Raw genomic sequence first — 57,671 nt, forward strand, 5'->3', positions numbered from 1 at the left:
TGGCCGTAGCATCAGCTACGACCTGCGCCCTTCTCCTTGCGGATCATCCCGGTTTGGACCAACAGAATGAGGCGGATAAGCTGAGACACGCTCTAGCGCCGAAGCGATCTCGCTTCGGCTGGAAATGCTTGAGCCGCCCGCCCAGGTCTTACGGTTTCGGCTTGATGGCGATCTTCACCGACACGCTCGCCCGGTAGCTGTTCTCACCGGTCGCCACCGGCACGGCGTCGGCGCTTTCCTTGGCGGCCATGGACATGCGCGCCATAGGGACGGGTTCGGCGATTGAGGCGTTGTCGGCGATCTCGAGCACGTCGCCCAGCGCCACGCCGGCGGCGTCGGCCAGGATCTTGGCTTTCGCCAGCGCGTCGCGAACGGCCTCGGCGCGCGCCGTGTCGATCGCCGCTTCCGGCTTGTCGTTGAGGAAACGGATATCGCCGCCCTGATTGACGCCGAGCGTGACGGCCGTATCGAGCAGCCCGCCGAGCTTGGAGAGATCGCGGAGCCTGACCGTGAGCGTATTGCCGACCTGATAACCCAGGAGTTTCGGCGGCTTGCCGTCATTGTCGCTGGAATAATCATATTGCGGCTGGATAAAGAAGCCGGAGGTCTGCAGGTCCCTCTCCGCCACGCCCGCCTGCTTCATCGCCGCCAGCACATCCGCCATCGCCTTGTTGGAGCCGTCCAACGCAGCGCGCGCCGTGACCTCGGTCCTGACAACGGCCAGGTTGACGAGCGCCATATCGGGCGCGAGCGAGGCCGTGGCTTCGCCGGTGACCGAAATCAACGGCCGATTGGCAAACGCCTCTTGCGCGAAGGCGACGGCCGGTAGAACGGGCGCGACGGCAAGCGCGCCGAAAGCGGCGAAGCTCAGAATTTTCATGGAAAGACGCGGCATGTTTCCTCCGTATTTTTAAAACTGTTTCTGCTTGCGCTCAGATTGTGCAGCTTTTGCGACGCCGCTTGCCCCATCGCAAAATTTCCGCTAGACGCAGGCTCGTAAGGCAAACCATTGCACCGCCGTAACCACCCGGCAAGGGCCTGTAGCTCAATGGTTAGAGCCGGCGGCTCATAACCGCTTGGTTGGGGGTTCGAGTCCCTCCGGGCCCACCATTTCAATCTTTTGACGTTGTTTTTCCGCAATTGGTCTCATTGGACCGCGAGTTTTGTCAGCGGCGCAGTTTGCGGGCCGCCTGTGGCGTGCGTATTTCAGAGCCGACATCGATGATCTGCTTGAGGGACTGCGCCTATTTGTCGATGTTTTTCCGGCTTGAACGCGCTGCGGTCATGGATCGGGTTGCGCCAGCCGAATTCGACGGCGGGTGAGAGCCAGGCGCGCGGTGTCAGCATCATTGCTTTGCGAGGCCCACCATCAAGGCGCAAGACGGCGTCTCGATTTGGGACATCTTTGCCGGCTGCCCGGGCGGAATTTTGTTCCGGCAGGAACCGATTTCCGGATGGCGTCATGGCGATTCGCGACCCGGACAACCCTGGCGACGCCTGGGAACGCGCGAAAAAACCGTCGCGATTACAACCGCTTGCGTAACGACGTCTAATACTCCGAAAATTTACCGAGTCCCTGCCGTCGTGGTCCGTTTCCTACGGATTTTTAGGGGCATACCCAAAAATGGTCATGAAAGATTTTGGAGAAAATGGTTACCAAAAATTATCGCTTTGCGGTCTTGGAAATAATCAATCCTTTTTAAGGGGCATGACATGACGATCTATGAGGGCGGCGCGGAAACGCGGGTAAACACCACAATTGCCGGCGATCAGTCGGACGCGCAAATCACCATGTTGAAGGACGGCGGCTGGGTGGTTACCTGGACCGATCCCAATGACGGCAACGACTCCGGCATCTTCCAGCAGGCCTATAACGCCGACGGCTCGACGCTGGGCTCGCAGACCCAGGTCAACACGATGACCTATGCCCGCCAGCTTCTTTCGAAAGTCGCGGCCCTGTCGGACGGCGGCTGGATCGTCACCTATACCGGCTGGGACGCCAACGATTATGGCGTCTACAAACAGGTCTACAACGCCGATGGGACGAAGAACGGCGTCGAAACCCTGGTGAACACGACAACGACCTCCGCTCAGGCCGGATCGACCATTTCTGTTCTTGCCGATGGCAGCTATGTCATCGCCTGGGCCAGCCTTTCCCAGGACGAAAATGACGGCGGCGCCGGCATCTATCAGCAGCTTTACAATGCCGACGGTTCCAAGATCGGCGTGGAAACCGCCGTCAACACCACGACTGCGGGCAATCAGGCTGCGCCGAATATCGCCGTGCTTGCCAATGGCGGCTATGTCGTCTCCTGGACGCAGGTCAATGGCGACATGACCTCTGGCGTGGTCTATTCGCAGATATTCGACGGCAGCGGCGCCAAGATCGGCTCAGAACACAGCCATGCGGTCAGCGGCAAGGGCGCCGTCGACAGCCAGGTGACGGGCCTTGCCGATGGCGGCTATGTCGTGACCTGGGCCAATCAGCAATCCTCCGGCTCCATCGCCACCGGCGTCTATGCGCAGGCCTATAATGCCGACGGAACCGAGCGCGGCGCGGAAATCACCGTTTCGTCAAATCTCGGCGGCGCCCGCAACGACTGGGCGGTGATGCAGCCCGACGTGCTGGGACTGCCGAACGGCGATTTCATCGTCGTCTGGACCCAGAGCGACAGTTCGGGCCGCGGCGTGTTCGGCCAGGTCTACAATGCAGATGGCACGGTCGACGGCGCGTCCTTCACGGTCACCGCCGATGCGACCTCCGACCAGATGGAGCCGCAGATCGTCTCCACCGGCGACGGCGGCTTCAAGGTCGTCTGGCGCGAATTTGGTGGGGAAAGCACCACCGATGTGTATGTCCGCACCTTCAGCCCGGCGAACAACGCGCCGACCGGCGCGGATACGACCCTGTTTGCCTTCGAAGACGAGGCTTACTACTTCTCGGTCGAGGATTTCGGCTTTGCCGATCCGGATGGCGACGGCTTGGGATCGGTCACCATCGACAGCCTGCCCGAATCCGGTTCGCTGACGCTGAATGGCGTCGCGGTGACGGCGGGTCAGGTGATCGCCGCCGCCGATATCGAAGCGCTGGTGTGGACGCCGGCTGTCGACGCCAGCGGCGAAGGCCTCGCCAGCTTCACATTCACCGTCGCCGACACCAAGGGCAAGTCCTCCGACGTCTCGAACACCATCACCTTTGATGTCGAGGAAATGGAAGATCCCATCGGTTATGAAGGCGGCGACGAAGTCCGGGTGAACACAACCATCCCGGGCGACCAGTCCGATGCCCAGATCACCATGCTCGCCGACGGCGGCTGGGTGGTCACCTGGACCGATCCCAATGACGGCAACGACTCCGGCATCTTCCAGCAGGCCTATAACGCCGACGGCTCGACGCTGGGCTCGCAGACCCAGGTCAACACGATGACCTATGCCCGCCAGCTTCTTTCGAAAGTCGCGGCCCTGTCGGACGGCGGCTGGATCGTCACCTATACCGGCTGGGACGCCAACGATTATGGCGTCTACAAACAGGTCTACAACGCCGATGGGACGAAGAACGGCGTCGAAACCCTGGTGAACACGACAACGACCTCCGCTCAGGCCGGATCGACCATTTCTGTTCTTGCCGATGGCAGCTATGTCATCGCCTGGGCCAGCCTTTCCCAGGACGGCGACGACGGCGCCGGCATCTATCAGCAACTCTACAATGCCGACGGCTCGAAGATCGGCGTGGAAACCGCCGTCAACACCACGACTGCGGGCAATCAGGCTGCGCCGAACATCGCCATGCTCGCCAATGGCGGCTATGTCGTCTCCTGGACGCAGGTCAATGGCGACATGACCTCGGGCGTGGTCTATTCGCAGATGTTCGACGACACGGGCGCCAAGATCGGCTCCGAACACAGCCATGCCGTCAGCGGCAAGGGCGCCGTCGACAGCCAGGTCACCGGCCTTGCCGATGGCGGCTATGTGGTCACCTGGGCCAATCAGCAGTCCTCCGGCTCGATCGCCACGGGCGTCTTCGCGCAGGCCTACAACGCTGACGGCACGGAACGCGGCCCCGAAATCACCGTTTCGTCCAATCTCGGCGGCGCCCGCAACGACTGGTCGGTGATGCAGCCCGATGTGCTGGGCTTGCCGAACGGCGATTTCATCATCGTCTGGACCCAGAGCGACAGTTCGGGCCGCGGCGTGTTCGGCCAGGTCTACAATGCCGATGGCACGGTCGACGGCTCGTCCTTCTCGATCACGGCCGATGCGACGTCCGACCAGATGGAGCCGCAGATCACGGCGACCGATGACGGCTTCATGGTCGTCTGGCGTGAATTCGGCAGCGAAAGCACGACCGACGTCTATAGCCGCAGGTTCTATGCGGTCTATGAGAGCGACAATGCCGCGCCGACCGGCTCCGACAGCGTCATCTCGGTGCTCGAGGATGGAAGCCACGCCTTCTCCGAGGAAGACTTCGGCTTCAATGACGACGATGGCGACAGCCTCGCTTCGGTGATGATCGAAGCCCTGCCGGAACACGGTTCGCTGACCTTGAATGGCGAAGCCGTCGGCGAAGGCGACGAAATCGCCGTCGAAGATCTCGGCGACCTCGTCTGGACGCCCGAGGCCAACGCCAATGGTGAAAACCTGGCCGAACTCGAATTCTCGGTCACCGACGACGCCGGCTCGAGCTCCGAAGAGACCTATGTGATCACCTTCGACGTCGAAGCCGTCAATGATGCGCCCACCAGCGCCAACAAGACGCTGACCACGCTCGAAGACACGACGCTGGCGTTCTCTGCCTCCGATTTCGCCTTCAACGACATCGACAGCGACATGCTGGAGTCGATCACCATCGAGGTGCTGCCGGAGAACGGCTCGCTGACCCTGAACGGCGAAGCCGTCAGCGAAGGCGACGACATCTCGGCTGACGATCTCGGCGATCTCGCCTGGACGCCGGACGCCAACGCCAATGGCGACGAACTGGCGAGTTTCGAATTCACCGTCGCTGACGATGAAGGCGCATCCTCGGAAGACAGCTACACCATCACGTTCGATGTCGGGGCGGTCAATGATGCGCCGTCGGGAGCCGACAAGACCGTGACCGTCAAGGAGGACACGAGCTTCAAGCTGAACGCGGCGAATTTTGGCTTCAGCGATGTCGAAGGCGACAAGTTCACCGGCGTCATGATCACCACTCTGCCGGGCTCGGGCGAACTCATGCTGGCCGGCAAGGCCGTCAAGGCCGGACAGACCATCGAGGCAAGCAAATTGTCGAAGCTGGTCTGGACCCCGGATGAGAACGATGCCGGCAACGGCCTCGGCGAGATCGGCTTCCAGGTGATCGACAATGGCGGACGCGACAATGGCGGCGCCGACACCGATCCGACCGAGAATGTCCTGACCATCAATGTCAAGGAAGTGCGCGACGTCTTCACCGGCACCTCCAAGGCCAACAAGCTCATCGGCACCGACTTCGCCGATACGCTGGACGGCAAGGGCGGCAGGGATACGCTGACCGGCAAGGGCGGCGCCGACACCTTCGTCTTCGGCGATGGCTACGGCAAGGACAAGATCACCGATTTCGCGGCGGCTGGAAAAGCGCATGACATCATCGATCTCGGCAGCTCCGACGTGGTCGACAGCTTCGCCGACCTCAAGGCAGACCACATGTTCCAGAAGGGCGCGAATGCCGTGATCGATCTCGGCGACGGCGACGTGTTGACGCTGATGAACGTCAGGCTCAAGGCCCTGACGGCCGATCACTTCGACTTCTGAGATCGACAATCCTGACATGGCCATCAGACCCCGCCGGCCGCCGGCGGGGTTTTCTATTCGGCGACTGTGTCAAGGCGTCGACGCCTGCCGATTTGGGAACCTTCTGACGCCTCCCCCCGTTCCTTTCCCGTTCACTCAGGAAAGGAAATATCATGGCCGAATTGGATGACACGGAAAAGGTCTGGTCGTTGATCGACAAGATCGGCTTCTGCATGATGGTGACCAAAATCGGCGACGACATGCGCGCTCGCCCCATGAGCGCCTACTCCGAACAGATCGACAATGCGATCTATTTCCTCACCGACGTCGCCAGCCACAAGGACGACGAAATCGCCCGCTACCCGCATGTCTGCCTGGCCTTCGCCGATACCAAGGGCCAGAAATATGTGTCGCTTTCCGGCACGGCCGAAGTGCTGAACGATCGTGACCGCATCCGCGAACTCTGGGCCACACCGGCCAAGGCCTGGTGGGACAGCCCCGATGATCCGTCGATCCGCATCCTCAAGGTCACCCCGGCTTTCGCCGAATATTGGGATAGTCCCGGCACGGTGATCAGCTATATCAAAATGGCCGCCGCCGCCGTCTCCAACAGCAAACCCGACATGGGCGATAACGCCCAGGTGTCGATGTAAGCGCCGAACACAGGAGAGCCGATCGTGACGACCATATCCTACAACATCGTCGAACATGACGGCGGATGGGCCTATCAGCTTGGCGACGTCTATTCAGAGACGTTTCCGGATCACGCATCGGCGCTGGCTGCGGCGCGACTGGTCGCGCTCGAACATCAGGTCGGTGGAGAATCCGCCGAAATTTCCTATCAGGATTCGCGCGGCCACTGGCACCAGGAACATGCCGATGGCGGCGATCGGCCCGAAGCCGTCGTGCGCGACGCCAAAGCCTGATCGTAAGCTTCGCCACCCGACAACCATCCGCAAGACCTGGACCGCCCCTCGGGGCGGTCGTTGCCGCTGGTTGAAGATTCCACTTGCGCAACGGACAATTCTGCGCTTACTTAGAATTGTAAATCATTCGAAAACTCCGGAACAATGCGCCCATGAGGCGCTGAACGGCAACTATAGTTTGCCGACAATACCCGCATGCGCCTTCTTTGCGCCTATCGACTGATATTGAAGACTTCGCGTTCTTCCGCCCGGGGCCCGGGCGGGAAGGTATTGTCGCGCCTTCGCTGATGCAATTCATGGAGAGTCATAAGCCGCATGGCGGCAACTGCGGGCGCGCGTTGCCCGCAGACCAGCGCCATATGGCCACCGAGGAGAAAATCCCATGCGCGTCCTCATGCTGTCACCGCTTTTCCCACCTTACGCGCAAGGCGGAGCCGAACTGTCGGCCCATGGCCTGGCGCAATGGCTGATCGGCAAAGGACATGACGTCGTCGTGCTCACTGCGGCGAAAGGCGTGTCTGACGAAATTCGGGGGGAGCGCCGTGATGGCGTGACGCTATACCGCTTTCACTTTCCCCGGCCCTATTCCATTCACCGTCAGGGGCGCGGCGTGTCTCGCTGGCTCAAGCCGCTCTGGCATCTCCAGGATCACATCGACCCACGCAATCGGCGAATCCTGGACAACGTTCTCGACGCCGTGCGACCCGACATTGTGACGCTGCATTCGCTGATCGGACTCGGTCACAGGATCGTTTCGGCGCTGGCCACGCGCGATATTCCCACGCTTTACGTCCTGCCCGATCTCGCACTGGCATGCCTGCGCGCCACGATGTTTCGCCAGGGTCGGGCCTGCGTCGCGCCCTGTGTGGAATGCCGGCTGTCCTCCGCATACAAACAGGCGGCGCTCTGTCTGATACCGCGCCTCGGCTATGTCTCGCCGTCCCAAGCCAATCTAAAGCGTCTGGCGGCGGCGGGCGCGCTCGGCGACCGACCGGCCCGCGTCATCGCCAATGTCAACGCCTATCCCGAACCGCGGCAGCCGCGGACATCGTCTTCCGCGCCGCGTTTCGTCTATGTCGGGCGGCTCGATGCGCCCAAGGGCGTGCACTGCCTGCTGCGGGCGGCTGAAGCTGCCAGGCGCGAGGTCGAGTTCACACTTACCCTCGTGGGCTCGGGCGGCGAGGAGACCGCGCTTCGCCGCGCCTTTGTCGATTGCGACTGGCTTGATTTCACCGGCTGGCTGCCCTTGCAGGACGCTGTCGAGACGATTCATCAGGCCGATGCGCTCTGCCTGCCGTCGCTGTGGCCCGAAAACCTGCCCGGCTCGGCAGTCATCGCGCTCAGGCATGGCGTCCCGATCCTGGCGAGTTCCACCGGCGGCCTGCCCGAACTGGTTCGGGACGGGATCGATGGCCGGCTGCTGCCGCCCGGCGACACCGCCGCCTGGCGAGATGCGCTGATCGAATTGGCGCGACGACCGCAACAACTCGCCGCAATGCGCCCGGCCGCGCGCGAGGCCAGCCGCCGTTTCGATCCGGACCGGCTGGGTGAAGCCTATCTCGACTTCATGGAGGACATCCGCAACCGGCGAGCGGCGCGGGACGGCAGGCCGGATCTCGGCCTCGTTATGCGGCAGAGGTGACGGCGCAGACGCCGGGGGGCGAACACAACGGGGGCAGCCATGGGAAAGGACGGAAGAGGCGCGTTTCAGCGGGCCGCGTCGGCGCAAAGCCGACTGTGGTTCGTGGCCAATGTGGACGGGCGGGTCAACGGCCAGGTGCTCGCCAACCGAAAAATGCTGCAGCTTCTCGAAAGTCGGGCGACGGTCATTCGCTTTCGCCTCGGCGCGACAGCTTGGCAAAAGGTCCTGGCTGCGCTCAGCCTGTTGGGAACAGCGCTCAGGAGCTCGCCGACCGATCGCGTCTATCTGTCGCTTCCCGGGCAACGGGGCGCTTGGCTGCTGCTGGCCGCTCTGACAGCTTTTCGCCTGTCGGGCGCTCACCTCTTTCTTCATCATCATTCCTATCGCGGCTTGCGGGCGCGGCCGACCTGGCTTGGGCGCGCTCTGGCGCGCGCCGCCGGACCGAACGCGACCCATATTCTGCTGTCGGAAGCCATGGCGACCGCCTTTGCCGCGCGTTATGGCGCGCCGGGAGCCGTCTTGCCGGTCACGCTCTCCAACGCCGCTCTGCTGCCGCGGCCCCCGGCGCCCGTGAGCCGAAGCGGGCCGACCACCATCGGCTTTCTCGGCGCCTGGACGCAGCACAAGGGCGTCGGCTACTTTGTAAGGCTCGCCGAGCGCCTGCTGCTGAAAGATGACAGCGTGCGGATCGCCATAGCCGGGGCCGCCCACCGCCATGACGAAGGGATTGCCGCCGACATCGCCGCTGTCGCCGCACGTTGGCCCGGTCGCGTTGTGGTGCAGGGCTGGCGAGACGAGCTTGAGAAAGCGGCCTTTTTCGAGAGGCTCGATTGCCTGCTGCTGCCATCGTGTCTGCCTGACGAAGCGGAACCGCTGACGATGCTGGAAGCCCTCTCAGCCGGTGTGGATGTGCTGGCGACCCCGCTCGGCGCTATTCCGGAACGCATCCGCTCGCCGGAATGTCTGCTAACGCTCGACCTTGACGCCGATCTCGACCGGATCTCCCACGTCATTGCGCAACGCCGAACCGACCGCGACGCGGCGACAGCGCAATGCCGGGATCATGCCTTCCGGCTTCACCGCGCCAGCCTCCCGGCCCGCGACCTGCTGCTGGCGCGCCTGACGGATCTGGAAAAGCCCGGCCTCCGGCCAGGACATGCGACGATTTCCGGGAGCTGCATGACATGAACGCCCCTGCCGACCTTGATGTCGTGATCGTCAACTACCGCTCGACCGAAGCCTGCTTGCGGTTGCTCCGCTCGCTTTTCGAGCACAACGTCGCCTGTCGGGACCACATTATCGTCGTTGATCACAGCGAGACGCTGGACGCCTCGCTCACCGCAATAACAGACGCTGGCTGCCAACTGGTCCGGCCAGCGCGCAATGGCGGCTTCGGCGCGGGCGTCAACGCCGGGGCGACGGCCAGCGTCTCCCCCTATATTCTCATTCTCAACGCCGATGTGGTGTTTGTCGACAACGCGCCGGCGCTCGCGCTCGACATGCTGAGGACAAGGAAGGAAATCGGCGCTGTCGGCCTCGATCTCCAATCGCCGGAGGGTGAGCGGCAATTCGCCGGACGTCGCTTCTACAGCCTCGCCGATATCGCCGCCCGGCGCCTACCGGGCCTCGGGTCGCTGTGCAGAGACCGCATCGATCGCCACCTCATGCGCCGGGAATGGGCGGCGGGGCGGCCCTTTTGCGTTGGCTGGACGCTAGGCGGCGGATTTCTTGTTCGCCGCCGCGCTTTTGACGCCGTGGGTGGAATGGATCCCGGCTTCTTCCTCTATATGGAGGATGTCGACTTCTGTCTGCGTCTGGCGGAAGCCGGTTTTCTGACCATCGCCCTGCCCGGCGCCCGGCTGATCCATGAACACCGTCGCGCGAGCGCCGGTCGCGTCCTGGGACGCGCCTGCAGGCTGCATCTCAGGAGCCTGGCCCGCTTCGTGAGCAAGCACGGCCTGCCCCTGTTTCGCGCGCCTGAGCATCTCCACATGCTCGACGCCCAGACTGTCGAACGTGCCCAGCGTGTCGGCGCTCCAGCGTTCGAAGGCGGAAGCCAGCATGCCGCGCCGCACGGCGCCGTGGTTGAGAAGCCAGAGCGGCAGAACATCGGTCGAGCGGACGAGCTTGAGCACGCGGTCGGGATGAATGCCGAGATTGAACAGCGCCAGCGGTCGCAGCAAACGCGCGGCCGTCATGACCACCCAGCGCGGCACGAGGACTTCGCGCGCCTGCGGGAAATGCGCGGCCTTAAAGGTCCTGACGATCTCTTCGATCGTGTAGTGATCGGGATAGGCGGCGTTGAACAGGATCGACCGCTCATTGAGGGAGCGTGCGTAAAACAGCGCGTCGAGAAGGTCTTCGACATAGAAGCAGGCCTTCACCGTATCCTTGCGACCGGGATAGACGAACAGGCCGCCGCGCATCAGCTTGGCGAGACGCGTGAAATTGCCGCCTTCGGCATGGCCGAAAATCACGGCGGGACGGGCGATGATCAGCCGTCGCGACGGCTGTTCCGACAACCAGCTGCGATGGACGCCCTCCGCCAGCCATTTCGACCAGCCATAAGCGCTTTCGGGCTCTGGCGACGTATCCTCGGTCTTCACATCCTCGCTCGGCCCATAGACGGAAATCGAGCTGGTGAAGACGATGGAGTCGACGCCGGCGCGTCGGGCATAGGCCGTCACCTCCGTCGCGCCCTGAATATTGGTCTCGTAATATTCATGGTTGGCGTGACCGGGCGTGGTGTGGACGGCGGCGAAATTGTAAATGGCGCCGACCGGCTCCGGCACCGAAAAAGCGGCGAGATTGCGCACATCGCCAAACACATAGTTGACGCCCGGCACGCGGATCTTCGGATTGCGGATATCGATCGAATAAAGCTTGCCGACGCCTTCCGACGCCAGCCGCCGCAACAGATGCGAGCCGATGAAGCCTGCGCCGCCAAACACGATCACCGCCTTACCGGCGGGATGAACCTCGCGTCCGGGAATGGATCTGTTCGTCGTCTCGGTCATGGCGCAGCCGTCTCTTCCTGGGACAACCGGATCGGACGGACACCCGAATCCAGTCTCTTCGCGCAACGATTGTCCGCTGCGTTCGGCAGGACGCTACGGGCGGGGCGATTAACATTCGGTTCTTTCGAGGCCTCCAACGCCGCCGCATGCGGAGTTGTGGTGAACAAATCTTTTCCGCCCGCGCGCGTCAGCTGCGGCGGTCGGCAAGTCCTCAGGGCGTCATGATCCGCAACTACGCGCTCTTCGGCCTGATCCTGTTCGCCTGCCGCGACGCTTGCACCGGCGCGCTTCGAAGCGGCCTTGATCATCTCGGTCTTTGGTTTTTGTGGTATTTAGCCGATCTCGTCGCGCTTGGAGCCGCAGGGATCTTCATCGTCGTTCAAGCGCAGCGCCGCCAGAGTTTCGGCATGCTTATCGTCGCCGGCCTCGCTTTCTCCGTCGCTGTCGCCGTGGATTTCACGCAGGCCGAGCCGCAAATGGCGCTGGCGGCGATCAAGATGATCCTTCCCGTCTTCTCGGGCCTGCTTTTCCTCAATCAGACGGCGCATGACAGCCCCGTGACCGTCGTCGTCCTTGCGGTCCTGCTGATGGTGGTCTGCCTGTCGGTTTTCGCCGAGCCCTTGGTCGATTTCCCCTGGGCTGAAACCGATTATCAGAGCTTTTCGGGATCCAAGGCGGCGGTGAAGCGCTGGTGGCAACAGGGTGTGGAGCGATATGGCGGTCTCTCCGGGGATAGCGCCCTGACGGCGGCGATGATCGTATTTCTGAGCGCGCTCATCGCGCCTCGCCTGCCATCCGCCCTTTTCTGGATCATTGCGCCGCTCTGCTGCGGCGCGCTGTGGCTGACGACGAGCAAGACCGGACTGGCGGTCTTCGTCATTCTCTGCGCGCTCCGGCCGATGACAGCGTCGCCCGCTCCCGCGTTTCGAGCCCATGCCGTCCTGCGTCTTGTGGCTCTGGCGTCATTCGGAACGATCCTCGCGCCGCCGGTCTTGATGCTGCTGGTCTCGACGCTCGACAAGGAGACCATCCCGCCGATATTGGCCAGTCTCGCCGACCGGGCGGCCAACACCTGGCCCGCCCCTTTCCTGACAATCGCCGACGTCTATCCTGTGGGGCTCGCGACCGGTTGCGGCCTGGGCTGTTTCTCCTCGCCGATGGCGTTCAGCGACAAAGCGGGACTGCTGGCGCCGCTCGACAATTTCCATCTCACGGGTCTGGCGATGTTTGGTCCGGCCTATCTGGTGTTCGTCGGTGCGGCGATGATCGGTCTCGTCCGCGAACCCTCGCGCGGCAAACTCGTCCTGGTCATCCTGTTCAATCTCTATGCGCTGACGGTGCAGGCCTATGCGCCCAGTTTCCTGACCATGATGTCAGGCTATATGCTGAGCGGCGTTTTTGCGCGCGCCGGAGCGCGGCCGGCGCAATCCCGGCCACGCTCCGGTCCCGCCGGCATGGTCAGATCAGGGCCGACCTGACATCCAGATGCGGCATGCTGAGCCTGACAACGCCGGAACCGGGCGCTGCGCAGGTGAGACCCAGCGCCTTGAAGCTGAGATAGCCCTTCGTGTCATAGACGGGAACGGCGATCGGTTCGGTGGCGTCTTCGAGCACGAAGCTTTCGGTGGAGGGAAAGACGCCATGCGCCGTGTCGCTCATTGCGCCCGAGGCCATGATCGTGGTGCTGACGCCGCCGCTGACGCCATTGATCTCGATATAGGGCCGCGCGCAGGCAAGCCCGGTCGAACCGGACGCCACCGCCACCGTCGCAAAGCCTTGCAGCACATCGCCGGCCTGCCAGAAAGACGAGGAGCCGGCGAGATCCTGATAGACCCGCACGCCGCCGCCGGCGACGCTGACGCTATAGGCGATCACCAGATCGTTGCCGCCATCCGCATTGGCTTCCACACCAAGCTGGAACGCCGTGGTCGTATCGCCGGAATTGCGCGCCGCCGTCCATTCATAGGGCATGGCGCTGGTTCCCGCTGCAAGTGATCCGCCCGCGCCGAGCACGCCGGCATTGCCGGACATTGCGTTGAACAGCGGATTGAGCGCCAGTTGCAGACGATTGTCGGCGGAGCGCTGGTTCGCCCTGGAAATGTGGCTGCGGGGCAGCGGTCGCATGACATCGCGGAGAATGTCGGCAAAGGCTTTGGCGACGAAATAGGCGCCGGTGACGCTCTCATGCGCCAGCACCGTGTCGCCGCTGTGCAGATAGCCGGAGCGGAAAGCAAGCGTGTCAGGCGTCGACGCAGCGTCATGCAACAGGGCCGGCATGTCAAGAAGCCACAGATTGGGCCTCAATTCCGCCGCCCTGCGGAGCGCCTGATTGTAGATCCACATCTGCCCGATCATGGCGGCGGAAAAATTGCTGGCGCCGCCGCAAAGCGCGACGATGACCTTGAGCCCGGAAGCGAGCGCGGCGTCGATCTTGGCGAGCGTGTCGACAAAGGCCTGCGCGCCAGTCTCGGCCAGCGTCACAACGGCGCCGCTGACCGCATGCGTATAGGGAGCCTGCGAGAAATTGTTGATGCTCTCGCTAATGTAAAGCGTGCCGGCCCCCGAGGCCAGAGCGGCTGACAGCCGCGCCGCCGTCTGGTCCGTCCTTTCGCCCGACTTGCCGAAATTACCGGTGAGGATAACCCTGCAGCCGGCCATGGCGGCGCCGAGGAAGACATGGTTATAGGCCGAGCGATTGCGTCGCTGGGAATCGAGATGAATCTGCTCGGCGGTGCTGTCGCCGATCACGGCGAGAAGGTTCGGCGATCGCGGAGCAAGGCAGGCGCCGATCGGCGCGCGGCCGAACAGCCCCCCTGCGTCATGGCCGATCAGATGGGTGAGCGCGCGCAGATCAGCGGTTTCGATTTCTCCGGTCATTGGAACACCTTTCCGAACAACGGCGTGCGCACGGCATTGGCGGCGAAGGTGAGCGTGACGCGGCGCCCATCGGCGCCAAGGCCGGTGAGCGCATGACGCCGCGCCGGCGGCGAGATTCTTCCGATCGAGAGGCAAAGTAGCGATGCAAGTATCATGATGCGGTCTCCTGTTTGGACCGCTCCAGTGTAAGACCGCGTTTCCGGTGGGGGATGAAATCGCCTCAGACGCCCTTCGGCGGCAGGATGCGCGCCGGATTTCCGACCGCCGTCGCTCCAGCGGGAATATCGATCAGCACCACCGCATTGGAGCCAATCACCGCGCCCTCGCCGATGGCGACGCCGCCGAGGATCACCGCGCCCGCCGAGACAAGAACGCCGTCTGCGATCGCCGGCCCCTCGGACAGCCCCGGTCGCCGGGCTCCGAGCGTGACGTTCTGCATGATCGTGACGTTTTTACCGATCCGGCAGGCGCCGATGACGACGCCATGCGGATGCGGCAGATAGAGGCCGCCGCCGATCTCCGCCGCGATGGCGATATCCGAGGCGAAGAGATAGGTGCTCAAAAGCCAGACCAGCCGTCGAAGCGGTCGTCCAAACACCGGAACGATGGCGAGCGCCTCCTGCAGGCGTCGCAACAAAACGCAGGCGAAACCGGGCCGACTGAGCGCGCGGATCGCCGCCCGCCGCCCGCTACCGCCCCCCCCGGCTCTGGCGGCGTCGAAATCGGCGCGGATCTTGCCACAGACACCTTCGTTTCGCATTGATTTCCCCGTGACCGCACTTCCACTTTGCGGCGTCTTTGCTAGCCTGTCCACAACCGGATTCAGGGTCTGGGGAAGGTAGAGGCGGAAACAGCGGCTTGGACGAGGAACTGACGACCGGCGCCTTTGCTTTTCTGTTGCGCGCGTCTGCGCTGGCTTTGCGTTTCGCTTTACCGCTGGCGCTGATCCGCCTGCTCGGCCTGGAAGCGACGGGGCTGTTCGCGCTGATTACGGCAAGCGCGGCGATCGCCCCGGCGGCGATGGGCTGGGGCCTTAACAACAGACTGACCCGCGATCTCGTTCTTCAGCCAGACGATGCGCCACGGCTGATCGCCACGCGGCTCGCGGTGACCGCGTCGTCGATCATGCTGGCCATGATCGCGGCCATGGTCATTCCGGGTTTCATCGCGATAGACCCGACTTGGCCGGTCGCGCCTGCACTCGCGCTTATCGCCCTGGAGACATTGGCGCTCGACATTCATGTGATCCTGATCGCGCTGGGACGCGCCCGCCGGGCGAACCTGCTGCTGTTCTTGCGCTCGGCGGCCTGGATCCCGATTTTCCTGATCGCCGCATGGCGGTTTGAAGCCTTGCGGTCTCTCGATCTCGCGCTGGGATGCTGGATCGCGGGCCATCTCCTCGCTCTGGCGACGTTTTCTCCGCTCTTGCTTGCCAAGTCCTGGAGAAATTTCGGCATTGACGCCGCCTGGCTACGGCGGGGTGCGCGCGATTCGGCCTGGATCTACGCCGCAGATCTCGGCCTTGTCGGCCAGCTCCATGCCGACCGCTATCTCGTCGGCGCGCTCATGGGGCTTGAGGCGACCGCCGTCTACAGTATTTGCGCGGCGGTCGGGCAATCCTTGCAAATCCTCGCTTCATCGGCCTTTGTCCAACCGGCGCTGCCGCGACTGATCGCGGCGGCCGGGCAGCACGAAGCCTGGCCGCAGTTTCTGAGGGCGGCCTGCGCCCGCCTTGCCCTGTTGTTTATTCTCCTGCTGGCCATCGCGATCGCGGCGATGATGGTTCTCGCGCAAACTGTTGCGATCCGGATGGAAGGCGCGACAACCGCCGCGCTCCTGCTGCTGTCGCTTGCCTCAGGCGTCCGCAGCCTGTCGGATGCGGTCAATGCTGTACTGATCGGACAGGGCCGCCACCGGATCTATTCGGCATTGTCGCTGACGGGCGCGGCTCTCTCGCTCGCTCTGTGTTGGATGCTTCTGCCGATCCTCGGCCTTGCGGGCGCGGGCTTCGCCGCGCTCGGTTCGGCCACAGCGGCGCTTGCCGGGCGCGCCTTGGCCCTTGCGACCTTCAAGAGCCGCCTCAGCAAATGAAGATGTCATTGTTCTCAGGCAAAGCACAGGCTAAAAGTCCGTCGTTCAAAACGAGACTCGCGATCCATTCAACTGGTCGCCATCGAGACTGACTGGAGAAATATATGCGCATCGTCATGATTGGGTCTGGCTATGTTGGTCTCGTATCCGGCGCCTGCCTAGCTGATTTTGGTCATCACATCACCTGTGTGGACAAATCGGAAGCCAAGATCGAGGCGCTGAAGGCCGGCAAATCGCCGATCTATGAGCCGGGCCTCGAAGCGCTGATCGCCAACAACGCCGCCGCTGGGCGACTTGATTTCACCCTTGATCTCGCCAGCGCGGTCGCCGAAGCCGATGTCGTGTTCATCGCGGTGGGCACGCCGTCGCGTCGCGGCGATGGCCATGCCGATCTGAGCTATGTCTACGCCGCCGCCCGCGAAATCGCCGCTTCCGTCACCGGCTTCACCGTCATCGTCACCAAATCCACCGTGCCCGTCGGCACCGGCGACGAAGTCGAGCGCATCTTCCGCGAAGAATTTCCGGACAAGGATGTCGCCGTGGTCTCCAACCCTGAATTCCTGCGCGAAGGCGCAGCCATTTCGGATTTCAAGCGTCCCGACCGCATCGTGGTCGGCGCCGAGGATCCGCGCGCCGTGGACGCCATGCGCGAGGTCTACCGGCCGCTCTATCTCAATGAAGCGCCGCTGTTCTTCTGTGAACGCCGCACCTCGGAACTGATCAAATACGCCGCCAACGCCTTTCTTGCGATGAAGATCACCTTCATCAACGAGATCGCCGATCTCTGCGAAACCATCGGCGCAGATGTGCAGAAGGTCGCCAAGGGCATCGGCATGGACAAGCGTATCGGCGACAAGTTCCTGCATGCCGGCCCCGGTTACGGCGGCTCCTGCTTCCCCAAGGACACGCTGGCGCTGGTCAAGACGGCGCAGGACTTCGACAGCCCCGTCAGGTTGATCGAGACGACAGTGGCCGTCAACGAGAACCGCAAGCGCGCCATGGGCCGCAAGGTCATCGCCGCCTGCGACGGCTCGGTGCGCGGCAAGAAGATCGCCATTCTCGGTCTGACCTTCAAGCCCAACACCGACGACATGCGCGACGCCCCCTCCATCGCCATCATCCAGGCGCTGCAGGACGCCGGCGCATCCGTCCGCGCCTATGATCCAGAAGGCATGGATGCCGCCAAGCCCATGCTGGGCGACGTGACCTATGGCAATGATCCTTACGAGATCGCCGAGGGCGCCGACGCCGTGGTGCTGATCACCGAATGGGACGCCTTCCGCGCGCTGGATTTCAGGAAACTGAAGACAGCCATGGCCGGCGACGTGGTGGTGGACCTGCGCAATGTCTACAACGCCGCCGAACTCGCCAAACACGGCTTCCGCTATACGGCGATCGGCAAGGCCCGGAAGGGCTGAAGCGTACCGTTACGCTAAACGAAAAAGCCGCTGGGTCGCCCCGGCGGCTTTTCTATTTCGACATTCAGCGGCGTCTCACCGCGCATAATGCTCGCCAAACCACTCCACGAAACGCTTTACCCCTTCTTCCAGCTCGATTTCCGGCTTGAAGCCGGTCAGCGCCATGAGCAGATCGGGAGCGGCATAGGTGCGCGGCACGTCGCCCTGTTGCATCGGCAGCATGTTGCGGATCGCCGGCGTTCCCAACGCCGCCTCGACTGTCTCGACGAAGCGCATCAGTTCCACCGGCTGGCCGCCGCCGATATTGACCACGCGGAACGGCGCCTGCGGCGACAATGTGTCGATCACGCCCTCGACCGTCACGCGATTGTCTTCAGAGGGCGCGACATCCGTCAGCTTGACAATGGCTTCAATGAGATCGTCGATATAGGTGAAGTCGCGGCTCATCTGGCCTTCGCCATAGACATCGATGGGCTTTCCCTTGCGGATCGCATCCACGAACTTGAACAGCGCCATGTCGGGCCGGCCCCAGGGACCGTAAACCGTGAAGAAGCGGAAGGCGGTGGTCGGGATCTTGTGGAGATGCGCGTAGGAATGCGCCATCAGCTCCATGCTCTTCTTGGTCGCCGCATAGATGGTCATCGGCTCGTCGGCGCGGTCGGCTTCGGCAAAGGGGATCTTGTCATTGGAGCCATAGACCGACGAGGTCGAGGCCAGCATGAGATGTCGGGGCGAAATCTCGCGCGCCAGCTCCAGCACGTTGAACGAACCCGTCAGATTGCTGTCGACATAGGAGCGCGGATTTTCCAGACTGTAGCGCACGCCGGCCTGGGCGGCGAGATGGATGATGATCTCGGGTTCGGCGAGTTCGGCCGCGCGTTCAAGCGCCGTCATATCCTCCAGCATGCCGATGACGGGGGTGAAGGCGTTCGAGCGCGCCAGGATCGCGTGCCGCTCCTCCTTCATGGCCACATCGTAATAGGGCGTCATGCCATCGAAACCGACGACGAAATGCCCTTCATCCAACAGCCGCTTGGCCAGATGAAACCCGATGAAGCCGGCCGTCCCCGTGATGAGATAACGCATTCGAAATCCTTCTCGCATTGACGAGCCTTCTGTGCGCGAACGAGGCGGCGATGTCAAAGCCGAGGGACGCGGGAGCTGGAGAATTCAATGTCATGCACACTATTTGCGATTTTTGTGACGGGGCCGCGCCTCCCCTCTGAAGAGCAAGCGGGGTCTCGACCGGAACAGCCACTTGCAGTTTGACGGATTCCATCGTTAGCTGCGACCTATCGTTGCATTTATCGATATTGTTCAGCTTCATCCGTTTCCACAGCCCTTGTTCCCGGCGAGACGCGCCGGCGTCAAAGCCACAATCGAGGTCGGCCGATCATGCAGCAGGCAGAACAACAGGCGCATGCTCATCCCGCCATGGAAACGGAGGAGGAACCGGAGCCGCTCTGGATGCTCTGGCTGGCCTGTCGCCGGCAATGGCGGCTGGCCGCCGCCGCGATGGTCGTCAGCCTGCTTGGCTGGCAGGTCCATCTGGCGATCGCCCCGCCCCTGTTCCAGTCCAGCGCCAGCATTCACGTCCTCGCCGAAGAGCCGGATTACTGGCGCAAGACGGCGGACGCCGGCTCCGCCCCGGGCCTCGACGAACGATTGGCCAGCCAGATGGAACTGATCAGATCCGGCGAGACGCTGCGACGAATGATCAAAGACGCCCGCCTCCTGACACAAGCGGACTTTGTCCAGGAACTCGCAGAGGAGCGCCCATCGGCGCTTGTCGAATGGATGCGGGCCGCGCTCGGGAGGACGACGCAGCATGATCCGGTCGCGGACGCTCTTTCCATCATCGAGACGCGGCTGACCGTCAAGCGCCTTGGCGACTCGTCCGTGTTGTCTGTCGGCTATCTCGCCCGCAGTCCGGAAACCGCGGCGGCGATGACCGAACGTCTGGTGCAAGCCTATTTCTCAGCGCGGCGCAGCGCCCAGGCCGAAACCGCGCGACGGGCCACAGCCTGGCTCTCAGGCAAGGTCGATGAGCTCCGCCGCCAGGCGCTTGCGGAAGACGCCACCGTCGAAGCCTTCCGTCGGCAAAACGGCCTGCTTGCTATCGAAGGACGTTTGATCGGCGACCAGCGCCTGACGCAAATGACCGAGCAACTGGTTCTCGCTCAAGCAGAACTGGGCCAGGCCGAAGCGCGCAGCCGCAAGCTTGATTCCATTGTCGCCTCGGGCGACATGAACGCCGCCGTCGCCCAGAGCCTTCAAAGTCCGGTGATCGCCGATCTTCGGCAGCTTTATCTCGAAGCCTCGCGCCGGCGCGCCGAACTCGAGGCGAAATTCGGCTCTGATCATCAACAGGTTCGCCGGTTGAAAGGCGAAACCGAAGAATACCGGCGCCAGATGTTCGAGGAGTTGTCGCGGGTCGCGGACGCCTATCGCTCTGAGGCCGACATGGGGCGCAGCCGTGTCGAGGCGCTGAAAGCGGATATCCGCCAGGCCGGCATGGAGAAATCGGATCTCGACGTGGTCCAGGTCACCCTGCGCGATCTCGAACGCCGCGCCGATAACGCCCGCCGCCTCTATCTCGATCATTTCGCGCGGCTCGAGGACGCCCGCCAGCAGGAAAGCCTGCCGGAAATCTCCGCCTCGATCATATCGCCGCCGACGCTCCCGACCCAGCCTTCTTCCCCTCGGAAACTGCTGTCGCTGTTTGCTGCTCTCAGCCTCGGCCTCGGGCTGGGGCTTGCCGCAGCCGTGTTGCGGGATTTCTCGGACCGGACGATGCGCAGGCCGGACCAGCTGCGACGGACGAGCGGCGCGCCCGTGCTCGGCCTGATCCCCATGATCGAACGGTCAGCAGCTTTCCATCCAGATTTCACGGGCTTTCCACTCAGCCGGCCGGATGCGATCCGGATGACGGACCCGGTGGACCGGCTGGCCTTCGACAATCCTCGCTCCCGCATGACCGATGTGATGAGGCGCGCCCTCGCCCATCATCCGCCGGCGAAGGAGGATCAGACCGCGCGCGTCATCGGCGTCATCTCCTGCGGAGCCGGAGAGGGCAAGACGACCATCGCGGCCAATCTGGCAGGCCTGAACGCTGTCAAGGGCAGGCTCACGCTGCTTGTCGACGCCGATCGCGTCAATCCCGCAGCCTCGCGTCGCCTCGCCGGCCATGTGCTGGACGCTGTGACGAAACAGAGCCCGTCGCCGACGTCGTTCTTGCCGATAATGCGGCATCCCTCCGCGCCCCTGTCCCTCCTGGCTCATCCAGGGCCTGTGATAAACGGGAAAGATCGCGATCGCGGCGCCGATCTCGATCTCGATATCGAGATCGACAGGGCGAAAAGCGAATTCGATCTGATCGTGATCGACTTGCCGCCCTTTGCCGCAGGCCATGTCGCGGAGGAAGCGGCCCGGCAGGCCGACATCATACTTCTCGTCGTCGAATGGGGCCGGATCACGGAGGCGATGCTGTCTGAGGCCTTGCGCGGCGCGCCTTCGGTCGCGGCAAAGATCACTGGCGCGATGTTCAACAAAGTCAACTATGACAGGCTGACGCTCTACATGGATAGCGCGGCGACCTCGGCCGGCTCGACGGCTGACAGCGGCTATTTTTCCAGTTGATCAGAAAAGCAAGGCTCAGGCGAACGGAATGGCGGCGTCGAGATGGGCGGCCACGAAGGCTTCGCGCGCCTTGCCTGCCTTTTCCGGCGCAGCCAGCGCGGAGCGGCAAATATCGCGGGCGTGGCGATAGAACCGTCCCTTGCCGCCGCGCCAATCATCGAGGCATTCAAGCGCCTGCAATGGGCCGTGCACGGTGCGATAGCCGCGCCCGGTGGCGACCTTGACCGGCTTCGTCCAGAAAATCTCGGCCATCAAAACCTCCTGATCGGCAAACGCAGGTCCGCGCCAGTCGCGCGACCTTCGGCTTCAACAACGATGTCGGGAGAGTTCGGTTCCGCGAGGCGCGCATGGCCCGCGATGTCAGCGGGCCAAGACGGCCCGGCAGGCGTCGGGCGTCAGTTGCAGAGCGTCAGCGTGCAGGCGCTGGCTTCGCGGGTGGTGAGTTCCAGGGCGGACGCGCCGAAGGTGGTGGCGACGAGGGCGAACAGGATGAAATAGATGATCTTCATGGCAGGCGGCTTTCAACGGACGGCTTGGATTGCGGCGACGCGCGCCGCGCTGTGTTCAGTGGCGCTGATGACGGACGCGCATGTCGAAAATGTGACGAGCCCGAGCAGCAAAAAGGCGAACAGCTTCAACATGGTTAACACCTCGTAAATCCATCGTGACAGCGACGTTTTTGCCACGATCTGAAGAGGCGCGCTGTCACCTGGGTGACATGAAAAAGGCCGGCATGGCGGCCGGCCTTTCCGCAGGGTCAGAAGGCGCGGCGCTCACGCCCAGTCCATCACCACCTTGCCGGAATTGCCCGAGCGCATGGCTTCGAAACCGTCGCGGAACTCGTCGATCCCGATGCGATGGGTGATGATCTGGCTGAGATCGAGGCCGCCCTGGACGAAGGCGATCATCTTGTACCAGGTTTCGAACATTTCCCGGCCATAGATGCCCTTGAGCGTCAGCATCTTGAAAATCACTTTGTTCCAGTCGATGCCGAAGCCTTCGGGCGCGATGCCCAGGATGGCGATCTTGCCGCCATTGTTCATCGTGTCGATCATCGAGCGGAAGGCGGGCGGCGCGCCCGACATTTCCAGGCCGACATCGAAGCCTTCCTTCATGCCGATCTCGCGCATAACCTCTTTCAGATCCTGACGGGAAGCGTCGACGACGTAATCGACGCCGCATTTCTGCGCGAGTTCGAGCCGGACGGGGTTGATGTCGGTGATGACGACCTTGCGCGCGCCCGATCGCTTGGCGACCATGGCGCCCATGATGCCGATGGGACCGGCGCCGGTGACCAGCACATCCTCGCCGACGAGATCGAAGGACAGCGCCGTATGCACGGCATTGCCGAACGGGTCGAAAATGGCCGCCACTTCATCGGGCACGTCGTCGGGGATCGGCACGACATTGTATTCGGGAATGCAGACATATTCGCCGAACGAGCCGGGACGGTTGACGCCGACGCCCAGCGTATTGCGGCACAGATGTCCGCGGCCGGCGCGGCAATTGCGGCATTTGCCGCAGACGATATGACCCTCGCCCGACACGCGCTCGCCGACCTTGTATTTGGTCACTGACGAGCCGATCTCGGCGATCTCGCCGACGAATTCATGTCCCACCACCATCGGCACGGGAATAGTTTTCTCGGCCCATTGGTCCCAGTTCCAGATATGCACATCGGTGCCGCAGATCGCCGATTTCTTGACCCGGATAAGCACGTCGTTCGGGCCCGGCTCGGGAACCGGCACATGCTCCATCCACAGCCCCATCTCGGGCTTGGCCTTCACCAGCGCGCGCATCATGTTGGACATTGGTTTTTCCTCATATCAGCTGTCTCATATTTAGAGGCCCCTCCCGGCCTGCCGGCCACCCTCCCCACAAGGGGGAGGGAGACTCGCCGCCTGCCCCCTGCCCACTCCACCAACAGCGAACCGCGGGAATGAACGGGCGCCGCCTGCTTCCCTCCCCCCTGTGGGGAGGGTGGCCGGCAGGCCGGGAGGGGAAGCCCCCAGTCACAACCCTCAGATCACGCCCAATTCCCTGCCCACCTCGGCGAACACCGAAATCGCCTTCTCGACATCGGCGCGGCTATGCGCCGCCGACATCTGGGTGCGGATGCGGGCCTGGCCGCGCGGCACCACCGGGAAGGCGAAGCCGACGACATAGACGCCCTTCTCCAGCATGCGCGCCGCCATTTCCTGCGCCAGCGTCGCCTCGCCCAGCATCACCGGAATGATCGGATGCCCCTCGCCGGCGAGCGTAAAGCCGAGCTTGGTCATCTCCGAGCGGAACAGCGCGGCATTGTCATAGAGCCGGGCGCGCAACGCGTCGCCGCCCTCGATGATGTCGAAGACTTTGAGCGACGCTGCTGCGATGACAGGCGCGAGCGTGTTGGAAAACAGATAGGGCCGCGAGCGCTGCCTGAGCCAATCGACCATCTCGGCCTTGCCGGACGTATAGCCGCCGGAAGCGCCGCCCAGCGCCTTGCCGAGCGTGCCGGTGATGATGTCCACCCTGCCCTCGACGCCGCAATGTTCGGCGGAGCCCCGACCATGCTGGCCGACGAAGCCGACGGCGTGGCTGTCATCCACCATCACCATCGCGCCGTATTGTTCGGCGAGATCGCAGACGCCGCCGAGATTGGCGATGATGCCGTCCATCGAGAAGACGCCGTCGGTGGCGATCAGCTTGAAGCGGCTGCCCTCGGCCTTCTTCAGCTCTTCTTCAAGCGCCGCCATGTCATTGTTGGCGTAGCGGAAACGCTTGGCCTTGGAGAGCCTGACGCCGTCGATGATCGAGGCGTGATTGAGCGCATCGGAGATAATCGCATCCTCTTCGCCGAGCAGCGTTTCGAACAACCCGCCATTGGCGTCGAAGCAGGAGGAATAGAGGATCGTGTCTTCCATGCCGAGGAAGCTGGAAATCCGCGCCTCCAACTGTTTGTGCTCTTCCTGCGTGCCGCAGATGAAGCGTACCGAGGCCATGCCGTAGCCGTAGCGATCGAGCGCCTGTTTGGCGGATTCCGTGATCTCGTCATTATCGGCGAGGCCGAGATAATTATTGGCGCAGAAGTTGAGCACATGCGCGCCGGAGGCGACTTCGATTTCGCCCGATTGCTTGGAGGTGATCACCCGCTCGGCCTTGTAGAGACCGGAGGTCTTCAGCCCATCAAGCTCGGTTCTGAGATGGTCGAGAAAGGCCGTCGTCATGCTTGTATCTCCGCGCTGCAACCGATGAAACGGTGATAGCATGCTTCATCGCGGCGTACAGCGGAGGGCGCGGCGAAATCGCGCCGCAGACGGAACAGGGGCTTTCCCCTGCGCGACGCGGAGCCTGCGCCGCGTCAAGGCTGAGGGATCAGCGATCGGCGCGGAACGGCGCGGCCTCGACCGGCGGCTTGGCGCCCTCGATCATCGCGCCGAGCAGCTGCGCGGAGGCCGGGCCGAGCGTAAAGCCCTGATGGCCATGGCCGAAATTGAGCCAGAGATTGCGATGCCGGGGCGCTGGCCCGATCACCGGCAGCATGTCGGGCATGCAGGGCCGCGTGCCGGACCAGGGCGTGTCCTCGACGCGGGTCCCGAGCGCCATCAATTTGCCCGCCGCTCTCTCTGCCCGCTCGAGCTGGCGATAGACAGGCGGCTTGCCCGGCAGCGTCAGATGCGCGCCGGTGGTGATGCGCGTGCCGGCCTGCATGGGGGCGAGCACATAGCCGTTTTCGGTGTCCATCGTGGTGTGGCCGAGCGGGCGCGGCGAGGCGTAATGGGCGTGATAGCCGCGCTTCAGCACCATCGGAAAATTTAGGCCCAAAGGCTTCAGCGCGCCACTGGCCCAGACGCCGAGCGCGATCACCACATGCCGCGCATTGAGAAGACCCGCGCTGGTGCGCACCAGCCATTCCTCGCCCGACACGCTCTGGCGCAACTCCTCCACCGATGCCTCGACAAAAGTCCCGCCTTCGCGTGCAAACAGCGCCGCATAGGCGGAGACGAGATCGCCCGGGCTCGCCACCGTCCAGGGCTCCACCCAATGGATGGAGCCGGCGCCGGCGGACGTCAGCCCCGGCTCCTCGGCGAGCGTCTCGTCGGTCGTCAGCGCCCGGAATTTCGTGCCGAAGGCGGCGCGGATCTCCTCGGCCTTGCGCAGGCCTTCCTCGAATTTTGCAGCTGACCGATAGAGCGTGCGATAGCCGGAGCGCTGGATGAGATTGTCCGCGCCGGCCCGCCGGATCAGCTGATCATGCGTGCCGGCCGCCTGGGCGATCAGGCTGGCATAGGATGTCGAGATGGCGCGATGGCGGCCCTTTTCGGAATGCCACCAATAGCGCAATAGCGGCCCGAGATGGCCGGGCAATTCGCGCATGGCGTAGACCACGTCATTGCTGCGGCCAGTGGCGATATCGAACAGTTCGCGAATGCCGCGCGGCATGGCGTAGGGCTCGACCGATTCCGACTGGATGATGCCGGCATTGCCGAAACTCGTCTCGCGCCCCGGCGGCCGGCGATCCACCAGCGTCACCTTGAAGCCGCGATCCTGAAGGTCGAGCGCGGTGGCCACGCCCACCATGCCCGCGCCAAGTACGATTGCCGTTTTCATGCTGAATCACCCCTGAATGACGAGGCGCAAAAAACGCCATTCGGAGGGGGAGGTCAATGAGAGCAGACAAACGGCGAGAGACGACCAGGTACAACCCTATATCAATGCAACCTAATAAATATCACCCTTGCTTGCAGGATGCAGCAAATCACCTTACGCCTCTGATCGGGGCATTCATGCAAGCAAGGAGCGTAGGATGGCGCAAAGAGTGGGGACTTTGGGCGATGACGAGAGCATCATCGGTTCAAATCTCGATGACCGGATGGCGGGCCTAAGCGGCCGGGATATGCTCGATGGGAACGATGGAGACGATCTGATCAGCGGCGGCTCCGGACGCGATTTTATCTACGGGAACAATGGCTCAGACACGATCCTCGGCGATGCTGGCAACGATGTCATTTATGGCGAAGGCTCGAGCGAGACATTCCGGCTGAAGTCGTCCCAAACACATGACGACTGGATTTCGGCTGGCTCCGGCAATGACCGGGTCTATGGCGGGATCGGCAGTGACACCTTGTTCGGTCGCATCGGCAACGACATAATCTGGGGCGAAGACGACGACGACAAGCTGTATGGCGGGAATGGCGATGACCGACTGTTGGGCGGCGTCGGCAGCGATACGATCTATGGCGATAACGGACGTGACGAACTGCGCGGTAGTGAGGGCGCAGACATGGCGCTGGGCGGCCTCGGTCGAGATAAGCTCATAGGCGGAGACGGCAATGATAGCCTCTATGGCGACGCTGGAAATGACCAACTTAGCGGTGACGGAGATAATGACTATCTCGATGGCGGCGACGGCGACGACGGCCTGAGCGGGGGGCAAGGAAAGGACACGCTCCTAGGCGGCGCGGGAGACGACATTTCTTCCGGCGGAACTAACAATGACTTCTATGTTGATTATCTTGGCGACAATTACTTTGCCGACTATGGAGGCGGCAACGATCGCTTTGCCTTTGGCGATACGAGCAACACCATGATCAACGATCTTCGGGGCACGGATACCTTCAGTTTTCATGACCTGACAATCCAAGAGATCAATTTTACTCGGAAAAACCAAGACTTGATCATCAGTTACGCACACACAGACAACACAACAGAAGTTGTGGATTTCTTCGACGGCGGCTACATCGAAAAGTCCAGCATTTCCATCGACGGCACACGCAAAACCCTGTCGAACGACGACCTCCTCGATCTCGCTAACAACAAATCCATCGAAGCCGCCGATCTCTGGTAAGCCGAGAAAGATAGAGACATGACCAACAAGATCTCCAAATATTTCACTTCCGCCACCGACGAACTGTTCGACAAGATCTCGACGGACGACGACGCAGCCCAAAGCTATACCGTGTCGGGACGCTTCGACTGGCGGCTGTCCGCCGCCGGCGGCAATGATGTCGTGACCGTGGCCATCGGCAAGGCCAATTCCGACAGCATCTTCGCGCTCGATCTCGGTGCAGGAAACGACACGCTGTATGGCGGCCGCGAGCATGACTATGTTCTGGCCGGCAAGGGCGACGACACGTTACTTTCAGGCGGCGGCGGCGACAAGCTCTATGGACAGGCGGGCGACGATCTGCTCGCTGGCGGCGAGGGCCGCAACCTGTTGAATGGGGGAAAGGGCGATGACGCCTATCTCGCCAGCGGCAACGACACCATCGTCGACAATGGCGGCGACAATCTGATTACGGTCGCCGACAACTCCGACGTAACAATATCACTGACAAAAGGGGCGGAAGCGACGCTCCTCTTCAACAGCGATATTGATGACTTTATGTTCTTCAAATCAGACGGCAATCTGCTGATACGCTTGCACGAAGAAGTATATGATGAATCTACCGGGGAAACTCACAGAGAAAGCATTGTATCTGTCGAGGTGACCGACTTCTTCGACAAGGGTTCTCAGCCGATCACGGTCTTTTCCGACGGAAAACACACCTATACCGGCCCGCTCTCCTTGACCGAAGGACTTGGAGTTTCGGGCGCCGATCTCTGGTAACCCATCTCACCGGCGCGGCCTCACCCGCCGCGCCGTCTTGAGCATCCCGTCAGGCTCACTGCACCCGCACGCCCTGCCGCGTCAGCTCCGCCTGCACCGCCGCGATCTCCACCGCATCGACATCCCGCCCGCTCTTGACCGCCAGCGCGGCCGCGACGCCCGCGCCCTGCCCTGCCACCGCGCAGCAGGCCATGTTGCGGGTGGCGGCATGAGCGATGCGATCCCCACCGATGGCGCGCCCGGCTATGAGCAGGTTCTTCACCCCCTTGGGCAGCATGGCGCGATAGGGGATATGCATGTAACGCCCGGTCGTGGGCAGGATCAGCACGCCATAGCCGTCGATGAATTCGGGATAAATGCCGATCGTGTCCTCGAAGCGCGCCTCGTGGCGCACGTCGCTTTCGGTCATGTTGTAGACCGCGTCGATCTTGCGCGTGTCGCGGATGCCGATCGTCATGCCGAAATTCCTGAGCCGCGCGCCGGCGCAGCCCGGCGTGTAGCGCTTCAGCGCCTCGATCGCCAGCATCGCCTGCTTGCGGCCCTCGATCTCGAACCTCGTCATCGAATCCGGATCGGTGCCGTCGCAGCCGGCCAGATGGACGAGGTTCATGTAAGTGAGTTCGCCCGTGTCATGCGCCACGCCCCAGGTGCCGGCGATGGTGTTGAGATGGCGGGGAATGACGCCGTCCTTGATGGCCTGCGCAAACGGCTTGGCGAGAAAGGGCGAGAACATCTGGTCTTCCTTGCCCGAGGTCTCGATCTGCCATTCGCCGGTCGACCAGTCGCCATAGGTCTGCGGATCGGCCTTGACACCCGCCATGAAAGCGCGCTTGTCGACGCCGGCGAGATGAAACATCACCGAAGCCGCCTGCATCTCCTCGACCGGCGTCTTGCGGGTCACGGCCCCTGCCCGCTCAGCGATGTCGGCGTCGCCGGTGGCGTCGATCACCACTTTACCGAGGATCGCCTCGCGACCCGCCTTGGATTCGGTGATCACGCCGATGATGCGGTCGCCATCCATGATCGGGGCGACGAATTGCCGGTGCAGCATGCCGCGCACGCCGGCTTCTTCCACCAGGGCATCGGCCACCAGCTTGAAGCCTTCGGAATCCAGTTCATAAGACAGCGACTGGCTTTCCGGATAGGCCGCGCCCATGGCTTTCGCCCGCTCCTCGAATTCCCAACCGATGCCGCCGGCCTCCACCGTCTGCTCATGCCGATACCAGGCGAAGCCCTCGACGCCGACCGTGGTGATATTGCCGCCGAAACAGCCGAAGCGCTCGACCAGCGCCACATCCACCCCCGCCCGCGCCGCAGCCAGCGCTGCAGCCAGCCCGCCGGGGCCGGAGCCGATCACCAGCACATCGGTCTTGTGGATCACCTCGATCTGGCGAGGCGGCTCAGTGATATAGGCTGCGGTGGCGGTCATGGCTGTCTCCTGGTCAGGCCTCGTCGGTTCAGGCTAGTGCGGCCGCGCGACATCCGATAGGCTGAAAACGGCGCCGGCGGCGCGACGCGCGGCGCCCCGCAACGGCGAAAAAGCCGGCCGCGGCTGCGAAAATTCCCGAAAGTGAAAACTAATGGTTGACGAATCCAGCCAAAACCTCTACTTAAAGGCCACGATATTTGCTGCTAGACTTTGTTTTCGCGCTTCGCGCTGTCGACGAACTCCCCTTCAAAAATCGATCACCAAGACCGTTGCGCGATTTCCGCGCCGCGGCGACGCAATTTGCTAAGAAAGGGTTCGTCATGACCACTGGCACAGTTAAATGGTTCAACGCCACCAAGGGCTTCGGCTTCATTCAGCCTGACGACGGCAGCCAGGACGTTTTCGTCCACATCTCCGCCGTCGAACGCGCCGGCATGCGCTCCATCGTCGAAGGCCAGAAGCTTTCGTTCGAACTGGAACGCGACCACAAGTCGGGCAAGATGTCCGCGGGCCAGCTTCGCGCTGCCTGATGAATTTTAGCGACGCGATGACCACGGATGTACTGGCATCGTTTAGCTGACCTCGAAAGCCAGGCCCCGCCTGGCTTTTTTGTTTTCGGCGGCAAGCGCCGCGAACCACCGGCCCGGCCGGGCCCAACCGGGATGTTTCCCGCAAGGACATTCTCTTGAGCGATTTCAGCAAGTCACGCCAACGCGCCGAACAGGCCTTCGTCAAGACGCAATCGCAATCGCTTGCGCGCAATCGCCTGATCACCGAAAACCAGGGGATCGAGGCGGCGCGCAATGAAAAGACCAACCGCCTGCGCGAATTGCGCAAGGCCAAGGAAGCCGCCGCACTCGCCGCCGTCGAGCAGCCAGACGGCGAAATCTGACACTCCGCCGCAGCCTAGACCGCGCGGCGCATCCATCCTACGAAACGGAACCGAGTTTGAGACACGACAAGAACCACGATCTGAACGACCGCCGCAACGGAGCCGCCGCCGCCCGCAAGGCGCTGCTGGACAATTTCCGCGCCGCCCGCGAAACCGGGGGAGCGGTGCTGGCGGAAAAGCTGGCCGAACGCGAAGCCATCGCCGCCGCCCGCGATGAGCGCCGCGCCGAACGCGAACGCGTCAAGGCTGAAGAGCGCGACCGCGAACGCCTCGCCGAAGAAGCCCGCCTCGCCGAAATCGCCGCCGCCGCCCGGCAGGAAACCGAAGCCCGCGAAGCCGCCGAAAAGGACCGCATCGCCCGCGTCGTCGGCGACGAAGCCGCCCGCAAGGCCGAGCGCGACCGCCGCTACGCAGCCCGCAAAGCCCGCCAGCGCTGATCCCGCATCATTCGATTGCGATTGCCCAACGCCGCGATTTTCGCGGCGTTTTTGCGTCTATGGGAAGGATGGCAGCCATTCGCCGCAGGCTTGCGCCAATATCCTTGGCAAGGCGGATTTTTTGGCCAGAGACGCCTTTATAAACACTCGGCTCAGGAAGCAAAAAACAATCGACCGCTTCCGTAGGGCACCGATATTCCGATAGTGTGTCATATCGTCGGTCAGGCCAAAAGATGATTTCGCTTTCGAGCGATATCAGCCGGGAGACCAGCGACGCTATGGTAATTTTGGTCCCTTGATGCCTGCTATCCCCATACCCTTTGTCGTCGCCCTGTTGCTTTGCATCCTTTTCATTCGGATGGTCATGGACAATGGGAACCTCTTTCGACCGGCCCCTGTTTTCATCGGGGCCTGCATCCTTCTGTCTCTAACCGTCGGTTTGAGATGGTCTATCGATCCCCCATCGATACGCTTCATTCGACCGATTATCGCCGCACTGCTTCCACCCATTGCCTGGCTTTGCTTCACAAACTTACAGGGCTGGCCTTCGACCAGGGCCTGGCCGCATTTTCTTGCCCCGTTCGCCGTGGCAGTCATGTCCTACTTCTGGCAGATATGGCGACTGCCGATCGATCCCATTCTCGCGATGCTCTACTTTGCATATGGCGTGCAGCTGCTTCGTAGCGCGAATTCCGGTCCAGACGACCTGGAGAACATGCGCCTGACCGATGCGGATGGCGTGCGCCGGTCAATGTTCACCGTGGCTGGGCTGATGATCTTCTCCGGCGTCATTGATCTGATGATATTCGCAGATTTCAGCTTCAATCGGGGGACCCATGTGACCTCCATAGTCGCGACCGCCAACCTCGCAGCGCTTCCGATAATCTGCTATGCGATTGCGATCATTGGCCGAAGCGTACCGGAAAGCGAGAGCGAAGCAGACGTTTTGCCTGCCTTCGTCCGCAGCCATGACCCGGAGACGACCACGAACGCCAATCCAGCCGATAGCAATGCGACGGCGGAAGATTTTGTCGTCATGGACACCCTCGACGCGGCCATGAAGCTCAAGAAGCTCTATCGGGATCCAGACCTTACTTTAGACCGGCTGTCGCGACGTCTGGCTATTCCTTCCCGCAAAATCTCGTCCGCGATCAACCGGATCAACGGTCACAACGTGTCGCAAGTCGTCAACGGATACCGGATCCGGGAATGCATGCGCTTGCTAACAGACACCGATTTGCCCATCACGGACGTGATGTTCGAATGCGGCTTCCGCACGAAGTCAAACTTCAACAAGGAGTTTGCAAGAGTATCCGGCACAACGCCGAGCGACTATCGCCGCTCGGCCAGACGGCAGGCGGACGATAGCCGAGACCCTATGGCTTAACCTGCAATGCTTGGGTCAAAAACCGGGTCACGCGATCTGAGATTTCCCGATGGATCGCGGCGCGACCGCGCGTACCACCATCCTTGCAGACGATGCCGTCGCCCGGCGTTTCCGCTTCGATCAGTTCCGCCGCGCCCGGCTTGCAGAGCTGCATGAAGGTGAAATGCATGGCGTCCGGAATTTCGACATAGGTCGCAATCGATTTCGGCAGGTTCTCCGCCAGATATCCGCTTTCGAGCCTTGCCGGCATGTCGCCGATATCCACGCCTGCCGAGAGAACAAGAAACGGTTTTTGGACGCCTGCCAGGCTCTCCGGCGAGAATCCGCGCGCCGCCCCGAGATCGAGAGACACGAAAGCATCGACGCGTGGATCCGCCATCGTCTTCTCGATCTGCTTGTTTCCGAGCCCGAGTTCCGCCGACAGAGCGCAGGCGCGTGGGCTGGAATTCAATTGGCAATCGCCTTGGAACCTTTGGGTGTCAAACCGCGCTCCGGCCAGAGCCGTCACGGTCCAGCCGCCCAACGAATGACCGATTGCCGCGATCTTGCCGGCATCCACCTCGCCGGCAAGGCCGCCATCGGCGATCAGCGCGTCTATCACACGGCTGAGATCATGCGGACGCTCCCAAAGCCTTGCGGCCTGGCGCGGGTCCTTGTTGAAGGTGGTCGTGCCCGGATGATCGGGCGCTGCGACGATGAAGCCCTGGGCCGCCAGATCGCTCGCCAGCCAACTCAGGTTTCGCCAACTGCCGCCATAGCCATGCGACAGGATCACCAGGCCATGCGCGCCCTTGGCCGGCGCGGCGTCCCGGATGGCTTCAAGGCCGTGGAAAACCGGATTTTCCGCCACGACTTCCGCTGCTTTGGACTGATCCTCGGTGGGATACCAGAGAGCGACATGCAGCGGCCTTTCGCCGCCGTCTCCAAAGGCGGCGTCGCGAAATCCGATGGATTCGGCGCCATGAGCGATTGATGAGAAAGACAGGCAGAGAACGCCGATCAAGGATGAAATTTTAGACATGAAAACCCTCGCGTTTAAAGGTGCGGGAGCGTCATGTGGCGATTTGCGGATCCTGGCGACCTCTATCACGATTTAGGTCGCGCCGGGCCTGGGTCTACGGCGCGTTCATCTCGATCAAGCGGGTCTCGCAAACAAAAAGCGCGGGGCCTGAACCCCGCGCTCGTCTTTACGTTCTCCTGCGTGAGAGGACTGTCAGGATGCCGCTTCCGCCGGCGCGTCCGTCGCATCGTCCGCGCCGTCTGCCGGCTTCTTCCTGAACAGCGCCCGAACGCTGATGAACAGCAGCGGCACGAAGAACACGCCGAGCAACGTCGCGGCGATCATGCCGCCCATCACGCCGGTGCCGATGGCGTTCTGCGCGCCAGATCCTGCGCCGCTGGCGATGGCGAGCGGCGTCACGCCAAGGATGAATGCGAAAGACGTCATCAAGATCGGTCGAAGCCGTTGGCGCGCGGCCTCCAGCGTCGCCTCCACCAGCCCCATTCCAGCTGCCTGCCTCTCGAGCGCGAACTCGACGATGAGAATGGCGTTCTTGGCCGACAGTCCGATGGTGGTCAAAAGCCCGACCTTGAAATAGACGTCATTGCTCTGGTCGAACAACATGGCGGCCGCAAGCGCGCCGAACACGCCGATCGGCACCGACAACAACACCGCCAGCGGCACCGACCAGCTTTCATAAAGGGCGACAAGGCAAAGAAACACGACAAGCACGGAAATCGCGTAGAGCGCCGACGCCTGGTTACCTGAAAGCTGCTCCTGATAGGACAGACCCGTCCATTCATGCGAGAAGCCGGGCGGCAATTTCGCCACCAGCTGGTTGATTTCCTCCATCGCCGAACCGGAGCTGACGCCGGCCGCCGCCTCGCCCTGGATTTCCACGGCGGACGATCCGTTGTAGCGCTCTAGCCGCGGCGAACCGAACGTCCAGTGGCTGGACGAGAAGCTCGAGAACGGCACCATTGTGCTTTCCGAATTGCGCACCCGCCACTTGTTGAGATCGAGGGGCTGCATGCGGAAATCAGCATCGGACTGCATGTAGACCGACTTGATGCGGCCGCGATCGATGAAGTCGTTGATATAGGCGCTACCCCAGGCATAGGACAGTGTAGAATTGATGTCGGAGAGCCCGACGCCCAGAGCGCTGGCCTTTTCCTGATCAATGTCGATATTCAATTGCGGCGTGTCTTCCTGGCCATTCGGCCTCGTGTTGGCCAGAAGCTTGCTCTGCGCCGCCATGCCGAGCAACTGATTGCGCGCTTCGATCAGCTTTTCATGGCCTGCGCCATTGGAGTCCTTGAGATAGAAGTCAAAGCCGTTGGAATTGCCCATCCCCTGGATCGCCGGCGGAGCGAGCGCGAAGACACGGGCGTCGCGGATCTTGAAGAAAGCGCCCATCGCGCGTCCGGCGACCGCACTTGCCGAGAGATTGGGGCTTTTGCGTTCGTCAAAGCTCTTCAGGCGCACGAAGGCTATGCCGACATTCTGGCCCTGGCCGCCGAAGCCGAAGCCGACCACGCCCATGACGCCTTCGACAGCGTCTTTCTCATTGGTGAGATAATGGTCGACCACCTGCTTCATCACCCGCTGGGTGCGGTCCCGCGTGGCGCCGACCGGAAGCTGGACGCTGGTGATCAGGATGCCCTGGTCTTCCTGTGGCAGGAAGGACGACGGCAGTTTCACGAACATGTAGCACATCGCCGCAACGATGATCGCAAACGCCGCTAGAAAACGCTTTCTCCGCGTCAGGACGCCGCCGGCGCCTTTGTGATAGGCGTCGTTGGTCTTGTCGAAAGCCCGGTTGAACAGGCCGAAAAGGCCGCGCTTGTCGGCATGCGCGGTCGGCCGCTGCAGCAGCGTGGCGCACAGCGCGGGCGTGAAGATCAACGCCACCAGCACGGACAAAAGCATGGCTGAAACGATGGTGACCGAAAACTGGCGATAGATCACCCCGGTCGAGCCGCCGAAAAACGCCATCGGCACGAACACCGCCGACAGAACGATCGCAATCCCGATCAGGGCGCCGGTGATCTCCTTCATGGATTTGCGTGTGGCCTCGCGCGGAGACAAGCCCTCCTCCTGCATCACCCGCTCGACATTTTCCACCACGACGATGGCGTCGTCGACCAAGAGGCCGATGGCGAGCACCATGGCGAACATGGTCAGCATGTTGATGGAGTAGCCGAACAGGGCCAAGACGCCAAACGTGCCGAGCAACACAACAGGCACGGCAAGCGTCGGAATGATCGTCGCGCGGATATTCTGCAGGAAGATCAGCATCACGAAGAACACCAGCACGATGGCTTCGATCAGCGTCTTGACGACTTCTTCGATGGAGAGCTGCACGAACGGCGTCGTATCATATGGATAGACGACTTCTACGCCCTCTGGGAATGTAGCAGACAGCGCCTTGATCGCGCTCTGGACGGCTTCCGCGGTCGAGATGGCGTTTGCCCCGGTCGCGAGCTTGATCGCCAGACCCGCCGCCGGCATATTGTTGTAGGTCGATACAGACGTATAGCTCTCTGCGCCAAGCTCCACGCGCGCCACATCGTTGAGCCGCACCAGAGACCCGTCCGATGTGCTTTTCAGGATGATGTTGCGGAATTGCTCGGGTGTCTGGAGGCGGCTGGCGGCGGTGACGGTGGCGTTGAGTTGCTGCCCCTTGACCGCAGGAACGGCTCCCACCTGCCCCGCCGACACCTGCGTGTTCTGGGCTTCGACGGAAGTCACGATATCACTCGGCATCAGCGAATATTTCGCCAGCTTGTCGGGATCCAGCCAGATGCGCATCGCATAGCTGGAGCCGAACAGCTGCGTGTCGCCGACCCCTGGCAGACGCTTGAGCGTGTCGTTCAGCGAGCTTTCGACATAGTCCGCCAGATCCGTCGCCGATAATTTTCCGTCGGTGGAGACGAAAGCCGCCACCATCAAAAAGCTGTCGGACGACTTGGAGACGGTGATCCCGTAATTCTGGACCGCTGAGGGCAGGCTGGATTCGACCAATTGCAGCTTGTTCTGCACCTGCATCTGCGCAACATCCGGATCGGCGGCGCTGGTGAAGGTCAGCGTCAGCGACGCCTGCCCAGTCGATGTGGATGTCGCGGTCATGTAATCGAGATTGTCGATCCCGGTCATGCCCTGTTCGATGACCTTGGTGACCGAGTTCTCAACCGTCGCCGCATCGGCGCCGGTATAGGTGGTGGAAATACTGACCGTTGTGGGCGCGATCTGCGGATATTGCGAAATCGACAGGCTGTTGATGGCCAAAAGCCCACCCAGCATGATGACGATCGCAATGACCCAGGCGAAGTTGGGCCGCTTGATGAAAAATTCCGACATGGCGACCTCAGTTCTCCATCACGGAGGAGGCGGCGCCATTGCTGGCGACGTCCTGCTCGGTGTGCGGCTGAGCCTGGCTCTGCTTGACTTCCTTCACTTCGCCGGTCGCCTCGTCGATGGTGACTTCGACCGGCTGCACCTCCTGGCCTGCCCTCACCAATTGCGAACCTTCGACGATGACGCGGTCGCCATCGGCGATGCCTTTGCCGACCAACCAGTTGTTGCCGACATTCTGGCCCACAGTGAGAACGCGCTGCTCCACCTTGTTGTCAGCTGTGATGAACCAGGCGATCGGCTCGCCCTTGGTGTTGCGTGAGACGGCGCGCTGCGGCACCAGGAAACTGTTGTCCGCCACGCCCTCCTCGACCAAGGCGCGGACATACATGCCCGGCAGCAGCAGCCGCTCGGGATTGGGGAATTCGGCCCGCAGCACGAATGTGCCTGTGCTTTCACTGACGGCGGATTCGGCGAACTCCAGCTTGCCGTGCAACGGATAGATCGACCCGTTTTCGAGCTTAAGGCTCACCTTGATATTCGCGCCGGAAAACTTAATGCGGCCCGCGTCGATCGCTTCGCGCAGATTGAGCAGATTGGTGCTCGATTGGGTCACGTCGACATTGATGGGATCCAGCGTGCGAATGGTGGTCAGAGCAGTATCCTGGCTGGCGGTCACCAACGCGCCCGGGGTCAGCGCCGACTTGTCGATGCGCCCCGAGATCGGCGCGCGGATCGTGGTGTAATCAAGATTGATGCGGGCGGTTTCCACAGCGGCTTTGGCTGAGGCCACTTCTGCCAGCGCCTGTTTCAAGGATGCGTCTGCATCGTCCAGATCCTGCTTGCTGATCGCATTTTGGCCGATCAGGCCTTTGTAGCGGTCGACCTTGGATTGGGCGCTCGGCACTGCCGCGTCCGCCTTTTGCAGATCGGCGAGCGCGCTGTCATAGGACGCCTGGTAAGGCGCGGGATCGATTTGATAAAGCGCATCGCCCTGCTTTACCTCCGAGCCTTCCTTGAATGTCCGGTCCTTGATGATGCCGCCAACCTGAGGCCTGACCACCGCTTCGAGGGAGGCCGTGGTGCGACCGGGCAATTCGGCGGTGATCGCCACCGACTGCGGATGCAACGAAACCACGCTCACCTGCGTTTTCATGGCTGCGCCGGCGGGCGGGCCTGCATTCTTGTCCTGCGCCTCGCAAGCCGTGAGCGCGGTTGCGCAGGCGAGCGCGGCGGCGAGAGCAGCCCAACGAGACGAAACCCTTTCGCGCTTGGCGGCGTTGGCGGCGTTGGCGCCGAGAGCGGGCAGGAATTGCTTCACACGCGAAAACATCGTAGTCTCCAAATTAAGATACGCTTATGTACCAGTATTCGCGAGAACGTCAGGTGTCAATTGACAAAAGGAAATCACAACCCTTGAGGGAGATGGTCGATACGGCGCATGAACGGGGCGATGCGGCGCCCGACGGCGAGCCGCGCAGGCGTCCTGGGCGCCCCAAGGTCGCGCCGGACGCCGCTCAGGCGACGGCGATCGCCCGCAAGGCCGCTGAACTGTTCATGACCAGGGGCTATGGCCAGACGACCATGGAAGATATCGTTGCGGCATGCCGGATTTCCAAACGCACCCTCTATCGCCTGTTTCCCAGCAAGGCTGACGTGTTCGGCGCAGTGATCTCCGAACATCGCCAAAGTATGCTGGCATTGCCGGGCGATTATGACGACTGTTCGATCCAGGAGGCTTTGGAACGGATCTTCCGCATCGACATTGATGATCAAGCCAATGCTGAAAGATTGGCTTTGCTCCGCTTCGCTATCGTCGAAGCGCGACATTTTCCCGAATTGCACGCGCTGTTGATCAAACACGGCCCGGAGCTGTCGAGAAGCGACCTCTCTCAATGGCTCGCCGCCCAGGCAAGCCGCGGCAGGATCGCATGCGACAATCCCTATGATACCGCGAAAGCCATCATGGATATGATGTTCGGGGTGTCCGTGCGGAATATCGACGGCACGATGGAATGGCCTGGATTCGAGGAAAGAGCGCGATATCTGCGCAATTGCATCGATCTCGTGACGAAAGGCCTGACGCCCAGACAATCCGAAGCCCAGCGCTGATGCTCGCCGACGCCGATGCGCCTCAATGTCCGGTCGCCGGTCCCTTCACACGGCCGGACATCACGCCGAAACCGTCGATCAGCGCTTCCTGACTTTCCAGTCTGAGCGATTCCAGCTGGTTTTCATTGAGCGCCGACAGCAATTGTTCGACTTCCAACTCAGCGCCGCGCTCGATGGCGTCGGCGATTTCGCGTTCGAGCTCGTGGCGGTAGCGGATCAGCGCGCGGGCGCGGGTATGCAGCGCATGCGCTTGCCGATAGCCTTCGCGGGCGTCCTCGATCGCGGCCTTCTCCGTGGCGATCCACACGCGCGCGTATCTGATCTGCTGTTCGAGCGACGCCAGAAGACTATCAAATCCTTGCACTTCCAGCGCCGTGATCAGTTCCTCGCGCGTCAACCCAGGACCGCTGGCGGCCGCAACAGACATCACCGCCTGCCAGAAGCGCTGCATATCCCTATTCTCGAATTCGAGATGGGCGATTTCGTCGTAATCCTCGAAAAACAGACCGGGATGGTTGACGATGGTCATCGCCAGCACGCCTTCCCTGAGCGATGGCAACGCCCTAAAACCGGATACCATGCCGGATTTTGCCAGCCGATCCGACACCGGCGCCTGGCGAGATGGACTGTTGTTCTCTCGCTGCGGGCCCCCTCGCCCGCCGCCCTGGCCGCGCTTGAAATTGGCGCGCGCCTGCCCTTGCGGCGACGATGCGGAGAAGAATGCGTAGAGCCGGTCGCGCATATCCTGTTGGTAATGTCGGCGCACGCTTTCGTCGGCGATCACCTGCGTCACCGTTTTCAGCCGCGCTTCGAGCTCGGCGCGCTTTTCCGGCGTGTCGAAACTGGCCCCGGTTGTCTCGCGCAGCCAGACCATTTCGGCAAGCGGGCGGGATTCCGAAATCACCTTGTCAAACGGCGCGCGTCCCTCCGTCTTGACGAGGTCGTCAGGGTCTTTTCCATCAGGCAGAAGCGCGATCTTCAGCGACTGGCCGGGCTTCAGATGCGGCAGAGCGATATCGACCGTGCGGGAGGCGGCGCGCAAGCCTGCGCCGTCGCCATCGAAGCAGAGCACGGGCACCGGCGTCATTTTCCACAGCAGTTCCAGCTGGTTTTCGGTCAGCGCCGTACCGAGCGGCGCCACCGCATTGTCGACGCCGGCCTGGGCGAGCGCGATGACGTCCATATAGCCTTCGACGGCGATCACCGTGTCGGCGCCCTGGACGGCGCGGCGGGCGCGGGCATGGTTGAACAGCACCTGGCCCTTGGAGAACAGCTCGGTCTCGTTGGAATTGAGATATTTGGCCGGCGCATCCGGCGACAGCGCGCGTCCGCCAAACGCGATCACCTTTTCCCGCACCGACAGGATCGGGAACATGATGCGGTCGCGGAACCGGTCATAAGACACCGGAATGTCAGGTCCGTGGACGACGAGGCCGCAGGCCTCGATCTGTTCGCGGTCGACGCCCTTGCCGGCGAGGTATTCTTTCAGCGCGTTACGGCTGTCGGGCGAATAGCCGAGCCGGAAGGCCTCGATCGTCCGGCCCGTCAGTCCGCGATCGCGCAGATAGGCGCGCGCCTTGGCGCCCACAGACGTCTGCAACTGATCCTGGAAGAATTGGGTGGCGAGCTCCATCACGTCGAATAAATTGTGCCGTTCGCGCTCGCGCCGCGCCATTTCCGGATCGGGCGCGGGCATGGAGACGCCGGCGATATCGGCGATCGATTGGACCGCATCCTGGAAGCTCACACCGTCGAGCTCCATCAGGAAACGGAAATGATCCCCCGACACGCCGCAACCGAAACAGTGATAGCGCCCCTTGCGATCCTCGCAGTGAAAGCTCGGCGACTTCTCGCCATGAAACGGGCAGCAGGCCCAATAATCGCCGCGGCCGGTATTGGTCTTCTTCCTGTCCCAGGTCACGCGCCGACCGATCACGTCCGAAATCGGAACGCGGTCGCGCAGTTCATCGAGGAAGGAGTTGGAAAATCGCATCTGATCGCCCTGAGAATGATCCTTCGATATAGTCGGTTGGAGGCGGAAGCGCCATCGCTTTGATCAGCTGCGGCGCCGTCACAGGAGATTGACTAAAACATACAAACGTATATACAATAAGGGTCCACAGCGATGAGCGGGGAAGCCGAGTTCCATTCGTTTGATTGGGATGAAAACAAGAACGAAATCAACCAGCGAAAGCATGGAATTGATTTCCTGCAGGCAGCAAAAGCGCTCCAAAAGCCGCGTTTGGATCTTCCCTCAAACCGCAGCGGCGAAGCGAGAACGCTGGCGATCTGCCCTGACTCGTCGCGGCTGATCGCTGTCGTCTACACAATGCGGGGCGACATCTGTCGGATCATTTCAGCAAGGGCTGCACGCAAAAATGAGCAAAGAGCGTATCGTCAGATATACATTTAAAGAGATCGAGGAAAAGATCGCGCGCGGCGAGAGCAAGACCGATTGGGCGCGTGTCGACGCCAAGACCGACGAGGATATCGAGCGCGACATGCGCGACGATCCCGACTGGCAGGAATTCCTGAATATCGACTGGTCCAAGGCCGTAATGGTCATTCCAAAAAAGAAAAAGGCTGTGTCGATCCGTCTGGACGAGGATGTGCTGGATTATTTCCAGTCATCCGGCAAGGGCTACCAGACACGGATTAACGCCGTTCTCCGGCATTTCATCAACGACCAGAAGCAGCAAAAAAGCGGCTGACCCGCGCCGCAAGAGACGAAAAGATCAGCGCCGAAGCGCTGATCCAACTCAGTCAGAAACAACTCACCCCAGCAGCGCCTTGATCTGCCCAGAAGCCTTGGCGAAGTCCATCTGGCCGGGGAAGCGATCCTTGAGCACGGCCATGACCTTACCCATGTCCTTGATGCTGGCGGCGCCGATTTCTGCGATCGCCGCCTTGATGGCCTCGGTCACTTCGTCGTCGGAGAGCTGCTTGGGCATGAAGCCGGTGATGATGCCGATTTCTTCGCGCTCCTTGGCGGCGAGCTCGGGGCGGCCGCCTTCGTCATAAACCTTGGCGGACTCCTCGCGCTGCTTGACGAGCTTGGAGAGAAGCTGGGCGATGTCGCCATCGGTCACCGTCGCATCCGGTTTGGTGCGGTTGGCGATTTCGAGGTCCTTAATCGCCGATTGCACCATGCGGATCGTGTTGACGCGGGTGGTTTCCTTGCTCTTCATCGCCTCTTTGAGGGCGGTCATCAGTTTTTCGCGCATGGCGGATTCTCCTTAAGAAAGTGAGCCGCTTATGGGGCCTTGAGGCGAAAAATGCAACGCGAAGACCCATCCCCTTGAAATTTCGATAGAAATAATTGGAGGGAAAACCTGTCCAAGCATTGACCGCAATGGGCCGCCTCACTATTTTCCGCCAAACACCATGACAAGGGGAAAGCGCGGCAACACGGGGTAAGAACCGTGCGCGTTTTTCTGCGAGCACGAGGCAGGCCCGCCTGCCGGAACGGAGCACCATGAGCACGCCTGGCTGGACAACAGAAAAACCCACCGCCCTTCTCGTTCTTGCCGATGGCTCCGTCATCGAAGGCAAGGGCATCGGCGCCACGGGCCGAACCCAGGCGGAAGTCTGTTTCAACACGGCGCTGACCGGTTATCAGGAAATCCTCACCGATCCCTCCTATCTCGGCCAGATCGTCACCTTCACCTTCCCGCATATCGGCAATATCGGCGCCAATGACGAAGACATCGAAGACCTGACGCCGGCGGCGCGCCGCGGCGCGGTCGGCGTCATCTTCAAAGCCGACATCACCGATCCCTCGAACTACCGCTCCGCCAAGCATCTCGACGCCTGGCTGAAGGCGCGCGGCGTCATCGGCATGGCCGGCATCGACACCCGCGCGCTGACCGCCTGGATCCGCGAACATGGCGCGCCGAATGCGGTGATCGCCCATGATCCCAACGGCGACTTCGATATCGAGGCGTTGAAGGCCGAAGCGAAGGCCTGGAGCGGCCTCGAAGGCCTCGACCTTGCCAAGGAAGCGACATCGGGCCAGTCGTCGCAATGGGCGGAAAAGCCCTGGGTGTGGAACGAAGGCTATTCCGAACTCGACGCCGCCGACGCCAAGCATCACGTGGTCTGCCTGGATTTCGGCGTCAAGCGCAACATTCTGCGCCTGTTTGCCGGCCTCGATTGCAAGGTGACGGTGATGCCGGCCACGGCCACCGCCGAAGACGTGCTGGCGCAGCAGCCGGACGGCGTGTTCCTGTCCAACGGCCCCGGCGATCCCGCCGCCACCGGCGAATATGCCGTGCCGGTGATCCGCAATCTCATCGACACCGGCATTCCGATGTTTGGCATCTGCCTCGGCCACCAGATGCTCGGCCTCGCCGTGGGCGCCAAGACCGAGAAGATGCATCAGGGCCATCACGGCGCCAACCATCCGGTCAAGGATCACACCACCGGCAAGGTCGAGATCGTCTCGATGAACCACGGCTTCGCGGTCAACGCCAAATCTCTGCCCGATGACGTGGAAGAAACGCATGTGTCGCTGTTCGACGGCACCAATTGCGGCCTGCGGCTCAAGGGCAAGCCGGTGTTTTCGGTGCAGCATCACCCGGAAGCCTCGCCCGGCCCGCAGGACAGCCATTATCTCTTCCGCCGCTTCGTCAATCTCATCAACGAGAAGAAGGGCGAGCCCGCACTCGCCGAGCGCTGAGACGGACATCCCGATCCCATGAAAAACGCCGCGTCGGGCGCCCCCGACGCGGCGTTTTCGCGTTCATGCTCTCATGCGTCAGATAGCCGGCGCCATGCGCCTGACCATCTTCACATAGCGGCCGAGCAGCAGCACCGAGGCCGCCACCAAGCCGACAAGAAAGCCGATCCACACGCCGGTTCCGCCCATGCCGGCCGGAAACGCCAGCACATAGGCGAGCAGGAAGCCGATCGGCCAATAGGAGATCAGCGCCAGCCACATCGGCGCGCGCGTGTCCTTGACGCCACGCAGCAGGCCGGCGGCGATCGCCTGCAACCCGTCGGCCATCTGGAACAGGCCGGCGATCACCACGAGGCCTGAGGCATAGGCCAGCACAGCCTCCGCTTCAGGTTTGCTGGCGTCGAGATAGAGCGCGGCCAGTTCGCGCGGATAGAAGAAGAACAACAACCCGCCGATGGCCGCAAACACCACCGACAGGCCCACAACCACCCAGGAGGCGCGCGTCAGCGCCAGATGATCGCCCGCCCCCACCGCAAGCCCGATGCGCACGGTGGCGGCCTGCGACAGGCCGAGCGGGATCATGAAGGCGACGGAGGCCCATTGCAGCGCGATGCCATGGGCGGCAAGCTCGACCGTGCCGATCCAGCCCATCAGCAGCGATGCCCCGGTGAACAGGCTGACTTCGGCGAGAATGGTGAAGCTGATCGGCAGGCCGAGATGAACGACTTCCCACAGCATGCGCCAGTCCGGCCGCCAGAAGCGCACGAACAGTTCATAAGCGCTGAGATCCGGCCGCCACTGAATATAGGCGATGGTGAGCACGAGACCGAGAATATTGGCGGCCAGCGCCACGGCCGAGGCGCCGAACATGCCGAGCGCCGGCATGCCGAAATGGCCGAGCACCAGGCCATAGGCGAAGAAACCGTTGAAGATCAGGATGACGATGGTGACATAGAGAATGATCCCGGCATGGCCGACCGCGCTGAGAAAAGAGCGCAACACCATGAAGAACAGCGCCGGCAGCACGCCCCAGCCGGCCACCAGCAGATAATCGCCGGCCAGCTTGGCGAGATGCGGGTTCTGCCCCGCCGCAATCAGCGCCGTCTCGGCATGCAGGATTGCCGGCACCACCACCACGCCATAGGCGATGGCGGTCCACAGGCCCATGCGCACCGAACGGCGCAGCGCCACGCCATCGCCGCGCGCGAAAGCCTGGGCGGCCAGCGGCACCACCGCGGCGGCGAAACCGGTGCCGAAGATGAACAGCGTGAAGAAATACTGCCCGGCCAGCACGATCGAGGCGAGCTCCTCTGTGCCCAATCGGCCGATCACGAAGACGTCGGTTAGGTGAATGCCGAGCTGGGCGAGCTGCGCGCCGACCAAGGGCACGCCGAGCATCACTGTGGCCCTGACATGGCCGAGCCAGCTGTTATTGCCGAAATCCGTCTGCGGCGCGCGGGTGATCGCCTGTTCCATGATCCATCTCCTTGACGCGTCGCTAGCTAGCGGAAAACGCCGCCGCAGGCCAGCGCCACAGCCGATGCGTCACGAGAAAGAATGAGTGCCCTCAATGCGCGTGAAGCGTAGGCGCAACAGCGCCGGCCTGCGGCGGCCGCACATAGAGCATGAAGATGACCAGCCCCGCCACGCACATCAGCCCCGCCGCCGCATAGGGCGCGCCGGGAAACTCGATCGGGGCCGAAGGCCCGGTGAAGGCGCTGAACAGGCTGGAGAAGATATAGGGGCCGATGATCGAGGTGACGCTCGACAGGCTGGTCAGCGTGCCCTGCAACTCGCCCTGCATGGACGGGTGCACGCCCGCCGCCGAAATCGACCGGAGCACCGGATCGGTGATGCTTTCCAGGCAGCAGAGGAAGATGATCACGAACACCATCCAGCCTTCCCAGGCGAAGGCGTAGCCGAAAAAGCCGGCCATGCAGAAGAACAGACCGATGACGCCGGCCCGCCAGTCGCCATAGCGCTTGACGATGCGCGGCAGCACAAGCCCCATCACCAGCGCGCTCATCACCCCGAAGGCGCCGAGCGACAGGCCGATCATGCCCTGGCTCCAGCCATAGCGGTAATCGGCGACGAAGGGCCAGGCGATCGGGTAGACGACATGGGCGAGCCAGAACAGCACCATCACCGTGGCGATCCAGCCGATGCCCTTGTAATGGCGCATTTGCAGGAGCCCGCCGAGCGGATTGGCGCGCCTGAAATCGAAGGGTCGCCGCATGGCGGCCGGCAGCGTCTCGGGCAGCGCGAAGAGAGCAATCGCAAAGTTGAGAAAGGCGATGCCGGCTGCGGCGTAGAACGGCACGCGCGGGCCGAATTCGCCGAGAAAGCCGCCGATGACGGGACCGAGCGTAAAGCCGACCCCGAAGGAAATGCCGACAAGGCCGAAATTGCGCGAGCGGTTCTCGTCATTGGAGATATCGGCGATATAGGCCGAGGCCGTGGCGTAGCTGGCGCCGGAAATGCCGGCGAGAATGCGGCCCACGAACAGCATGCCATAGCTGCCGGCCAGCGCGCAGATGAGATTGTCGACGGCGAAAGTGAAGACCGAGGCGAGCAGCACCGGGCGCCGGCCGAATCGGTCGCTGAGATTGCCGATAAAGGCGCCGAACAGGAATTGCATGCCGGAATAGGCGATGAACAGCCAGCTGCCTTCGAGCACGGCATGGCTGGCGTCGGCGCCGGTCAGTTCCTTCAGGAAGGCCGGCATCACCGGCATGATCAGCGCGATGCCCATCATGTCCATCAGCAGGATGAAGAACACCAGCCACAGCCCGAGCCGGGCCTTTTTTTCGTCGAGCATATGGCCTCCGGAGCGGGGTGATTCGCGGCTTCAGGAACATAAGTGGAACGAGTTTTATTTTCAAACACGCTTTTATGGTAGCGACATCAATCCGTTGCGCGCGAACCAAGCAAAATGCGCAATCTTTGTGCGATTTTTTAGTTGACTCCAAAAGTCATGTTAGTTTAGTTAACCCGCAGAGGTTGAGCCAGCCAAATTCGAACGCCGATGCTTCCCAGGAAGCCAGCGACGCGTTCATACGCCAGCGAGCCTATCCGTCATAGTGCAGTTCCTGCTTTGCGTCGCGGCCCGCCGCGCGTGAAAGCGCGTCGACGCGCCGGCGCCCGAAAGGGATCGCCAGTGCGAACGGAGGGTTTTTGTGTCTATATTACAGATATTTACGGACCACGGCGTCGGGCCGGATCAATGCGAGCCGAGACAATTCCGCTGTCGGCTCCGCACGGAAGCGAAAGCCGAGCAATTTAAAAACACCAAGGAGATATGACTATGGTCACTGCGACAGTGAACAACACGTCGGGCGTCAACTTCAACTACGGCGCTAGCAACTATCTCGACACGGTCGGCGACGGCTTCAATTCGGCCACCGGCCAGTTCGGCTATTTCAACGTGGCTCCGTCGTCCACGGGCGCTTACATCGGCGCAACCGAATATTCGATCGCCACCGCCGACAATGACGGCGACGGCGTCTATGACGACGGCTCCGCCTGGATCGTCAACGGCAACTTCAACTATAGCCGCGGCGCCTTCACCGGCACCGTCGATTCGCTGGCCTTCGGCACCGGCCTCAGCGGCATCACCGCCGCCGGCACCGGCTATTCGTCCTCCGACGTCTCGCTCGTCTCCAGTGACGTAACGTTCACCAATCTCAACATGAGCGGCGCGGACGCGACCACCGTGCTCTACGGCCTGATGAACGGCGAAGAGGCAGCGCTGGAGACATGGCTCTCCAACAACGCCGTCACCTTCAACGGCGGCGCGGGCGCCGACGCCTATCAGGGCGGCAGCCAGGCCGACACGCTGAACGGCCTTGCCGGCGCCGACACCCTGGCCGGCGGCGGCGGCGCGGATGCGCTGACCGGCGGCGCAGGCAATGACACCTTCGTCTTCGCCGCAGTCTCCGACAGCACCGTGAGCGCGTTTGACACGATCAGCGACTTCAGCGCGTCCACCCTGGGCAACAGGGACGTTCTGGATGTCAGCGCGCTCGGCCTGAGCGGCGGCTATAGCGGCTCCACCGCCGCCGCCGACAGCCTGTGGTACAGCAGCGGCAAGTTCTACGCCGACACCGATGGCGACGCTGCGGCCGACCTCGCCGTGGCGGCAACGGTTTCCGGCACACTATCCGCGAGCAATTTCGACTTCGCGTGAGTTGGCTACGAACAGAGGCGCGGGATTTCCCGCGCCTCACTTTTTTCAATTGCATTCAAGACGTCTACAGACGCATGGGAGTTTCCGATGGCCATCATCGCCGAAGGCGCCAATTTCAGCATTAGCACAGACGACGACATGATCTGGGGAGAAACGCTCGCCGCAGGCACGGTCCTTTCGTTGACGGTGACAGCGGACTTCGCTCTCGGCGCGCTCATCATCGCCGGGAATTCTGGCGCCACAGGCGCTGCCGTCGGCAACAGCTTCAGCTATGTCTACAATGGACAGACCTACACCTACGAAGAAGTCGTCAACGCCGGTTATCTTGCGCTAAATGGCGAAACTTCGGTAACGATCCAGCTCATCGTTGAAGAAGACTTCGACCTGTCGTCTCTCGACGCGCTCAATTTAACCCTCACGGTCGCCGATACCACATTCGAGATTGTTGAGGATGCGAGCTTTGATATCACCGTCAACGAAGCGCCCGAGGATATTGCCCTCTCCGCCTCCTCCGTGGATGAAACCGCCGCAATCGACACGATCATCGGCGCCCTTTCCGCCACCGATGCCGAAGGCGATGCGCTGACCTATACGCTTGAAGACGACGCCAATGGTCTGTTCAAGCTGGTGACGACCAATGGCGTGACCTCCGTGGCGCTCAATGGCAGCCTGGAAGACTCCGACGCTACATCCTATGACATTGTCGTCAACGTGTCGGACGGCGAAAACAATGTTGAGCAGACCTTCACGATCGACGTCGCCCAGAACACCGCCCCCACCGACATCGCCATTTCCAACGCCACGATGAAGGAATCCGCCCGCGTCGGCTTCGTGGTTGGCACGCTTTCGGCCACCGACGCCGAGGGCGATGCGATCACCTGGTCGCTGGAAAGCGGCCAGGGCGACAATGATGACAAATTCAGCCTGGTCGAAAATGACGACGGAACGGTCAGCGTCGTGCTCAAGTCGACGTTGGATGTGGAACTCCCCGGTGAAACCTACGATCTGGTGGTGACGGCAACGGATTCCAACGGCGCAGCGACCACCGAGACCATCACAATCACCGCTGAAGACGAATATTTCAAGCTCAGCTCCTCGCCGACCGGCTATAACTATCTCTCCGTCACCGAAGCGGCGGAGAAAGGCCAGGAACTCGGCTATGTGATGAAGTTCGACGCCTCCTTCGTCCCGGTCAGCGCCGAACTCACTGATGACGCCGATGGCGCCTTCTCGCTCAAGACCCGCGTGGTCGATGGCGAGACCCGCTATTATCTCGTCACCAACACGGCGCTCGATTACGAAAAGCAGGACAGCTATTCCGTCACCATCGAAGTCGCGAACGCCGAAGGCGAGACCCAGGAAAAGACCTTCGAAGTGCAGGTGCTCGACGCTGCAGAGACGGGCGACACCGCGCGCGGCAACATCACCATCGACGCCAATACGCTCACTGCCAGCGAAAATGGCGGTGTCAACTGGAACACCTATCTCGACGATTACTGGGCTGATCTGGGTTACGCGATCCCGAACTTCTCTCCCTCCGGCACCGGCGGGAGCCTCGAAAATGCCTCGTCGGCCTTCTATTACAGCAATGGCGTCTCGGCGCTCTCCATGGAGGGAGAGCTGGCCTATATCTGGAACGACCCTGTAACCGGCGAGGATGTGCATGTCGTGGCCGGCACGATTACCGATCTCGTCTTCGGCGAAGGGTCCTACACCGACGGCGTGACCGACGCTGAAGTGTCGATCAGCGGCCTCGACCTCGAAAGCGGCACGACGCCGGACAATCGCCTCTCCGGCGAGGTCAATCTCGTCGCCTCCGCCTTCATGCACGGCCCCGACGAGGCGACGCCGGCGGAATTCGCCTATGTCAAGGCGCTGCTCGCCTCCTACGCCCAGACCTTCCTCGGCTCCTCGGGCGCCGACACCTATACCGGCACGATCTTCGGCGACACGGTGAAGGGCAATGGCGGCAATGACACGTTCAAGGGCGGCGCCGGCAATGACGCGCTGACCGGCGGCGCCGGCGACGACAAGCTCTACGGCCAGACGGGCGTCGACAAACTGAACGGCGGCGCGGGCGGCGATCTCCTGCAGGGCGCGGCGGGCAATGACACGCTCGCAGGCGGCGCCGGCAACGACACGCTGCAGGGCGGCGATGGCGTCGACCAACTGACCGGCGGCGCGGGCGCCGACAAGCTCACCGGCGGCAAGGGCGCGGATATGTTCATCTTCTCCGCCGTCTCGGACTCCGCCGGCAAGACCTATGACACGATCTACGACTTCGCCGCCGCTGACACGATCGACCTCTCGGCCATCGACGCCAACAGCAAGAAGAACGGCAACCAGGCCTTCTCCTTCATCGGCAATGAGGACTTCTCGAACCACGCCGGCGAGTTGCGCTTCGAAAAGGTCAAGGGCGACACGATCATCGAAGCCGACCGCAATGGCGACGGCAAGGCCGACTTCATCCTGCACTTGGATGACGCCATGACCATGAAGGCGGCCTATTTCGACCTTTGATCCCAACACGACCCGGCGGCGGGCCGCGCCCGCCGCCCAACAATCCTGATCAGGAGACGAGATCATGGCGATTGCCATCACGGTCGGCTCATCCGCCGGCGTCAATGTGAATGTCGGATCGAGCGGCTATTTTTCCACGCTGCCGGCGATGTTCGATCTGCAGAACATGAATTTCGGCTATTTCTACAACAATATGAACAGCGCCTCGGAATATGGCCTGGCCGAAACCAAGGAAGACACGGCCTTTACCGGCGGCGCGGCGATGAAGGCCACCGGCAATCTCAGCTACAGTCTCACCACGCATAACGTGACCGGACGGCTGGACACGGTCGCCTTCGGCGCCGAACTCGAGGGCGTGACCGCCGGCTATGGCACGACTTCCACCAAGATGAGCCTCGGGACCACCGATCTCACCTTCAAGAATCTCGGCCTCGACGCCGCTGACGGCGACGCCGTGCATGAGATTCTCTACGGCCTGATGACCGGCGACGCTTCCGACTTTCTCGCTTATCTCAAGACCCAATCCGTCAACTTTACCGGCGGCGCCGGGTCCGACAGCTATCAGGGCGGCGGCAAGGCCGATACGCTGTCCGGCTTGGGCGGCAAGGACACGCTGATCGGCGGCGGCGGCAACGACACGCTGATCGGCGGCGTGGGCGCCGATCAGCTGACAGGCGGCGCCGGCAAGGATAGCCTCACAGGCGGCGGCGGCGCGGACAACCTGACCGGCGGCGCAGGCGCCGACAGCTTCGTGTTCAAGGCGCTGAGCGACTCGCGCGGCGCGTCATTCGACACGATCACCGACTTCTCGGCTTCATCAGGCGATCGGATCAATCTTTCGGCCATCGACGCAAATTCCACCAGCGCCAAGAACCAGAGCTTCGATTTCATCGGCACAGCGGCGTTTTCCGGCGACGCCGGCGAATTGCGCACTGTGAAATCCTCGACGGGCACGGATGTCTATGCCGACACGAATGGCGACAAGACTGCCGATTTCGCCCTGCATTTCGACGATTCCCTGACGCTCAAGGCCTCATATTTCGATCTGTGATCCACACTTTGTCCGGGCGCTCTCTTCCGGACATGACGACCGCCTCTTGCCCCCTGCCAGACGTCTCGCGGCGGTCGTCACTTTTCTCCCGCCACGGCTTCAGACGCCGCCCGAAAACGTGTCGCAGGCGCTCATCTTGCCGCTGTCGAAACCGCGTCGGAACCATTTGGCGCGCTGCGCCGACGTGCCATGGGTGAAACTGTCGGGCACGACATAACCCTGCGCCTGTCTCTGCAGCGCGTCGTCGCCGATCTGATGAGCGGCGTTGAGCGCCTCGTCGATGTCTCCGGCTTCGAGCAGCCCGCGCTGATCGGTGAATCTGGCCCAGATGCCGGCGAAGCAATCCGCCTGCAATTCGACCCGGACCGACATGGCGTTGGCTTCCGTCTCGCTCATCGACTGGCGGGCGCGGTTGAATTTTGGCAGCACGCCAATCAGATTCTGCACGTGATGGCCGACTTCATGGGCGATGACATAGGCCTGGGCGAAATCGCCCGACGCGCCGAACCGGTCCGACATTTCCCGGAAGAAATCGGTGTCGAGATAGACCTTCTGGTCCGGCGGGCAATAGAATGGTCCGGTGGCGGAACTGGCCGCGCCGCAAGCCGATGGGAACGAGCCTGAATAGAGCACGAGGCGCGGCTCGGTATATTGCCGGCCAGCGGCGGCGAAAATGCCGTTCCAGGCGTCCTCGGTCTCGGCGAGCACCGTGCCGACAAAGGCCTTCATCTCGTCATTGGCGCCCGGTTGCGCGCTCTGGCTGTCGCTATAGCTGGAACTGGAGGTCTGGCTGGAGCCGCCGCCGAGCAATTGGCCGACATCGACGCCCATGAAATGCAGAATGACGATGACGATGACGAAAAACACCACCGAACCGATCGAGCCGCCTCGACCGATGGGCAGATTGATCCCGCGACGGCCGCCGAACGGATCGCCGCCCGGACCGCCGGAATTCTGGCCGCGATGATCCTCGATATTGTCAGACTGACGGCGACCTTTCCATTCCATGCGTAACCCCTTGCAGACCTTGCTGAACCCTCGCATGGAATGCGCCGCTGTTCAATCGGTTCCCCGACGGCGAACGGTCTCCGTCAAAGATCGAAATTCGCCGCGACGGGATCGTGGCCGTTGGCCAGCCGGACCCGAAAATCGGCGAGTTTGTCGCCATCGAGATCCGCCTCGACGAAAACCACGTCAGCTTGACGCCGAAGACGGATTTCGCCGGAATCGCCACTGAAGCCCTTGTCTCCGACGAATGTCAGATCGCGATCGATGTCTGAACCGAACGCGGTGAAGTCCAATACGTCCCGCGTTCCGAAATCGGTGATTATGTCGGCGGCGGCCATCTTGGCCGACGACCCCGAGGCCTTGAAAACAAAAATATCCGCCCCGCTTCCGCCGGAAAGCCTGTCCTGGCCGCGTCCGCCCTGCAGCGTATCGCCGCCGCCAAGCCCGCTCAGCGTGTTGGCCAGACCATTGCCGATGAGAATATCGGCCTTGGACCCGCCGGTCGCCTTTTCAATCGAGACGCCATTGGCGATGGTGTAGCCGCCGGTGAGCGTTTCGGAGGTGGACACCCAGCCGCCGCCGCCGATTTCCGCCTTCAGCGTCGCCGCCCGGAGATCGATTTTCGCGCGGCTTGATCCGACATAACGGATTTCATCGACGCCGCCCGTATCCCAGATCGTCGTATAGCCATTGTTGAAATCCACGTCATCGCTGAAGCGGTAGACGGTGTCGGCGGCGTTATGCGCGGTCTTCCCATACATATATTGAAGAGCGGCGATATCGATCGCGCCGAAGGACCCCGGCTGCGCGTTCAATTCCGCGCCGACATCCACCGCGACCGTGAATGGATTGTCTTCGCCGAGATAGGGTGTGGTGTAGCCCATGACGGTGGAGATCTGCGAGTTGATCTCACCGGTTCCATGGCTGGCGGGATCGTCGACGCCGGGCATGGCGGGGCCCGTTTCCGTATCATGAGGATGCTTGAAGCCGAGCGCATGCCCGAACTCATGGATCCAGGTGAGGGAAAACGTGCCGAGTTTCACCGCGTCGGCAGCCCCCGCGACATCGCTGTTGATGCCGACGCTGGAGGTAACCGAGGTGGCGCCGGGCCCCGGCACGCCAGACTCGCCGCCGCCGCCCTCAAACAGCAGGAAATTGATGTTGCCGGACGATGCGACTTCGGTGAAACGCAGTTTGGTGAAGCTTTCGACATTGTCGAGGATCTGCCGGTAGAACGGCTTCCAATCGCCCTCGTCCATATCCGGGACACCGTTCGAATTGATGTCGCTGGCCCCGAAACTATAGGTCAGCTTGGTCTTGCTCCACGCCGCGCCGTTGAGCAGTCCGTCAATGACAGCGTTTCCGGATAGGGCGACGACTTTGTAGGGATCCGCCATCTTCCGTCACTCCTGAACATCGGCCCTCGAGGACCGCAGCGCTGCCGCTTGCTTTGCATGACATCAAACAATCTTGACCGACATAGCATGCGGCAGGGGCGCATCCAAGCAACCTCCAGCCGAGTTTCCGAATGTTCAACGGATGCGCGGCAGGCCTGACGTCACACCTTCGGATTTAATCGTCCTCAGCGTCCCGCGCCTGCCCGTCCATTTCTGCGCGAGGTGAAACAGCAGCCAGGGTCCGAACACCAGCGCCGCCAGTGAAACAAGTTGACCGGGCGTGCTGCCCTCGATCAGCGCGCGGTTCATGATGCGGTAAGGCGCGAAGGTGAAGCCGCCGGCGATGACGATGCCGCCGACATAGATCTGCGTCATCGCCAACCGATGGGCGCGGATGTTGCCGCGCATCGCCGCCCGCACCGCGTAGCAACATCCGACGATGGTCAGAAGCGACAGGATGTGGATCGGGCTGAAGCCCCGCCACATATTCAATTCGTGAATGAACAGGCTCGACACCGACGTGGCGATCATCAGCGCAAACCAGATCCGGCCGAGAATACGATGCGCAAGCGTGCCCTTTCGTCTCCACAGAAGAAGGAAGGCGCCGATCACGGCCGAAGGCAGCACGGTCGCGACATGGATCTGAACGGCAAGGGGAGCAGCGAGAAGCGGTTCTAGCGTCATGGGAAAGACCTCGATTGAATTTCGTTCCGTTCTTCGGCAGAAGAGGAAAATCGAGAAGCTGAACTGCGTGAAGGTGGAGAAAACTTCGTGAGTGACGGGGAGCCGCAATCCACGCTTCGTGAACTGCACGCCACCCTGTTGTCGCCGCGTTACTGGCTGACCGTGGGCATCGTTGTGCTCGTCTTCTGGATCACCGGTCCGTTCGGCACGCTGGAGGCGATGGGCGCTGTCAAGCGGCTGGCCTTCTGGCTTCTCCTGCAGGGCGCCGCCTTCGCGATCGCCACCATCGCCTCCGCCGTCGCCGACCGGGCGCTGGCCGGCCTGCTGAAAAACAAGCTCGCACGGATGATGATCGGCTCAGCGCTCGCCGCTGCGCCGATCGGCGCCTGGATCGTCGTTCTGCAGGCAGGATTGATGGGCGATCCCGTCACCCTGGACGAATTCATCCAGCAAACGGCGGTGTCGCTGCCCCTTTGCATTCTCTTTTGTCTGCTGATCTATCTCACCGCGAGCTGGACCGAGTCAGCCCCGATTCAGCCGACGGAACAGTCATCGCCAACAGCCCCTCCGCCCAACGAAGCCGTAAACTCCGAGCCCCAGGAACCGCCGGCGATCCTGGCGCGGCTGAAGCCGGAGACGCGGGGGCGGCTGCTCAGGCTGTCGGTGCAGGATCATTATACGGAAGTGGTGACCAGCCGCGGCCGCGACCTGATCCTGCTGCGCTTCTCCGACGCCATCAAGGAGACGGGCGCGACGCCCGGACTGCGGGTGCATCGCTCGCATTGGGTGGCAGACGACATCGTCCGCCGCCTGTCACGCGGACCAAACCGGCTGGTGCTGGAACTGGCGGATGGCTCGGAAATTCCGGTCAGCCGGACCTATGCGGCTGAAGTCCGCGACCGGTTCGGCGATCGCGGTTGACGTTTCTCAGGACGGAACGCCGGCTGCATCGCCCACCTTGGCTTCGGCCCGGCGATAGGCAGGACGCGCCTTGATCGCCTCGGAAAAAGCGAGGAGCTGCGGCTTGGCCTTGGCCTCTGGCAGACGCGACAGCGCCGCCTCGACCGGATAGCTCATGGCGATGTCGGCGGCGGTGAAGTGATCGCCCGCGAACCAGCCGCCGCGCGCCAACTCACGGCTCCAATAGTCGATCTGCATGCGCAATTGCGGATCGATGAAGCTGCTGATCGCGCCCTTCGAGATCATCTTCGCCACCGGGCGGATGAAGAAAGGCACGCGCTTGGGGATCGAGGCGAAGACCAGCCGCATGACCAGCGGCGGCATGGCCGACCCCTCGGCCGCATGCAGCCAATAGAGATAGCGCACCCATTCCGGCGTCCCACCCGTTGGCTTGAACCGCCCCTCCCCGTATGTTTCCAGCAGATATTCGAGGATCGCGCCGCTTTCGGCGACAACCAGGCCGTTGTCTTCGAGCACCGGCGACTTGCCGAGCGGATGAACCTTCTTGAGGGAATCCGGCGCGCGGTAATCGGAGCCGCGACGATAGGTTTCCACCCGGTAGTCAAGCCCCAGTTCTTCCAACAGCCAGACAATGCGGTGCGCGCGCGATTTTTCGAGATAGTGAACAGTGAGCATTTGAATAGTCTTTCACATCGGAGGCAAGTGGGCCAGAGCTCCGGCAAACCCTAAACAGCGGTCATGCCGCATGTCGCAAGCCGAAATAATCATCCAACGCGATCAAGGCGGGATTCGGCCTATCCACAGGCATTATTTTCGCCCCCGCCTCCATCCGAACTGTTCAAAGCTGATGACGTCGCACACCGTGACAGCATCCCCAACTTTCCGTCTTCCCGGCCAATTTATGGGGTTCCGTTTCCGGGAACTATTCCCTATAAGCCGCTTCTAGCCTTTAAAGACCCAAGCTCCTGCGCCCCGGCCGGTAATTTACCGCAGCCGGCGATTGCCGCAGGCTAAAATGATGGAAAGCTCTATGCCAAAGCGCCAGGATATCAAATCCATTCTCATCATCGGCGCCGGTCCGATCGTCATCGGACAGGCCTGCGAATTCGACTATTCGGGAACGCAAGCCTGCAAGGCGCTGAAAGAAGAAGGCTATCGAGTGATCCTGGTCAACTCGAACCCGGCCACCATCATGACCGACCCGAACCTGGCCGATGCGACCTATGTCGAGCCGATCACGCCGGAAGTGGTCGCCAAGATCATCGCCAAGGAGCGTCCGGACGCGCTTCTGCCGACCATGGGCGGCCAGACCGCGCTCAATACGGCCCTGTCGCTCAAGCGCATGGGCGTGCTCGACCGCTACAATGTCGAGATGATCGGCGCCAAGCCTGCAGCCATCGACATGGCGGAAGACCGCGCCTTGTTCCGCGAAGCCATGGCCCGCATCGGCCTGGAGACGCCGCGCTCCATGCTCGCCAACGCCACCGACATCAAGGACGCAGACCGCAAGGCGCATGAAGCCGAGCGCGCCAAGCTCAAGGCGTCGCTGTCGGGCGATGCGCTCGATGCGGCGCTTGATGAGCTTGAAAATGTCTGGAACCTCGGCGAGAGCGACCGCAAGCAGCGTTACATGAGCCATGCCCAGGCCATCGCCGCCCAGGCGATGGACTATGTCGGCCTGCCTGCAATTATCCGCCCGTCCTTCACCATGGGCGGCACCGGCGGCGGCATCGCCTATAACCGCTCGGAATTCTTCGAGATCGTCGGCTCCGGCCTTGACGCCTCGCCCACCACCGAAGTGCTGATCGAAGAATCCGTGCTCGGCTGGAAGGAATATGAGATGGAAGTCGTCCGCGACAAGGCGGACAATTGCATTATCATCTGCTCGATCGAAAACATCGATCCGATGGGCGTCCACACCGGCGATTCCATCACCGTCGCGCCGGCTCTGACGCTGACCGACAAGGAATACCAGATGATGCGCAACGCCTCGATCGCGGTGCTGCGCGAGATCGGCGTGGAAACCGGCGGCTCGAACGTGCAGTTCGCCGTCAATCCGGCCGATGGCCGCCTCGTCGTCATTGAAATGAACCCGCGCGTGTCGCGCTCCTCGGCGCTGGCGTCGAAGGCCACCGGCTTCCCGATCGCCAAGGTCGCCGCCAAACTCGCCATCGGCTATACGCTCGACGAACTCGACAACGACATCACCGGCGGCGCAACGCCCGCCTCGTTCGAACCCTCGATCGACTATGTCGTCACCAAGATCCCCCGTTTCGCCTTCGAGAAATTCCCGGGCGCCTCGCCGATGCTCACCACGGCGATGAAGTCGGTCGGCGAAGTCATGGCGATCGGCCGCACCTTCGCGGAATCGCTGCAGAAGGCGCTGCGCGGTCTCGAAACCGGCCTGACCGGCCTCGACGAGATCGAGATCCCCGGCTTGGGCGAAGGCGATGATCACAACGCCATCCGCGCCGCCATCGGCACCGCCACGCCGGATCGTCTGCGCCAGGTCGCCCAGGCGCTGCGCATGGGCATGAGCGAGGAAGAAGTGCATGCCAGCTGCAAGATCGATCCGTGGTTCATCGCCCAGCTGAAAGCCATCGTCGATATGGAAGCCCGCATCCGCGAGCATGGCCTGCCTGCGGACGCGCAGAACCTGCGCATG

47 protein-coding genes and 1 tRNA gene (1 of these 48 running past the window's edge) are annotated in these 57,671 nt (G+C 62.3%); 26 read left to right on the top strand and 22 right to left on the bottom strand.

What is annotated here, in order from left to right; translation table 11 throughout:
• Window positions 1-148: 148 nt before the first annotated feature.
• Window positions 149-895 carry an SIMPL domain-containing protein gene (locus M2360_RS11370; protein WP_280775250.1) on the bottom strand — a complete coding sequence of 249 codons (747 nt, stop codon included), beginning with the start codon at window positions 893-895 and terminating at the stop codon, window positions 149-151.
• Between the two features lie 139 nt (window positions 896-1,034).
• Between M2360_RS11370 and M2360_RS11375 the strand changes: the two genes are divergently transcribed.
• The 6 genes from M2360_RS11375 to M2360_RS11400 all read left to right on the top strand — a co-directional run bounded on the left by M2360_RS11375 (window position 1,035) and on the right by M2360_RS11400 (window position 9,504).
• Window positions 1,035-1,110, top strand: a tRNA-Ile gene (locus M2360_RS11375).
• Window positions 1,111-1,713: 603 nt separating this feature from the next.
• Window positions 1,714-5,769, top strand: a complete 4,056-nt coding sequence (locus tag M2360_RS11380; protein WP_280775251.1) for an Ig-like domain-containing protein — start codon at window positions 1,714-1,716, stop codon at window positions 5,767-5,769.
• A 152-nt stretch (window positions 5,770-5,921) separates the two neighbouring features.
• Entirely contained in the window at window positions 5,922-6,401 is a 480-nt protein-coding gene (locus M2360_RS11385; RefSeq protein WP_280775252.1) for a pyridoxamine 5'-phosphate oxidase family protein, read from the top strand.
• Between the two features lie 24 nt (window positions 6,402-6,425).
• Window positions 6,426-6,674, top strand: coding sequence for a DUF2188 domain-containing protein (locus M2360_RS11390; protein ID WP_280775253.1), 249 nt, complete (start codon window positions 6,426-6,428; stop codon window positions 6,672-6,674).
• Between the two features lie 382 nt (window positions 6,675-7,056).
• On the top strand, window positions 7,057-8,316 hold the full coding sequence (locus M2360_RS11395) for a glycosyltransferase (RefSeq protein WP_280775254.1): 1,260 nt from the start codon (window positions 7,057-7,059) through the stop codon (window positions 8,314-8,316).
• Between the two features lie 39 nt (window positions 8,317-8,355).
• Window positions 8,356-9,504 (top strand): glycosyltransferase, encoded by a 1,149-nt coding sequence (locus M2360_RS11400; RefSeq protein WP_280775255.1) that lies wholly within the window; start codon window positions 8,356-8,358, stop codon window positions 9,502-9,504.
• Between the two features lie 524 nt (window positions 9,505-10,028).
• Here M2360_RS11400 and M2360_RS11405 read toward each other — a convergent pair.
• A complete protein-coding gene (locus M2360_RS11405) occupies window positions 10,029-11,333 on the bottom strand; it encodes an NAD(P)-dependent oxidoreductase (protein WP_280775256.1) in 1,305 nt (434 codons plus the stop codon).
• Window positions 11,334-11,554: 221 nt separating this feature from the next.
• On the opposite strand from M2360_RS11405, the gene M2360_RS11410 reads away from it, so the two are divergent.
• Window positions 11,555-12,811 (top strand): hypothetical protein, encoded by a 1,257-nt coding sequence (locus M2360_RS11410; protein WP_280775257.1) that lies wholly within the window; start codon window positions 11,555-11,557, stop codon window positions 12,809-12,811.
• On the opposite strand, the gene M2360_RS11415 is transcribed toward M2360_RS11410, so the two are convergent.
• The 3 genes from M2360_RS11415 to M2360_RS11425 all read right to left on the bottom strand — a co-directional run bounded on the left by M2360_RS11415 (window position 12,792) and on the right by M2360_RS11425 (window position 14,970).
• The gene (locus M2360_RS11415) at window positions 12,792-14,210 is read right to left on the bottom strand and encodes a hypothetical protein (RefSeq protein ID WP_280775258.1); all 1,419 of its coding nucleotides are present in this window, start codon (window positions 14,208-14,210) and stop codon (window positions 12,792-12,794) included. The genes M2360_RS11410 and M2360_RS11415 overlap by 20 nt on opposite strands.
• Complete coding sequence (locus tag M2360_RS11420) at window positions 14,207-14,365, bottom strand: hypothetical protein (RefSeq protein ID WP_280775259.1); 159 nt, start codon at window positions 14,363-14,365, stop codon at window positions 14,207-14,209. Before M2360_RS11420 ends, M2360_RS11415 begins: the two co-directional genes overlap by 4 nt.
• A gap of 65 nt (window positions 14,366-14,430) precedes the next feature.
• A complete protein-coding gene (locus M2360_RS11425; protein WP_280775260.1) occupies window positions 14,431-14,970 on the bottom strand; it encodes a serine acetyltransferase in 540 nt (179 codons plus the stop codon).
• A 98-nt stretch (window positions 14,971-15,068) separates the two neighbouring features.
• Between M2360_RS11425 and M2360_RS11430 the strand changes: the two genes are divergently transcribed.
• Window positions 15,069-16,301: a hypothetical protein gene (locus M2360_RS11430; protein ID WP_280775261.1), complete on the top strand. Its 1,233-nt coding sequence runs from the start codon at window positions 15,069-15,071 to the stop codon at window positions 16,299-16,301.
• Window positions 16,302-16,405: 104 nt separating this feature from the next.
• Window positions 16,406-17,719: a UDP-glucose/GDP-mannose dehydrogenase family protein gene (locus tag M2360_RS11435; protein WP_280775262.1), complete on the top strand. Its 1,314-nt coding sequence runs from the start codon at window positions 16,406-16,408 to the stop codon at window positions 17,717-17,719.
• Between the two features lie 75 nt (window positions 17,720-17,794).
• Here M2360_RS11435 and M2360_RS11440 read toward each other — a convergent pair whose 3' ends face one another.
• Complete coding sequence (locus tag M2360_RS11440; RefSeq protein ID WP_280775263.1) at window positions 17,795-18,805, bottom strand: NAD-dependent epimerase; 1,011 nt, start codon at window positions 18,803-18,805, stop codon at window positions 17,795-17,797.
• 309 nt (window positions 18,806-19,114) lie between these two features.
• On the opposite strand from M2360_RS11440, the gene M2360_RS11445 reads away from it, so the two are divergent.
• A complete protein-coding gene (locus tag M2360_RS11445) occupies window positions 19,115-21,358 on the top strand; it encodes a hypothetical protein (protein ID WP_280775264.1) in 2,244 nt (747 codons plus the stop codon).
• 15 nt (window positions 21,359-21,373) lie between these two features.
• On the opposite strand, the gene M2360_RS11450 is transcribed toward M2360_RS11445, so the two are convergent.
• Entirely contained in the window at window positions 21,374-21,610 is a 237-nt protein-coding gene (locus M2360_RS11450) for a DUF982 domain-containing protein (RefSeq protein WP_280775265.1), read from the bottom strand.
• Between the two features lie 246 nt (window positions 21,611-21,856).
• Between M2360_RS11450 and M2360_RS11455 the strand changes: the two genes are divergently transcribed.
• Window positions 21,857-22,015, top strand: coding sequence for a hypothetical protein (locus tag M2360_RS11455; RefSeq protein WP_280775266.1), 159 nt, complete (start codon window positions 21,857-21,859; stop codon window positions 22,013-22,015).
• Between the two features lie 116 nt (window positions 22,016-22,131).
• On the opposite strand, the gene tdh is transcribed toward M2360_RS11455, so the two are convergent.
• From tdh to M2360_RS11470, 3 genes are all read right to left on the bottom strand, one after another.
• On the bottom strand, window positions 22,132-23,169 hold the full coding sequence (gene tdh, locus M2360_RS11460; RefSeq protein WP_280775267.1) for an L-threonine 3-dehydrogenase: 1,038 nt from the start codon (window positions 23,167-23,169) through the stop codon (window positions 22,132-22,134).
• A gap of 210 nt (window positions 23,170-23,379) precedes the next feature.
• Window positions 23,380-24,567 carry a glycine C-acetyltransferase gene (locus M2360_RS11465; RefSeq protein WP_280775268.1) on the bottom strand — a complete coding sequence of 396 codons (1,188 nt, stop codon included), beginning with the start codon at window positions 24,565-24,567 and terminating at the stop codon, window positions 23,380-23,382.
• Between the two features lie 148 nt (window positions 24,568-24,715).
• Entirely contained in the window at window positions 24,716-25,951 is a 1,236-nt protein-coding gene (locus M2360_RS11470; RefSeq protein ID WP_280775269.1) for an FAD-dependent oxidoreductase, read from the bottom strand.
• A gap of 196 nt (window positions 25,952-26,147) precedes the next feature.
• On the opposite strand from M2360_RS11470, the gene M2360_RS11475 reads away from it, so the two are divergent.
• Window positions 26,148-27,188, top strand: coding sequence for a calcium-binding protein (locus M2360_RS11475; protein ID WP_280775270.1), 1,041 nt, complete (start codon window positions 26,148-26,150; stop codon window positions 27,186-27,188).
• An 18-nt stretch (window positions 27,189-27,206) separates the two neighbouring features.
• A complete protein-coding gene (locus M2360_RS11480; RefSeq protein WP_280775271.1) occupies window positions 27,207-27,950 on the top strand; it encodes a hypothetical protein in 744 nt (247 codons plus the stop codon).
• A 55-nt stretch (window positions 27,951-28,005) separates the two neighbouring features.
• Here M2360_RS11480 and M2360_RS11485 read toward each other — a convergent pair whose 3' ends face one another.
• Entirely contained in the window at window positions 28,006-29,379 is a 1,374-nt protein-coding gene (locus M2360_RS11485; protein ID WP_280775272.1) for an FAD-dependent oxidoreductase, read from the bottom strand.
• A 320-nt stretch (window positions 29,380-29,699) separates the two neighbouring features.
• Between M2360_RS11485 and M2360_RS11490 the strand changes: the two genes are divergently transcribed.
• The 4 genes from M2360_RS11490 (at window position 29,700) to M2360_RS11505 (ending at window position 32,095) form a co-directional block, all read left to right on the top strand.
• Window positions 29,700-29,909 (top strand): cold-shock protein, encoded by a 210-nt coding sequence (locus tag M2360_RS11490; protein ID WP_280775273.1) that lies wholly within the window; start codon window positions 29,700-29,702, stop codon window positions 29,907-29,909.
• Between the two features lie 155 nt (window positions 29,910-30,064).
• On the top strand, window positions 30,065-30,271 hold the full coding sequence (locus M2360_RS11495) for a hypothetical protein (RefSeq protein ID WP_348529547.1): 207 nt from the start codon (window positions 30,065-30,067) through the stop codon (window positions 30,269-30,271).
• 56 nt (window positions 30,272-30,327) lie between these two features.
• Window positions 30,328-30,708, top strand: a complete 381-nt coding sequence (locus tag M2360_RS11500) for a DUF6481 family protein (RefSeq protein WP_280775274.1) — start codon at window positions 30,328-30,330, stop codon at window positions 30,706-30,708.
• 595 nt (window positions 30,709-31,303) lie between these two features.
• Window positions 31,304-32,095, top strand: coding sequence for an AraC family transcriptional regulator (locus tag M2360_RS11505; protein WP_280775275.1), 792 nt, complete (start codon window positions 31,304-31,306; stop codon window positions 32,093-32,095).
• Here the strand turns inward: M2360_RS11505 and M2360_RS11510 are convergent.
• The 3 genes from M2360_RS11510 to M2360_RS11520 form a co-directional block, all read right to left on the bottom strand.
• Window positions 32,085-33,116: an alpha/beta fold hydrolase gene (locus M2360_RS11510; RefSeq protein WP_280775276.1), complete on the bottom strand. Its 1,032-nt coding sequence runs from the start codon at window positions 33,114-33,116 to the stop codon at window positions 32,085-32,087. The two genes, M2360_RS11505 and M2360_RS11510, sit on opposite strands and share 11 nt — an antisense overlap.
• A 192-nt stretch (window positions 33,117-33,308) precedes the next feature.
• The gene (locus tag M2360_RS11515; protein ID WP_280775277.1) at window positions 33,309-36,455 is read right to left on the bottom strand and encodes an efflux RND transporter permease subunit; all 3,147 of its coding nucleotides are present in this window, start codon (window positions 36,453-36,455) and stop codon (window positions 33,309-33,311) included.
• 7 nt (window positions 36,456-36,462) lie between these two features.
• Window positions 36,463-37,782, bottom strand: coding sequence for an efflux RND transporter periplasmic adaptor subunit (locus M2360_RS11520; RefSeq protein ID WP_280775278.1), 1,320 nt, complete (start codon window positions 37,780-37,782; stop codon window positions 36,463-36,465).
• 92 nt (window positions 37,783-37,874) lie between these two features.
• Here M2360_RS11520 and M2360_RS11525 point away from each other — a divergent pair, with 92 nt between their 5' ends.
• Entirely contained in the window at window positions 37,875-38,561 is a 687-nt protein-coding gene (locus tag M2360_RS11525) for a TetR/AcrR family transcriptional regulator (RefSeq protein WP_280775465.1), read from the top strand.
• Window positions 38,562-38,583: 22 nt separating this feature from the next.
• Here the strand turns inward: M2360_RS11525 and dnaG are convergent, their stop codons facing one another.
• Window positions 38,584-40,554, bottom strand: coding sequence for a DNA primase (dnaG, locus tag M2360_RS11530; RefSeq protein ID WP_280775279.1), 1,971 nt, complete (start codon window positions 40,552-40,554; stop codon window positions 38,584-38,586).
• A 132-nt stretch (window positions 40,555-40,686) separates the two neighbouring features.
• On the opposite strand from dnaG, the gene M2360_RS11535 reads away from it, so the two are divergent.
• Both M2360_RS11535 and M2360_RS11540 read left to right on the top strand, forming a co-directional pair.
• Window positions 40,687-40,974 (top strand): BrnT family toxin, encoded by a 288-nt coding sequence (locus M2360_RS11535; RefSeq protein WP_280775280.1) that lies wholly within the window; start codon window positions 40,687-40,689, stop codon window positions 40,972-40,974.
• Window positions 40,940-41,272: a BrnA antitoxin family protein gene (locus tag M2360_RS11540; protein ID WP_280775281.1), complete on the top strand. Its 333-nt coding sequence runs from the start codon at window positions 40,940-40,942 to the stop codon at window positions 41,270-41,272. The genes M2360_RS11535 and M2360_RS11540 overlap by 35 nt, the downstream gene beginning before the upstream one ends.
• Before the next feature lie 63 nt (window positions 41,273-41,335).
• Here the strand turns inward: M2360_RS11540 and M2360_RS11545 are convergent, their stop codons facing one another.
• Window positions 41,336-41,785 carry a GatB/YqeY domain-containing protein gene (locus tag M2360_RS11545; protein WP_280775282.1) on the bottom strand — a complete coding sequence of 150 codons (450 nt, stop codon included), beginning with the start codon at window positions 41,783-41,785 and terminating at the stop codon, window positions 41,336-41,338.
• A gap of 251 nt (window positions 41,786-42,036) precedes the next feature.
• Here M2360_RS11545 and carA point away from each other — a divergent pair, with 251 nt between their 5' ends.
• Window positions 42,037-43,239 carry a glutamine-hydrolyzing carbamoyl-phosphate synthase small subunit gene (carA, locus tag M2360_RS11550; RefSeq protein WP_280775283.1) on the top strand — a complete coding sequence of 401 codons (1,203 nt, stop codon included), beginning with the start codon at window positions 42,037-42,039 and terminating at the stop codon, window positions 43,237-43,239.
• Window positions 43,240-43,317: 78 nt separating this feature from the next.
• Here the strand turns inward: carA and M2360_RS11555 are convergent, their stop codons facing one another.
• Together M2360_RS11555 and M2360_RS11560 are read right to left on the bottom strand one after the other, a co-directional pair.
• Window positions 43,318-44,715, bottom strand: coding sequence for an MATE family efflux transporter (locus M2360_RS11555; protein WP_280775284.1), 1,398 nt, complete (start codon window positions 44,713-44,715; stop codon window positions 43,318-43,320).
• Between the two features lie 91 nt (window positions 44,716-44,806).
• Window positions 44,807-46,057: a TCR/Tet family MFS transporter gene (locus M2360_RS11560; RefSeq protein ID WP_280775285.1), complete on the bottom strand. Its 1,251-nt coding sequence runs from the start codon at window positions 46,055-46,057 to the stop codon at window positions 44,807-44,809.
• A 486-nt stretch (window positions 46,058-46,543) separates the two neighbouring features.
• On the opposite strand from M2360_RS11560, the gene M2360_RS11565 reads away from it, so the two are divergent.
• From M2360_RS11565 to M2360_RS11575, 3 genes are all read left to right on the top strand, one after another.
• Complete coding sequence (locus tag M2360_RS11565) at window positions 46,544-47,425, top strand: hypothetical protein (protein WP_280775286.1); 882 nt, start codon at window positions 46,544-46,546, stop codon at window positions 47,423-47,425.
• 87 nt (window positions 47,426-47,512) lie between these two features.
• Entirely contained in the window at window positions 47,513-49,945 is a 2,433-nt protein-coding gene (locus M2360_RS11570) for a cadherin domain-containing protein (RefSeq protein WP_280775287.1), read from the top strand.
• A 64-nt stretch (window positions 49,946-50,009) separates the two neighbouring features.
• Window positions 50,010-50,996: a heme acquisition protein HasA gene (locus tag M2360_RS11575; protein WP_280775288.1), complete on the top strand. Its 987-nt coding sequence runs from the start codon at window positions 50,010-50,012 to the stop codon at window positions 50,994-50,996.
• Window positions 50,997-51,095: 99 nt separating this feature from the next.
• Here M2360_RS11575 and M2360_RS11580 read toward each other — a convergent pair whose 3' ends face one another.
• From M2360_RS11580 to M2360_RS11590, 3 genes are all read right to left on the bottom strand, one after another.
• Window positions 51,096-52,004, bottom strand: coding sequence for a neutral zinc metallopeptidase (locus M2360_RS11580; RefSeq protein ID WP_280775289.1), 909 nt, complete (start codon window positions 52,002-52,004; stop codon window positions 51,096-51,098).
• Between the two features lie 83 nt (window positions 52,005-52,087).
• Window positions 52,088-53,401, bottom strand: a complete 1,314-nt coding sequence (locus M2360_RS11585; RefSeq protein WP_280775290.1) for a M10 family metallopeptidase C-terminal domain-containing protein — start codon at window positions 53,399-53,401, stop codon at window positions 52,088-52,090.
• Window positions 53,402-53,536: 135 nt separating this feature from the next.
• Window positions 53,537-54,085, bottom strand: coding sequence for a DUF2306 domain-containing protein (locus M2360_RS11590; RefSeq protein ID WP_280775291.1), 549 nt, complete (start codon window positions 54,083-54,085; stop codon window positions 53,537-53,539).
• An 87-nt stretch (window positions 54,086-54,172) separates the two neighbouring features.
• Between M2360_RS11590 and M2360_RS11595 the strand changes: the two genes are divergently transcribed.
• Window positions 54,173-55,006: a LytTR family DNA-binding domain-containing protein gene (locus tag M2360_RS11595; protein WP_280775292.1), complete on the top strand. Its 834-nt coding sequence runs from the start codon at window positions 54,173-54,175 to the stop codon at window positions 55,004-55,006.
• A 6-nt stretch (window positions 55,007-55,012) separates the two neighbouring features.
• On the opposite strand, the gene M2360_RS11600 is transcribed toward M2360_RS11595, so the two are convergent.
• Window positions 55,013-55,681 (bottom strand): glutathione S-transferase, encoded by a 669-nt coding sequence (locus tag M2360_RS11600; RefSeq protein WP_280775293.1) that lies wholly within the window; start codon window positions 55,679-55,681, stop codon window positions 55,013-55,015.
• Window positions 55,682-56,036: 355 nt separating this feature from the next.
• Between M2360_RS11600 and carB the strand changes: the two genes are divergently transcribed.
• Window positions 56,037-57,671 carry the beginning of a carbamoyl-phosphate synthase large subunit gene (gene carB, locus M2360_RS11605; RefSeq protein ID WP_280775294.1) on the top strand. 1,854 nt of this gene lie beyond the right edge of the window, so 1,635 of the gene's 3,489 nt are visible here — the first part of the coding sequence; the start codon lies at window positions 56,037-56,039; its stop codon lies beyond the right edge, outside the window.

This window comes from Rhizobium sp. SG_E_25_P2 (assembly GCF_029892285.1).
Taxonomy (GTDB): Bacteria; Pseudomonadota; Alphaproteobacteria; order Rhizobiales; family Rhizobiaceae; genus Rhizobium_E.

What these genes read in the sequence shown, in the direction of transcription:
- M2360_RS11515 (WP_280775277.1), bottom strand. Translation starts at nt 36,455, where the DNA reads ATGTCGGAATTTTTCATCAAGCGGCCCAACTTCGCCTGGGTCATTGCG.
- M2360_RS11565 (WP_280775286.1), top strand. Translation starts at nt 46,544, where the DNA reads ATGGTCACTGCGACAGTGAACAACACGTCGGGCGTCAACTTCAACTAC.
- M2360_RS11385 (WP_280775252.1), top strand. Translation starts at nt 5,922, where the DNA reads ATGGCCGAATTGGATGACACGGAAAAGGTCTGGTCGTTGATCGACAAG.
- M2360_RS11600 (WP_280775293.1), bottom strand. Translation starts at nt 55,681, where the DNA reads ATGCTCACTGTTCACTATCTCGAAAAATCGCGCGCGCACCGCATTGTC.
- M2360_RS11480 (WP_280775271.1), top strand. Translation starts at nt 27,207, where the DNA reads ATGACCAACAAGATCTCCAAATATTTCACTTCCGCCACCGACGAACTG.
- M2360_RS11580 (WP_280775289.1), bottom strand. Translation starts at nt 52,004, where the DNA reads ATGGAATGGAAAGGTCGCCGTCAGTCTGACAATATCGAGGATCATCGC.
- M2360_RS11490 (WP_280775273.1), top strand. Translation starts at nt 29,700, where the DNA reads ATGACCACTGGCACAGTTAAATGGTTCAACGCCACCAAGGGCTTCGGC.
- M2360_RS11585 (WP_280775290.1), bottom strand. Translation starts at nt 53,401, where the DNA reads ATGGCGGATCCCTACAAAGTCGTCGCCCTATCCGGAAACGCTGTCATT.
- M2360_RS11475 (WP_280775270.1), top strand. Translation starts at nt 26,148, where the DNA reads ATGGCGCAAAGAGTGGGGACTTTGGGCGATGACGAGAGCATCATCGGT.
- M2360_RS11560 (WP_280775285.1), bottom strand. Translation starts at nt 46,057, where the DNA reads ATGCTCGACGAAAAAAAGGCCCGGCTCGGGCTGTGGCTGGTGTTCTTC.
- M2360_RS11400 (WP_280775255.1), top strand. Translation starts at nt 8,356, where the DNA reads ATGGGAAAGGACGGAAGAGGCGCGTTTCAGCGGGCCGCGTCGGCGCAA.
- M2360_RS11545 (WP_280775282.1), bottom strand. Translation starts at nt 41,785, where the DNA reads ATGCGCGAAAAACTGATGACCGCCCTCAAAGAGGCGATGAAGAGCAAG.
- M2360_RS11425 (WP_280775260.1), bottom strand. Translation starts at nt 14,970, where the DNA reads ATGCGAAACGAAGGTGTCTGTGGCAAGATCCGCGCCGATTTCGACGCC.
- M2360_RS11525 (WP_280775465.1), top strand. Translation starts at nt 37,875, where the DNA reads ATGGTCGATACGGCGCATGAACGGGGCGATGCGGCGCCCGACGGCGAG.
- M2360_RS11395 (WP_280775254.1), top strand. Translation starts at nt 7,057, where the DNA reads ATGCGCGTCCTCATGCTGTCACCGCTTTTCCCACCTTACGCGCAAGGC.
- M2360_RS11410 (WP_280775257.1), top strand. Translation starts at nt 11,555, where the DNA reads ATGATCCGCAACTACGCGCTCTTCGGCCTGATCCTGTTCGCCTGCCGC.
- M2360_RS11380 (WP_280775251.1), top strand. Translation starts at nt 1,714, where the DNA reads ATGACGATCTATGAGGGCGGCGCGGAAACGCGGGTAAACACCACAATT.
- M2360_RS11555 (WP_280775284.1), bottom strand. Translation starts at nt 44,715, where the DNA reads ATGGAACAGGCGATCACCCGCGCGCCGCAGACGGATTTCGGCAATAAC.
- M2360_RS11535 (WP_280775280.1), top strand. Translation starts at nt 40,687, where the DNA reads ATGAGCGGGGAAGCCGAGTTCCATTCGTTTGATTGGGATGAAAACAAG.
- M2360_RS11415 (WP_280775258.1), bottom strand. Translation starts at nt 14,210, where the DNA reads ATGACCGGAGAAATCGAAACCGCTGATCTGCGCGCGCTCACCCATCTG.
- M2360_RS11440 (WP_280775263.1), bottom strand. Translation starts at nt 18,805, where the DNA reads ATGCGTTATCTCATCACGGGGACGGCCGGCTTCATCGGGTTTCATCTG.
- M2360_RS11435 (WP_280775262.1), top strand. Translation starts at nt 16,406, where the DNA reads ATGCGCATCGTCATGATTGGGTCTGGCTATGTTGGTCTCGTATCCGGC.
- M2360_RS11485 (WP_280775272.1), bottom strand. Translation starts at nt 29,379, where the DNA reads ATGACCGCCACCGCAGCCTATATCACTGAGCCGCCTCGCCAGATCGAG.
- M2360_RS11575 (WP_280775288.1), top strand. Translation starts at nt 50,010, where the DNA reads ATGGCGATTGCCATCACGGTCGGCTCATCCGCCGGCGTCAATGTGAAT.
- M2360_RS11445 (WP_280775264.1), top strand. Translation starts at nt 19,115, where the DNA reads ATGCAGCAGGCAGAACAACAGGCGCATGCTCATCCCGCCATGGAAACG.
- M2360_RS11540 (WP_280775281.1), top strand. Translation starts at nt 40,940, where the DNA reads ATGAGCAAAGAGCGTATCGTCAGATATACATTTAAAGAGATCGAGGAA.
- M2360_RS11520 (WP_280775278.1), bottom strand. Translation starts at nt 37,782, where the DNA reads ATGTTTTCGCGTGTGAAGCAATTCCTGCCCGCTCTCGGCGCCAACGCC.
- M2360_RS11420 (WP_280775259.1), bottom strand. Translation starts at nt 14,365, where the DNA reads ATGATACTTGCATCGCTACTTTGCCTCTCGATCGGAAGAATCTCGCCG.
- carA (WP_280775283.1), top strand. Translation starts at nt 42,037, where the DNA reads ATGAGCACGCCTGGCTGGACAACAGAAAAACCCACCGCCCTTCTCGTT.
- dnaG (WP_280775279.1), bottom strand. Translation starts at nt 40,554, where the DNA reads ATGCGATTTTCCAACTCCTTCCTCGATGAACTGCGCGACCGCGTTCCG.
- M2360_RS11505 (WP_280775275.1), top strand. Translation starts at nt 31,304, where the DNA reads ATGTCCTACTTCTGGCAGATATGGCGACTGCCGATCGATCCCATTCTC.
- M2360_RS11570 (WP_280775287.1), top strand. Translation starts at nt 47,513, where the DNA reads ATGGCCATCATCGCCGAAGGCGCCAATTTCAGCATTAGCACAGACGAC.
- tdh (WP_280775267.1), bottom strand. Translation starts at nt 23,169, where the DNA reads ATGTCCAACATGATGCGCGCGCTGGTGAAGGCCAAGCCCGAGATGGGG.
- M2360_RS11470 (WP_280775269.1), bottom strand. Translation starts at nt 25,951, where the DNA reads ATGAAAACGGCAATCGTACTTGGCGCGGGCATGGTGGGCGTGGCCACC.
- M2360_RS11455 (WP_280775266.1), top strand. Translation starts at nt 21,857, where the DNA reads ATGATCTTCATGGCAGGCGGCTTTCAACGGACGGCTTGGATTGCGGCG.
- M2360_RS11590 (WP_280775291.1), bottom strand. Translation starts at nt 54,085, where the DNA reads ATGACGCTAGAACCGCTTCTCGCTGCTCCCCTTGCCGTTCAGATCCAT.
- M2360_RS11450 (WP_280775265.1), bottom strand. Translation starts at nt 21,610, where the DNA reads ATGGCCGAGATTTTCTGGACGAAGCCGGTCAAGGTCGCCACCGGGCGC.
- M2360_RS11405 (WP_280775256.1), bottom strand. Translation starts at nt 11,333, where the DNA reads ATGACCGAGACGACGAACAGATCCATTCCCGGACGCGAGGTTCATCCC.
- M2360_RS11370 (WP_280775250.1), bottom strand. Translation starts at nt 895, where the DNA reads ATGCCGCGTCTTTCCATGAAAATTCTGAGCTTCGCCGCTTTCGGCGCG.
- M2360_RS11465 (WP_280775268.1), bottom strand. Translation starts at nt 24,567, where the DNA reads ATGACGACGGCCTTTCTCGACCATCTCAGAACCGAGCTTGATGGGCTG.
- M2360_RS11510 (WP_280775276.1), bottom strand. Translation starts at nt 33,116, where the DNA reads ATGTCTAAAATTTCATCCTTGATCGGCGTTCTCTGCCTGTCTTTCTCA.